57 protein-coding genes (1 of these 57 cut by a window edge) are annotated in these 54817 nt (G+C 74.9%); 27 read left to right on the top strand and 30 right to left on the bottom strand.

Annotated elements, in window-relative coordinates:
* Nucleotides 1-1169, top strand: the 3' portion of a protein-coding gene (locus OZ948_07895) for a DnaA/Hda family protein (protein MEB2344645.1). 280 nt of this gene lie to the left of the window's left edge; only the last 1169 of its 1449 coding nucleotides appear in the window; the start codon falls outside the window, past its left edge; its stop codon occupies nt 1167-1169.
* 28 nt (nt 1170-1197) lie between these two features.
* Nucleotides 1198-2025: a hypothetical protein gene (locus OZ948_07890; protein ID MEB2344644.1), complete on the top strand. Its 828-nt coding sequence runs from the start codon at nt 1198-1200 to the stop codon at nt 2023-2025.
* On the opposite strand, the gene OZ948_07885 is transcribed toward OZ948_07890, so the two are convergent.
* The gene (locus OZ948_07885) at nt 2022-2951 is read right to left on the bottom strand and encodes a PEP-CTERM sorting domain-containing protein (protein ID MEB2344643.1); all 930 of its coding nucleotides are present in this window, start codon (nt 2949-2951) and stop codon (nt 2022-2024) included. The genes OZ948_07890 and OZ948_07885 overlap by 4 nt on opposite strands.
* Before the next feature lie 223 nt (nt 2952-3174).
* On the opposite strand from OZ948_07885, the gene OZ948_07880 reads away from it, so the two are divergent.
* Complete coding sequence (locus tag OZ948_07880) at nt 3175-3930, top strand: hypothetical protein (protein ID MEB2344642.1); 756 nt, start codon at nt 3175-3177, stop codon at nt 3928-3930.
* Nucleotides 3931-4109: 179 nt separating this feature from the next.
* On the top strand, nt 4110-5516 hold the full coding sequence (locus OZ948_07875) for a GNAT family N-acetyltransferase (protein ID MEB2344641.1): 1407 nt from the start codon (nt 4110-4112) through the stop codon (nt 5514-5516).
* A 27-nt stretch (nt 5517-5543) separates the two neighbouring features.
* Here OZ948_07875 and OZ948_07870 read toward each other — a convergent pair whose 3' ends face one another.
* A complete protein-coding gene (locus OZ948_07870; GenBank protein MEB2344640.1) occupies nt 5544-5867 on the bottom strand; it encodes a cupredoxin domain-containing protein in 324 nt (107 codons plus the stop codon).
* A 73-nt stretch (nt 5868-5940) separates the two neighbouring features.
* On the opposite strand from OZ948_07870, the gene OZ948_07865 reads away from it, so the two are divergent.
* A complete protein-coding gene (locus OZ948_07865; GenBank protein MEB2344639.1) occupies nt 5941-6945 on the top strand; it encodes an META domain-containing protein in 1005 nt (334 codons plus the stop codon).
* Nucleotides 6946-6988: 43 nt separating this feature from the next.
* On the opposite strand, the gene OZ948_07860 is transcribed toward OZ948_07865, so the two are convergent.
* The gene (locus OZ948_07860; protein MEB2344638.1) at nt 6989-7333 is read right to left on the bottom strand and encodes a hypothetical protein; all 345 of its coding nucleotides are present in this window, start codon (nt 7331-7333) and stop codon (nt 6989-6991) included.
* Between the two features lie 94 nt (nt 7334-7427).
* Here OZ948_07860 and OZ948_07855 point away from each other — a divergent pair, with 94 nt between their 5' ends.
* Both OZ948_07855 and arcA read left to right on the top strand, forming a co-directional pair.
* Complete coding sequence (locus OZ948_07855) at nt 7428-8918, top strand: basic amino acid/polyamine antiporter (protein MEB2344637.1); 1491 nt, start codon at nt 7428-7430, stop codon at nt 8916-8918.
* Between the two features lie 39 nt (nt 8919-8957).
* A complete protein-coding gene (arcA, locus tag OZ948_07850) occupies nt 8958-10205 on the top strand; it encodes an arginine deiminase (GenBank protein MEB2344636.1) in 1248 nt (415 codons plus the stop codon).
* 256 nt (nt 10206-10461) lie between these two features.
* Here arcA and OZ948_07845 read toward each other — a convergent pair whose 3' ends face one another.
* Genes OZ948_07845 through OZ948_07835 form a run of 3 tightly spaced genes read right to left on the bottom strand, consistent with a single transcriptional unit; the run spans nt 10462 to nt 12479 of the window.
* Nucleotides 10462-11739 (bottom strand): threonine/serine exporter family protein, encoded by a 1278-nt coding sequence (locus OZ948_07845; GenBank protein MEB2344635.1) that lies wholly within the window; start codon nt 11737-11739, stop codon nt 10462-10464.
* A gap of 21 nt (nt 11740-11760) precedes the next feature.
* The gene (locus OZ948_07840) at nt 11761-12192 is read right to left on the bottom strand and encodes a type II toxin-antitoxin system VapC family toxin (protein ID MEB2344634.1); all 432 of its coding nucleotides are present in this window, start codon (nt 12190-12192) and stop codon (nt 11761-11763) included.
* Nucleotides 12189-12479: a type II toxin-antitoxin system prevent-host-death family antitoxin gene (locus OZ948_07835; GenBank protein MEB2344633.1), complete on the bottom strand. Its 291-nt coding sequence runs from the start codon at nt 12477-12479 to the stop codon at nt 12189-12191. Before OZ948_07835 ends, OZ948_07840 begins: the two co-directional genes overlap by 4 nt.
* A gap of 141 nt (nt 12480-12620) precedes the next feature.
* Between OZ948_07835 and OZ948_07830 the strand changes: the two genes are divergently transcribed.
* Nucleotides 12621-13751 (top strand): efflux RND transporter periplasmic adaptor subunit, encoded by a 1131-nt coding sequence (locus OZ948_07830; protein ID MEB2344632.1) that lies wholly within the window; start codon nt 12621-12623, stop codon nt 13749-13751.
* Between the two features lie 47 nt (nt 13752-13798).
* Nucleotides 13799-16792, top strand: a complete 2994-nt coding sequence (locus OZ948_07825) for an efflux RND transporter permease subunit (GenBank protein MEB2344631.1) — start codon at nt 13799-13801, stop codon at nt 16790-16792.
* Here the strand turns inward: OZ948_07825 and OZ948_07820 are convergent.
* Genes OZ948_07820 through OZ948_07800 form a run of 5 tightly spaced genes read right to left on the bottom strand, consistent with a single transcriptional unit; the run spans nt 16744 to nt 20889 of the window.
* A complete protein-coding gene (locus OZ948_07820) occupies nt 16744-17082 on the bottom strand; it encodes a hypothetical protein (protein ID MEB2344630.1) in 339 nt (112 codons plus the stop codon). The two genes, OZ948_07825 and OZ948_07820, sit on opposite strands and share 49 nt — an antisense overlap.
* Nucleotides 17075-17605 carry a hypothetical protein gene (locus OZ948_07815; GenBank protein MEB2344629.1) on the bottom strand — a complete coding sequence of 177 codons (531 nt, stop codon included), beginning with the start codon at nt 17603-17605 and terminating at the stop codon, nt 17075-17077. Before OZ948_07815 ends, OZ948_07820 begins: the two co-directional genes overlap by 8 nt.
* A gap of 10 nt (nt 17606-17615) precedes the next feature.
* Nucleotides 17616-18395, bottom strand: coding sequence for an alkaline phytoceramidase (locus OZ948_07810; protein MEB2344628.1), 780 nt, complete (start codon nt 18393-18395; stop codon nt 17616-17618).
* Nucleotides 18392-18928 (bottom strand): hypothetical protein, encoded by a 537-nt coding sequence (locus tag OZ948_07805; protein MEB2344627.1) that lies wholly within the window; start codon nt 18926-18928, stop codon nt 18392-18394. The genes OZ948_07810 and OZ948_07805 overlap by 4 nt, the downstream gene beginning before the upstream one ends.
* Entirely contained in the window at nt 18925-20889 is a 1965-nt protein-coding gene (locus OZ948_07800; GenBank protein MEB2344626.1) for a VacJ family lipoprotein, read from the bottom strand. Before OZ948_07800 ends, OZ948_07805 begins: the two co-directional genes overlap by 4 nt.
* A 96-nt stretch (nt 20890-20985) precedes the next feature.
* Here OZ948_07800 and OZ948_07795 point away from each other — a divergent pair, with 96 nt between their 5' ends.
* The 12 genes from OZ948_07795 (at nt 20986) to OZ948_07740 (ending at nt 28725) form a co-directional block, all read left to right on the top strand.
* Complete coding sequence (locus OZ948_07795; GenBank protein MEB2344625.1) at nt 20986-21387, top strand: hypothetical protein; 402 nt, start codon at nt 20986-20988, stop codon at nt 21385-21387.
* Between the two features lie 13 nt (nt 21388-21400).
* Nucleotides 21401-21898 carry a Na+/H+ antiporter subunit E gene (locus OZ948_07790; protein ID MEB2344624.1) on the top strand — a complete coding sequence of 166 codons (498 nt, stop codon included), beginning with the start codon at nt 21401-21403 and terminating at the stop codon, nt 21896-21898.
* Nucleotides 21891-22148, top strand: coding sequence for a monovalent cation/H+ antiporter complex subunit F (locus OZ948_07785; protein MEB2344623.1), 258 nt, complete (start codon nt 21891-21893; stop codon nt 22146-22148). Before OZ948_07790 ends, OZ948_07785 begins: the two co-directional genes overlap by 8 nt.
* Nucleotides 22145-22435, top strand: coding sequence for a monovalent cation/H(+) antiporter subunit G (locus OZ948_07780; GenBank protein ID MEB2344622.1), 291 nt, complete (start codon nt 22145-22147; stop codon nt 22433-22435). Before OZ948_07785 ends, OZ948_07780 begins: the two co-directional genes overlap by 4 nt.
* Nucleotides 22432-23373 carry a sodium:proton antiporter gene (locus tag OZ948_07775; protein ID MEB2344621.1) on the top strand — a complete coding sequence of 314 codons (942 nt, stop codon included), beginning with the start codon at nt 22432-22434 and terminating at the stop codon, nt 23371-23373. The genes OZ948_07780 and OZ948_07775 overlap by 4 nt, the downstream gene beginning before the upstream one ends.
* The gene (locus OZ948_07770) at nt 23370-23717 is read left to right on the top strand and encodes a cation:proton antiporter subunit C (GenBank protein MEB2344620.1); all 348 of its coding nucleotides are present in this window, start codon (nt 23370-23372) and stop codon (nt 23715-23717) included. The genes OZ948_07775 and OZ948_07770 overlap by 4 nt, the downstream gene beginning before the upstream one ends.
* Nucleotides 23714-25162, top strand: coding sequence for a proton-conducting transporter membrane subunit (locus tag OZ948_07765; GenBank protein MEB2344619.1), 1449 nt, complete (start codon nt 23714-23716; stop codon nt 25160-25162). Before OZ948_07770 ends, OZ948_07765 begins: the two co-directional genes overlap by 4 nt.
* A 21-nt stretch (nt 25163-25183) precedes the next feature.
* Nucleotides 25184-25309, top strand: coding sequence for a hypothetical protein (locus tag OZ948_07760; GenBank protein MEB2344618.1), 126 nt, complete (start codon nt 25184-25186; stop codon nt 25307-25309).
* Nucleotides 25310-25387: 78 nt separating this feature from the next.
* A complete protein-coding gene (nhaC, locus tag OZ948_07755; protein ID MEB2344617.1) occupies nt 25388-26869 on the top strand; it encodes a Na+/H+ antiporter NhaC in 1482 nt (493 codons plus the stop codon).
* Nucleotides 26866-28146, top strand: coding sequence for a porin (locus tag OZ948_07750; GenBank protein ID MEB2344616.1), 1281 nt, complete (start codon nt 26866-26868; stop codon nt 28144-28146). The genes nhaC and OZ948_07750 overlap by 4 nt, the downstream gene beginning before the upstream one ends.
* Nucleotides 28146-28418: a hypothetical protein gene (locus OZ948_07745; GenBank protein MEB2344615.1), complete on the top strand. Its 273-nt coding sequence runs from the start codon at nt 28146-28148 to the stop codon at nt 28416-28418. The genes OZ948_07750 and OZ948_07745 overlap by 1 nt, the downstream gene beginning before the upstream one ends.
* A 58-nt stretch (nt 28419-28476) precedes the next feature.
* A complete protein-coding gene (locus OZ948_07740; GenBank protein MEB2344614.1) occupies nt 28477-28725 on the top strand; it encodes a hypothetical protein in 249 nt (82 codons plus the stop codon).
* 108 nt (nt 28726-28833) lie between these two features.
* Here OZ948_07740 and OZ948_07735 read toward each other — a convergent pair whose 3' ends face one another.
* From OZ948_07735 to OZ948_07680, 12 genes are all read right to left on the bottom strand, one after another.
* Nucleotides 28834-29301: a hypothetical protein gene (locus tag OZ948_07735; GenBank protein ID MEB2344613.1), complete on the bottom strand. Its 468-nt coding sequence runs from the start codon at nt 29299-29301 to the stop codon at nt 28834-28836.
* Nucleotides 29302-29370: 69 nt separating this feature from the next.
* The gene (locus OZ948_07730) at nt 29371-30318 is read right to left on the bottom strand and encodes an LssY C-terminal domain-containing protein (GenBank protein ID MEB2344612.1); all 948 of its coding nucleotides are present in this window, start codon (nt 30316-30318) and stop codon (nt 29371-29373) included.
* A gap of 55 nt (nt 30319-30373) precedes the next feature.
* Nucleotides 30374-31624 carry a 5-amino-6-(D-ribitylamino)uracil--L-tyrosine 4-hydroxyphenyl transferase CofH gene (cofH, locus tag OZ948_07725; protein MEB2344611.1) on the bottom strand — a complete coding sequence of 417 codons (1251 nt, stop codon included), beginning with the start codon at nt 31622-31624 and terminating at the stop codon, nt 30374-30376.
* 19 nt (nt 31625-31643) lie between these two features.
* Complete coding sequence (gene cofG / locus OZ948_07720; GenBank protein ID MEB2344610.1) at nt 31644-32879, bottom strand: 7,8-didemethyl-8-hydroxy-5-deazariboflavin synthase CofG; 1236 nt, start codon at nt 32877-32879, stop codon at nt 31644-31646.
* A gap of 69 nt (nt 32880-32948) precedes the next feature.
* Nucleotides 32949-34715 (bottom strand): hypothetical protein, encoded by a 1767-nt coding sequence (locus tag OZ948_07715; protein MEB2344609.1) that lies wholly within the window; start codon nt 34713-34715, stop codon nt 32949-32951.
* A gap of 89 nt (nt 34716-34804) precedes the next feature.
* Complete coding sequence (gene folB / locus OZ948_07710) at nt 34805-35215, bottom strand: dihydroneopterin aldolase (GenBank protein MEB2344608.1); 411 nt, start codon at nt 35213-35215, stop codon at nt 34805-34807.
* A 3-nt stretch (nt 35216-35218) separates the two neighbouring features.
* Nucleotides 35219-36241 carry a GTP 3',8-cyclase MoaA gene (gene moaA, locus OZ948_07705; GenBank protein ID MEB2344607.1) on the bottom strand — a complete coding sequence of 341 codons (1023 nt, stop codon included), beginning with the start codon at nt 36239-36241 and terminating at the stop codon, nt 35219-35221.
* A 28-nt stretch (nt 36242-36269) separates the two neighbouring features.
* A complete protein-coding gene (gene modC / locus OZ948_07700; GenBank protein MEB2344606.1) occupies nt 36270-37334 on the bottom strand; it encodes a molybdenum ABC transporter ATP-binding protein in 1065 nt (354 codons plus the stop codon).
* Nucleotides 37331-38008, bottom strand: a complete 678-nt coding sequence (gene modB / locus OZ948_07695; protein MEB2344605.1) for a molybdate ABC transporter permease subunit — start codon at nt 38006-38008, stop codon at nt 37331-37333. Before modB ends, modC begins: the two co-directional genes overlap by 4 nt.
* Complete coding sequence (modA, locus tag OZ948_07690) at nt 38005-38841, bottom strand: molybdate ABC transporter substrate-binding protein (protein MEB2344604.1); 837 nt, start codon at nt 38839-38841, stop codon at nt 38005-38007. Before modA ends, modB begins: the two co-directional genes overlap by 4 nt.
* Nucleotides 38841-39062, bottom strand: coding sequence for a TOBE domain-containing protein (locus tag OZ948_07685; GenBank protein MEB2344603.1), 222 nt, complete (start codon nt 39060-39062; stop codon nt 38841-38843). The genes modA and OZ948_07685 overlap by 1 nt, the downstream gene beginning before the upstream one ends.
* Complete coding sequence (locus OZ948_07680) at nt 39059-39322, bottom strand: hypothetical protein (GenBank protein ID MEB2344602.1); 264 nt, start codon at nt 39320-39322, stop codon at nt 39059-39061. Before OZ948_07680 ends, OZ948_07685 begins: the two co-directional genes overlap by 4 nt.
* Before the next feature lie 153 nt (nt 39323-39475).
* Between OZ948_07680 and OZ948_07675 the strand changes: the two genes are divergently transcribed.
* A complete protein-coding gene (locus tag OZ948_07675; GenBank protein ID MEB2344601.1) occupies nt 39476-40666 on the top strand; it encodes an aminotransferase class III-fold pyridoxal phosphate-dependent enzyme in 1191 nt (396 codons plus the stop codon).
* 25 nt (nt 40667-40691) lie between these two features.
* Here the strand turns inward: OZ948_07675 and OZ948_07670 are convergent, their stop codons facing one another.
* Nucleotides 40692-42527 carry a hypothetical protein gene (locus OZ948_07670; GenBank protein ID MEB2344600.1) on the bottom strand — a complete coding sequence of 612 codons (1836 nt, stop codon included), beginning with the start codon at nt 42525-42527 and terminating at the stop codon, nt 40692-40694.
* A 63-nt stretch (nt 42528-42590) separates the two neighbouring features.
* Here OZ948_07670 and OZ948_07665 point away from each other — a divergent pair, with 63 nt between their 5' ends.
* Nucleotides 42591-42953, top strand: a complete 363-nt coding sequence (locus tag OZ948_07665; protein ID MEB2344599.1) for a hypothetical protein — start codon at nt 42591-42593, stop codon at nt 42951-42953.
* Between the two features lie 213 nt (nt 42954-43166).
* Here the strand turns inward: OZ948_07665 and OZ948_07660 are convergent, their stop codons facing one another.
* The gene (locus OZ948_07660; GenBank protein MEB2344598.1) at nt 43167-43736 is read right to left on the bottom strand and encodes an HdeD family acid-resistance protein; all 570 of its coding nucleotides are present in this window, start codon (nt 43734-43736) and stop codon (nt 43167-43169) included.
* Between the two features lie 120 nt (nt 43737-43856).
* Here OZ948_07660 and OZ948_07655 point away from each other — a divergent pair, with 120 nt between their 5' ends.
* Both OZ948_07655 and OZ948_07650 read left to right on the top strand, forming a co-directional pair.
* The gene (locus OZ948_07655) at nt 43857-44654 is read left to right on the top strand and encodes an enoyl-CoA hydratase-related protein (GenBank protein ID MEB2344597.1); all 798 of its coding nucleotides are present in this window, start codon (nt 43857-43859) and stop codon (nt 44652-44654) included.
* Nucleotides 44651-45412 (top strand): SDR family oxidoreductase, encoded by a 762-nt coding sequence (locus tag OZ948_07650; protein ID MEB2344596.1) that lies wholly within the window; start codon nt 44651-44653, stop codon nt 45410-45412. Before OZ948_07655 ends, OZ948_07650 begins: the two co-directional genes overlap by 4 nt.
* Here OZ948_07650 and OZ948_07645 read toward each other — a convergent pair.
* Nucleotides 45399-46745, bottom strand: coding sequence for a DsbA family protein (locus OZ948_07645; protein ID MEB2344595.1), 1347 nt, complete (start codon nt 46743-46745; stop codon nt 45399-45401). The genes OZ948_07650 and OZ948_07645 overlap by 14 nt on opposite strands.
* Nucleotides 46746-46843: 98 nt before the next feature.
* Between OZ948_07645 and OZ948_07640 the strand changes: the two genes are divergently transcribed.
* Both OZ948_07640 and OZ948_07635 read left to right on the top strand, forming a co-directional pair.
* Nucleotides 46844-47881, top strand: coding sequence for a glutathione S-transferase C-terminal domain-containing protein (locus OZ948_07640; protein MEB2344594.1), 1038 nt, complete (start codon nt 46844-46846; stop codon nt 47879-47881).
* Between the two features lie 45 nt (nt 47882-47926).
* Nucleotides 47927-48436, top strand: a complete 510-nt coding sequence (locus OZ948_07635) for a DUF4399 domain-containing protein (protein MEB2344593.1) — start codon at nt 47927-47929, stop codon at nt 48434-48436.
* On the opposite strand, the gene OZ948_07630 is transcribed toward OZ948_07635, so the two are convergent.
* From OZ948_07630 to OZ948_07615, 4 genes are all read right to left on the bottom strand, one after another.
* Nucleotides 48423-49298 (bottom strand): NAD-dependent epimerase/dehydratase family protein, encoded by an 876-nt coding sequence (locus OZ948_07630; protein ID MEB2344592.1) that lies wholly within the window; start codon nt 49296-49298, stop codon nt 48423-48425. The genes OZ948_07635 and OZ948_07630 overlap by 14 nt on opposite strands.
* 21 nt (nt 49299-49319) lie before the next feature.
* Nucleotides 49320-50048 carry a 3-oxoacyl-ACP reductase FabG gene (locus OZ948_07625; GenBank protein MEB2344591.1) on the bottom strand — a complete coding sequence of 243 codons (729 nt, stop codon included), beginning with the start codon at nt 50046-50048 and terminating at the stop codon, nt 49320-49322.
* Nucleotides 50049-50189: 141 nt separating this feature from the next.
* Nucleotides 50190-52994, bottom strand: a complete 2805-nt coding sequence (locus OZ948_07620; protein MEB2344590.1) for an exonuclease domain-containing protein — start codon at nt 52992-52994, stop codon at nt 50190-50192.
* A gap of 94 nt (nt 52995-53088) precedes the next feature.
* The gene (locus tag OZ948_07615; protein ID MEB2344589.1) at nt 53089-54735 is read right to left on the bottom strand and encodes a thiamine pyrophosphate-binding protein; all 1647 of its coding nucleotides are present in this window, start codon (nt 54733-54735) and stop codon (nt 53089-53091) included.
* Nucleotides 54736-54817 lie beyond the last annotated feature (82 nt).

The raw sequence follows: 54817 nt of genomic DNA, 5'->3' as shown, positions 1-54817 counted from the left end.
TCGGCGAGCAGACCCGCGCGGAGGCTCCCGTCACGGCTCTTCCCGCGCCCGCGCCGCCCGTCGTGATCGGCCCGCGCGTCGTCCCGCTTCGCGCGCGCCCCGAGACGCCCCCGCTCGGGCTTCCGCCCCACGACTTCGCGAGCTTCGCCGTCGGCCCGGGCAACGCGCTCGCGCGCGAGGCGTGCGCGGCCCTCGCCCGGGGCCGGCAGCTCACGCTGAGCCCGCTCTATCTCGTCGGCGGGCGGGGGACCGGGAAGACCCATCTCGCCTGCGCGACCGCCCACGCGGCGCAGGGGCGCGGCGAGCGCGTGCTCTACGTCTCGGCCGAGCAGTTCACGAACGAGCTGATGGCGGCGATCCGCGCCCAGCGCACCGAGGAGCTGAAGCGCCGCTACCGCGAGGGCTGCGACCTGCTCGTCTTCGAGGACGTCAGCTTCCTGCGCGGCAAGCGCCAGACCCAGCTCGAGCTGCTCCACACCCTCGAGCACCTGCTCCGGCGCGGCGCCCGCGCGCTCTTCAGCGCCGAGCAGCTCCCGCTCGACATCCCGGAGCTCGAGCCGCGCCTCGCCTCGCTGCTGGCGAGCGGCCTGTGCGCCGAGATCGAGGCGCCCGATCCCGCGCTGCGCCGCGAGATCCTGCGCGCCCGCGCCGCGGCCGCGGGCGCCCGGCTCCCCGACGCCTGCGTGGAGCGCCTCGCCGACGCCGTGCGCGGCAGCGTGCGCGATCTCGAGGCCGCGCTCGTCCAGGTGCTCGCGAGCGCCTCGCTCCTGCGCCGCCCGATCGACCTGGCGCTCGTCGAGGCGGCGCTGCGCAAGGTGACCCCGCGCCCGCCGGGCGGCGCGCTCGAGCCCGAGCGCGTGGCCGAGCTCGTCGCCGCGCACTTCGGGCTCACCGCCACGGCGCTGGCCTCCCGCTCGCGGCGCCAGGACGTGCTGCTCCCGCGCCAGGTCGCGATGTTCCTGTGCACGCGCCACACCGACGCCTCGCTCGAGCGCATCGGCCGCGCCTTCGGCCGCAGCCACCCGGCCGTCGCGAACGCCGCGCACGCGGTCCGCCGCGCGCTCGCGGCTCGCCCCGCCCTCCAGGAGCGGCTCGCGGCGATCACCGCCGAGCTCGAGGCCCAGACCGGGGCGGGCGGGCGCAAGGGGCCGCGGCGGGCGCCGCGCTGACCCCGCCCGCGCGATATCCTGCGCGCCGATGGTGGACGGACCCGCGCGCCCCGGCCGCCGTCCGGCGGGCGCGATCGCGATCGCGGCGGTGCTGCTCGTCGCGGGCTGCGGCCCGGGCCGGTCGCCCGCGCACGCCCGCGACGGCGCGCTCCACTACTTCGCGACCCGGGTGAAGGGCGGCGACCCGAGCTGGATGCCGATCTTCGACTACCTGCACCGCCGCTTCGGCCTCACCGTCCCCGATGCGCGCGGGGTCCCGCTCCACCTGCCCCCGCCGGGTCCCCCCGCGAGCGAGATCGCCGCGATCTACCGGCGCGCCTGGGACCCGCATGCGCAGGTGCGCAAGGAGCAGATCGCGGCCCTCGAGAGCACGATCGACCGCATCTCGGCGAGCGCCCTCCACTGCGACCGGCTCGGGCTGCCCGCGGACTGGGAGGAGATCCTGCGCGCGGCGTCCCGGGTCGGCGGCTACGCGCTCACGCACGCGGCGCTGGCGACGCGCTGGACGCTCGAGAACGGCTGCCGCACGCAGTCGGAGCTGGCGGACCTGGAGCGCGAGCAGATCGCGCTCCTCGAGGAGCTCGCCGGCCAGCGCGAGGCGACGATCGCCGAGCTCGAGGCGGGGCAGGACGTCTGGATCGAGGCGCTCGCGATGCTCTCGCTGCTCGGGGCCGGGGATCGCGTGCGGAGCGAATGGCTCGACGCACTCCTGGCCGCGCAGCGCCCCGACGGAGGCTGGGCGCGGGGCAGCCGGGAGGATCGTTCCGATCCGCACCCGACTGCCCTCGCGCTCTGGGTCCTCCAGGAGCACCTGGAGCCGGAGCGGCCCCAGGTCTCCTGGCTCGGACGCCGCTAGCGGGTCGCCCGCCGGCCGCTGACGGCGAGGCCGGTGAGGCCCAGCGCGACCAGCGCCAGCGTCACCGGCTCCGGGACGTTCAGCACGTTGAGGGTCCAGGTCGCGTTGTACCCGTCCGGGGCGATCGCGCGCCCCCAGGTGCCGTAGTCGTCGACGCCCTGGTCGATCACGTTCTGGAGGCCGAAGAGGGTCGCGGCCTCCTCGCCACCGGACGCGCTCGAGCAGATGAACCCGGTGCAGCCGTCGCGCGAGAGCGCCTCGAGGCTGAACGACACCGTGACGCCGAAGACCGCGTCGCCGGTGCCCGAGAGCACGCTCAGGTCGTTGCGGCTGCCGCTGAACTGGCCGGTCGAGGAACTGTTGTTCGACGGATTGGCGACCCGGCTCCCCGGGCTCACCGTGACGTTGAACGGGTTCCCGTTCACGCTCACGTTGATGTTGGAGAAGCGCGCGGCGCCGCTGTTCTGGGTCCCGACGGCGGTGGCCGTCCCGTCGCCCCGGAGCGCGTAGAGGCCGAGCGCCGCCTGGGTGAGGTCCACGGTCCAGAGCTGCGCCGGCGAGTCGACGTCTACCGTGAGCTGGATCGTGTAGCTCACGTTGCGCTTGATCCAGCGGTCTCCGCCCTGCCCGACGTCGATGCCGCCGTCGTCAGCCGCGACGGCCGCGTCGATCGCGAGGCCGGTCGAGGTCGAGCCGATCCCGACCAGGTTCGGGGAACTCCCACCGGCGGCCGACGAGCTGGCCGCCCCCCAGTCGTCGTAGGTGCCCGAACCGTTCGACGAGCAGGTGCCGTCGGCCACCACGCCGTCGTTGAAGCCCTGCTGGCAGGAGGAGCCGTCCCCCTGGATCGAAACCGAGATCGTCGAGGCCGAGGCCTGGCCTGCCAAGAGCAACGCCAGGCTCGCGAAGAGCAATAGGACCCGCATGCGCCATCTCCCTTCCCGAAGAGTCCCCGGCCCGAGCCGGAGCGGCGCGCGTCTCTTTTGCAAGCCATGTGCCGGAGCACATCGCGCGAAATCATTGAGGATTTCGCCGATCCGGATGCCTGTCCCGCAAGGGTTGGGAAGCGGATTTCCCACCGGTGGGAACGGGGGTTCCGAGGTGGAGCGGCCGGCTCATGTGGTTGGGGCGATCCCGCGAAGAGGGGCCATGGCCGCCGCCGCCCGCCTGGTCGCGACCGGGCTCCTGAGCCTGGGCCTGCTCCTGCTCGGGCTCCGGCTGCTCGGCCTCGCGCGGCGCAGCGGCAAGACGCCCGAGCGCTGGCTCGGGCTCGCCTTCGCCTGCGCCGGCGCGGGCGTGGGCCTGCTGCTGCTCGCGGCGCTCGGTGGCCTCGCGCCCGAGCGCGCGCGGCGGCTCGCGCTGGCCGCGCAGGTGGGGCTCAGCGGCGCGGTCACCTTCCTGATCGTTTTCGCCTGGCGCGCGTTCCGCCCCGGATCGCTCGCGGCCGGCGGGCTCGCCCTCGGGCTCGCCGGCGCGAACCTCGCCGCGGGTGCCGCGATCCTCGCGACCGGGGCGCCGGTGCCGGCCGGCGCGCTCGGGCTCCTCGCGGTGCTGGCGCGGAGCGCGGCGCTCTCGTGGCTCTTCGTCGAGTCGGCCCGGTTCGCGCGGCGCATGCGCCGGCGGGTCGCCCTCGGGCTCGCCGAGCCGCTCGTCGCCAACCGCTTCCTGCTCTGGTCGATCTGGACCGGGGCCCTGGCGGCGATCCCGCTCTTCGTGCTCGCGCTGCGCGCCGCGGGCGCCCTCGAGGCGCCGGCGCCGGGGGCACCGCTCCCGGCCGCCGCGCGCGCGGCCCTCGCGGTCCTGGGCCTCGGCGGCGCGGTCGCGCTCGCCGCCGGCTGGCTCGCCTTCTTCCCCCCGTCCGCGTACCGGCGCTGGGTCGCCTCGGGCCGCCGCGCCCCCGCCTGAGAGCCTGTGAAGAAGTCGGCCCGGTCGCCGATTCCTTCACAGGCTCCGAGCCCCGCCGGGCTCCCGGCGGTACGCTGCCGCCCGGGAGCGCAGCGCCGGCGAGATCACCGCCACCTGCGTGTCGATGGGGATCGCAGCCCCGCGCGCGTAGGGCGCGCCGGGCGCGGGCAAGGAGGGCGATGACGGCGTTCCCCTTCGGCGAGGAGCTGGTGCGCACGCTCGCCGGGCAGCGCAGCGCGCCGCTCACGGGGCTCTTCCAGGCCGCCACCTTCCTCGGCGACCTCGGGGGCTACGTGCTGCTGATCACGGCGATCTACGTCGCCTGGGACAAGCGGCTCGCGCTCCGGCTGGCGCTCGTGACGCTCCTCGCGACGGCGCTCGACCACGCGCTCAAGACTCTGATCGCGAACCCGCGGCCCTTCCTCGGAGACGGCAGCTACCTGGAGAACTGGGCGGTGTCGCCCGCGCGGGCGGCCGAGCTGGCGGCCGAGTTCTCCACCCCGTCGGGCCACGCGATGGCGGCCGCGGCCTTCTACGCGTACCTCTTCGGGAGCGTGCGCAGCCGGGCCGCGCGCGCCGCCTGCGTCGCGCTGATCCTCCTGATCGGCCTCTCGCGCCCCTACCTCGGGGTCCACTACCTCGAGGACGTCCTGCTCGGCTGGCCGCTCGGGATCGTGGTCGCCGTCCTGGCGCTGCGCCGGGCCGCTGCGCTCGGCGCGCGCTGGGCCGCGATCCCCTACGCCGGGCAGGTCGCGACGGCCCTCGGAGCGAGCCTCGCGCTCTGGCTCGCGACGCGCGGCCTCGGTCCGGCGCCGGCGGCGCAGCCCTCGGCCTTCCTCGCCTATGCGGGCTTCCTGACGGGGATCGCCGTCGCGGCCCCCCTCGAGGCGAGCCGCGTCGGCTTCGACCCGCGCAGCGGCGGCGCCGGCGCGAAGCTGCTGCGCTACGCGCTCTCGATCGCGCTGATCCTGGGCGTGCTGATCGGGCTCGACGCGCTCTCCGGCTCGCGGGTCCCCCGCCCGACGGCGCTCGGGCAGCTCCTGGCCTATCTCCGACACGCTGCCGCGTCGGTCGCGGGCTTCTTCGTGTGCCCGCTGCTCTTCGTGCGGCTCGGGCTCGGCGCGGGCGCACGGACGCGGCCCGCCTATCGCCCGGCCGGGCCCGGCGACCTCGAGAGCCTGCTCGCGCTCCAGCGCGCCTTCTACGCCGGGGAGGGCTACGCCTTCGACCCCGACGTCGCGCGCCGCGCGCTCGGGCGCCTGCTCGCGGACCCTTCGCTCGGCGAGGCCTGGCTCGCCGAGCAGGACGGCCGGGCCGTGGCCTACGCGGTCCTGACCCTCGGGTGGAGCCTCGAGCTCGGGGGCCGCGACGCCTTCGTGGACGAGCTCTACGTGACGCACGGCGCGCGCGGGCGCGGGCTCGGGCGGGCGGGGCTCGCCGCCGTCGAGGCGGGCGCCCGGGCGCTCGGCGTGCGCGCGCTCCACCTCGAGGTCGAGGACGGCAAGCCCGCCGCACACGCGCTCTACCGCCGGAGCGGCTTCGCCCCGCGCGGGCGTGCGCTGCTGAGCAAGACGCTGCTCCTCTGAGGCTCCTGCAGGAAGCCCGCCTGCCCTTCACTCGACGACGATCTCGCCCACCGCGTCCGGGTGCTGCTCGATCCCGATCGGGTAGGTCCCGGCCTTGTCGAAGGTGTGGCTCCAGGCCTCGCCCTTCGCGAGGGGCGGGCTCGAGAACGAGCCGTCCCTGGCGGCGACGGTGTGGCCGCCCGGCATCTCGTCGACGTTGTGGAAGACCACCGTGTCGCCGACGGCGATCTTCACCCGGGCCGGGTCGATCCTGCTGTGGCCGACCGTGACCTTCACCTCGGCGGCGGCGGCCGGGAGCGCGAGGGCCAGGGCGAGGAGCGCAGCGGCTCCCGGAAGGGTGATCCGTCGCATGACTCGTTCCTCCTGGGCCGGCGCGGAAAGCGGCGGCGAGGCGTAGGATAGGTCCGAAACCGGGAGGTGGCGGGTGCCGGCGCTCACGATCGAGGTCGCGCTCGCCACGAGCGGAGGATGGTGCCGCCGGGGCCCGGCACTCCGCGCGCTCGTGCTCGCGGCGCTCGTCGCCGGAGCGCCCGCGCTCGCGAGCGCGACGCTCTCGCGTGACGTGCTGGGCGGGCTCGCCTACGAGGGGCTGCTCGAGGACGGCGGCCCGGTGCGGCTGCGCGGGGGCCGCTGGACGGGTCCGCCCGCCGAGCCGGGGCTGGCCACGCGGCCGACGGCCGCGCTCATTCCGTACCTGATCGTCCACGGCGACCTCGACGGCGACGGCCGCCCCGACGCCCTCGTGTTCCTCCAGACCACCGGGGGCGGGAGCGGCGCCTTCCTGCACCTGGCGGCCGTGCTCGACCGGCCCGAGGGCCCGCGGGCGCTCCCGGCCCAGCCGATCGGCGACCGCGCCGAGGTGGAGGCGCTCGCGGTCGATCACGGGCGGGTCGTGCTCGACGCGGTGGTCGCGGGCCCGAACGACGCGCTCTGCTGTCCGAGCCAGCGCGTGCGCCGGACCTTCGAGGTCGAGGACGGCGAGCTGCGCCCGATCGGCTTCGAGCGCCGCGGGCGCCTGCGCGTGCGGGAGCTCGCCGGGACGAGCTGGCGCCTCACCCGGCTCGACGCGGCCACGCCCGTCCCGGCCGACGCCGGGATCGAGCTGCGCTTCGAGGGCGCGAAGGTCGCCGGCTCCGGCGGCTGCAACACCTTCCAGGCCGAGGTGATCTCGGGCGAGCGCGACGCCGTCGAGCTCGGCCCGCTCGCCACGACCCGCCGCGCCTGCCCGGCGCCGGTCCTCGCGCGCGAGCAGCGCTTCTTCGCCGCCCTCGAGCGCGCGACCCGGATCGGCTTCTGGTTCGGCCGGCTCGAGATCCAGTACGACACGCCCGAGCGCCGCACCGGCCGCCTTCGCTTCGCGCCCGGGGACGCTCCTGCGTTCCGCTCGATTGGGGACAGACCTCGCAGCGAGCCGCAAGTCCGTCCCTGATCGAGCGGAACGCAGGACCGTCCCCGCCTGGCTGGCGATCCGGTCAGGGGGCCTTCACGACCTTGATCATCGTGAGCAGGCGGGTGTCACCGGTCTGGTGGCCGTTGACGACCACGTTCCAGCCCTCCTTCAGGTCGGCGAGCTCGAGCGTCTGGCTGCCCCGCATGATCGTGGCCGAGCCGTCGACCGTGTACTCGATCCCGTCGTCGTGCGTGCTCTTGACGGTGATCGTGCGCGCGGCCGGGTCGAGCGCCGTGATGTCGCCGGTGACTGCGATGTTCACCTTCTCGTGCACGCGCGCCTGCGCGAAGGCGGCGCCCGCTACGGCGAGGCTGCACAGGAGTGTGGCGGCGGCGGCAAAGGTGCTAATACGGGTGCGGGCGTTCATGGTTCGAGGACTCCTCGTTGGGGCCGGACCGAGTCGGATCCGGCCTGACCGGGCCGGATCGGGCGCCATCATACACGTGCCGCAGGGAGACGACATGGCGACGGACTCCACCCAGAAGCTGCCGCTCCCGACCCTCACGGCCATGGTGGTCGGCGGCATGGTCGGCGCCGGGGTGTTCTCGATCCCCCGCAACTTCGCGCAGGCCACCGGCGTCTACGGCGCCCTGATCGCCTGGGCGATCGCCGGCGGCGGCATGCTGATGCTGGCCTTCGTCTTCCAGACGCTCGCGAACCGCAAGCCGGACCTGGACGCGGGGGTCTACGCCTACGCGCGGGCCGGCTTCGGCCCCTACCTGGGCTTCCTCTCCGCGCTCGGCTACTGGGCGAGCGCCTGCGTCGGCAACGTCTCCTACTGGATCCTGATCAAGTCGACGCTCGGCGGGGCCTGGCCCGCCCTCGGCGAGGGCAACACGCTGCTGGCGGTGGCGCTCTCCTCGGTCGGCATCTGGGCCTTCCACCTGCTGGTGATGCGCGGCGTGAAGGAGGCCGCGGGCATCAACAAGATCGTGACGATCGCGAAGGTGATCCCGCTGCTCCTCTTCGTGGTCCTGGCGATCTTCTACCTCGACAGCGAGGTCTTCGTCGCGAACCTGTGGGGCGGCAGCACGGCGGCGCAGGAGTACCTCCACGCGCACGGGGACGTCTACGCGCTCGGGACGGCCGCCGTCCGGGACTACGGGAGCCTCTTCGAGCAGGTGAAGGCGACCATGCTCGTGACCGTGTTCGTGTTCCTCGGCATCGAGGGCGCCAGCAACTACTCGCGCTTCGCGCAGAAGCGCGAGGACGTCGGCGCCGCAACGGTGACCGGCTTCCTGGCCGTGCTCGCGCTCTTCGCCTCGGTCTCGATCCTGGCCTACGGGATCCTGCCCCGCGAGGAGCTCGCGGCGCTGGCCCAGCCCTCGGTGGGCGGCGTGCTGGCGGCGGCGGTGGGCCCCTGGGGCGCCGTGTTCATCGGCGCCGGCGTGATCGTCTCCGTGCTCGGCGCCTACCTCGCCTGGACCCTGATGGCGGCCGAGGTGCTCTCGATCGCGGCGAAGAAGGGCGACATGCCCCGCTACTTCGCGCGCGAGAACGAGAACGGCGTCCCGGGGCCGGCGCTGGTGCTGAGCTCGGCGCTGGTGCAGGTCGTGCTCCTCGCGACCCTCTTCTCCGACGACGCCTTCACCTTCGCGCTCTCGCTCTGCAGCCACCTCTCGCTGATCCCGTACTTCCTGTCGGCGGCCTTCCTGTGGAAGCTCGTCCAGACCCGCGAGAGCTACGAGCGCGACACCGGCGGCCTCGGCAAGGACCGCATCGTCGGGATCCTGGCGACCGGCTACACGCTCTTCCTGCTCTTCGCGGCGGGCATGAAGTTCATGCTGCTCGGGCTCCTGATCTACGCGCCGGGCACGGTCCTGTACGTCATCACGCGGCGCGAGCAGAACGCGCGGCTCTTCACGACGGCGGAGTGGCTGCTGTTCGCCGTCACGGTCGTCGGCGCGGTGGTCGGGCTCCACGGGCTCGTCACGGGCTACATCACGATCTGATCTGCTACCCACTCCGGTCCTACCGAAAGGAGAACCCCCATGGCGGGATCCCCCGCGTTCGGCGTCCATTCCGAGGTCGGCCAGCTGCGCAAGGTGCTGGTGTGCGCGCCGGGCCGCGCCCACCAGCGCCTCACGCCCAGCAACTGCGACGCGCTGCTCTTCGACGACGTGCTGTGGGTCGAGAACGCCAAGCGCGACCACTTCGACTTCGTCACGAAGATGCGCGACCGCGGCGTCGACGTGGTCGAGATGCACAACCTGCTCGCCGAGACGGTCGCCGTCGCGGAGGGCAAGAAGTGGATCCTCGACAACCAGGTGGTGCCGAACCAGGTGGGGCTCGGCTTCATCGACGAGCTCCGGAGCTACCTCGAGGGGCTCGGCGACCGCGAGCTCGCCGAGACCCTGATCGGCGGGCTCTCGAACCAGGAGGTCCCGAAGGAGCTCGGCGGCAAGGCGCTCGAGACCGCGCGCGAGGCGGCCGGCGCCACCGAGTACCTGCTGCCGCCGCTGCCCAACACCCTCTACACGCGCGACACGACCTGCTGGATCTACGGCGGGGTGACCCTCAACGCGCTCTACTGGCCGGCGCGGCACGAGGAGACGATCCTCACCACGGCGATCTACAAGTTCCACCCCGATTTCGCGGGCAAGGTGAACGTCTGGTGGGGCGACCCGACCAAGGACCACGGCCTCGCCACGCTCGAGGGCGGCGACGTGATGCCGATCGGCAAGGGGATCGTGCTGATCGGGATGAGCGAGCGGACCTCGCGCCAGGCGATCAGCCAGCTCGCGGCGGCGCTGTTCGCGAAGAAGGCGGCCGAGCGGGTGATCGTGGCCGCGATGCCGAAGATCCGCGCGGCGATGCACCTCGACACCGTCTTCACCTTCGCCGACCGCGACTGCGTGCTGGTGGCGCCCGAGTTCATGAAGCAGACGCGCACCTACTCCTACCGCCCGAGCAGCCATCCGAGCGGCGTCGAGCTGCGCGCCGACCAGGGCGCCTTCGTCGACGTGGTGAAGGAGGCCCTGGGGCTGAAGAAGATGCGCGTGGTGGAGACGGGCGGCACGGACTACCAGCGCGAGCGGACCCAGTGGGACAGCGGCGCGAACCTCGTGTGCGCCTCGCCGGGCGTCGTCTACGCCTACGACCGCAACACCTACACGAACACCCTGCTCCGCAAGGAGGGCATCGAGGTGATCACGATCGTCGGCGCCGAGCTCGGCCGCGGGCGCGGCGGCGGCCACTGCATGACCTGCCCGATCACCCGCGACCCGGTCGACTACTGAACGCACACGCCGGGCGTGAAGGCTGAGGTCGCGGTCGGGTGGGGATGCCCGTGGTTCACGAACAGGATCGTGTGCCACCCGGGTCCCACCGCGGTCGGTGGGAGGGTCCCTCCGGAACGCATTCGAAGCCGCGCCCTCGGTCGGCGAGCGTCCTCGCCCCCGCCGCGCCCGCGCGCGGCGAGCTAAGTGGAGGAGGGACCCTCCCACCGACCGCGCCTCGGCGTCCCGAGAACGCGCCACCGCGCCCACGGCCCCGTCAGCGCTTGCGCCGCAAGGCGCGGCCGATCTGGAGCTGCCACCAGCCGAAGCTCTCGGTGAGCGCCTTGTAGAGCGCGGCGCCGACCAGCGTGCCGAGGGCGACCGAGATCAGCACGACCAGCACGGTGACGATCCCGTCGACCCCGGCGGCGCGGTCGCTCAGCATGCGGGTCACGCTGACCAGCCCGAGGGAGCCCGGCACCACGATCCAGAAGCTCGGCAGGAAGGTCACCATCGCCGGCGGGCCGTGGAAGCGGAGCTGCACCAGGTAGCCGAGCGGCATCGCGACGAGCATCCCGAAGAAGCCGCTGACCTCGCTCGGGGCGAAGCCCGCCGCCGCGCGCTGGGTCGCGAACACGACCAGCAGCACGGCCAGCATCCAGGCGAGCGAGCGGCGCGGCGCCGAGAAGTGCAGGTAGATGCCGAGCCCGAACACCACGACGCCCGCCCACGCGACCCAGGGCGGCCCGATGAGCCGGGCAGGCGGCCCGAGCAGGTCGTCCACCGGGTAGCCGATCATGAAGGCGCCGGCGGCGAGCCCGAAGGCGAGCAGCAGGAGCTGCACGAAGCCGGTCACGAGCCGGGTCGAGCCGCTCACCATGTCGCCGTAGGCGAGCTCCACCATCGCGAGGGTCAGCATGCCGCCGGGCAGGAAGGTCACGAGCGGCGGGATCAGGAGCTGGAGGGGGTCGACGGGGAGCCCCCACTCGGCGCCCTGGAAGACGAACGCCGAGACGAGGCTTGCCGCCACCACCGGCAGGGGCATCGCCAGCAGCGGCCGGTCGCGGTTCAGGACCTTGAGCGCGCCGACGATCGCGCCCAGCACGGCCGCCGCGGCGAGGCCCTCGACCGCCGGCGCCAGCACCATCGCGAGGCCGACGGTCAGGATCGTGTGGCCGAGCAACCCCCCGGCGGGCCCGAAGCGCGGCGGCTCCTGGAGGATCTCCGCAAGCCGCTCGAGGCCCTCGCGCGGCGCGATCCCGCCCTGCTGGGCCGCGCTCCCGAGCGCGTAGACGTCCGCCATCTGGTCGAGCCGCAGCGGCTCGAGCGGCCCCTCGGAGAGCGTGACGCGCTCGCCCTCCCCGTCGTGCAGCGTGATGAAGACCGCCGTCGGAAAGGTCACGACGCGCGCCCGGCGCGCGCCGTTGGCGGCGGCGATCCGGCGCAGGATCAGCTCGACCTGCGCCGTCTGCTCGCCGCAGCCGAGGTAGGCCTGCCCGATCCGGTACAGGAACTCGAGCAGGACGCCCGTGTCGGGCGGATCGGCCGGCACCATCGCGGAAAGTGTATCCCCGGGTCAGGCGCGGAGGCTCGCCGCCACGAAGCCGAGCAGCACGGCGTTCGCGCGCACGCGCTCGTCGGCGGTCAGGATCACGAGGTCGGGAAAGGACTGGCGGAGGAAGAGGGCGCTCGCGAGATGGATGGCGTCGAGCGTGCGCACCGGCTCGCTCGGGAAGCCTTCCTCGGCGCGGCGGGCGATCTCTTCCGAGATCTCGAGGATCGCCCAGGTCGAAGCGGCCTGGGCGAAGAGGGCCAGCAGGTCGGCGGCCTGCGCCGCCGTGATGCGCCCCTCGCGTTCGGCGCGGCGGACGACCCGGCGGGTCTCGATCAGGCCGAGCCGTGACGAGGTGACCTTCTCCGCCGCGACGAGGGCCGATCGCACCGCCTCCCCGTGCTCCTCGGCGAAGAGCCAGCGCAGCACGGCGCTGGTCTCGACATAGAGCGTCACCGCTCGCCGCGCTCCGCGTCGAGGAGGTCGCGGCTCGCAACCGCTCGCGCGAGCGGTGAGCTGCGATAGGCGCGCGGATCCTGGGGGAGGCCGGGGGCGAGCACCCCCTCGGCGCGGAGCCGCTCCAGGGCCTGGTCGTGGGCGCCGAGGACCACGCCGGTGCTCGGCTGGCGCAGCTCGGCCACCACCCGGCCCCGGTCGGTCACCAGCACGACCTCGCCGTTGCTCACCTCGCGCAGATAGGCGCTGAGCCGGTTCTTGAGCTCCTTGATGGCAACGGCCTTCATCGCCAGCAAAGTAGCCTCTGGTAGCTACTAGGGTCAAGACCGGCGACCGCGCGCCAACGGAGGGGACTGCGGGTGGACCGCGCGGGACAACCGCGAGCCTTCGTGTAGGCTGCGGCGCCCGAACCACGAGGGAGGCGCGGCGTGCGCGAAGCTCCGGCACTCACCACCCTGAAGCGGCGAGACCGGCTGAGCCGACCCCGCCGCCGGCTCGCCACGGCGACGTGCGCGCTGGCCTGGCTCGCCGCCTGCGGCCCCGCCGAGGAGCCGCCGGCGCCCGACGTGCGCCCGGTGCGCGCGATCACGGTCGAGGAGCTGCCGGGCGGCGAGACGGTGTCGCTCACCGGGCGCATCGAGGCGCAGGAGGAGGTGAGCCTCGCCTTCCGCGTGAGCCAGCGGCTGGTCGAGCGCCTGGTGAACGTCGGCGACCGCGTCCGCGCGGGCCAGCTCGTGGCGCGGGTCGAGTCGACGACGCTCGACAACGCGGTCGCGGCCGCGCGCGCGAACCTGGCGTCGCTCCAGGCCCGGGCGGCCGACGCGCGGCTCGAGGCGGACCGCCAGCGCTCGCTCTTCGAGCGCGGGGTGGCGCCGCGCGCGCGCTTCGAGAGCGCGCAGAAGGCCCGCGACGCCGCGGTGGCGCAGGTGGACGCCGCCCAGGCCCAGCTCGCGACGGCCCGCGAGCAGCTCGGCTACACCGAATTGTTTGCCGACGCGGCCGGCACGGTGACGGCCGTCGGCGCGGAGCCGGGCGAGGTGGTGGGGGCCGGGCAGATGATCGTGCGGGTCGCGCGAAAGGGCGGGCGCGACGCGGTCTTCGACGTGCCGGCGCGGGTCAAGGAGGCGGCCGGCGGGCTCGATCCCGAGGTGACGGTGGCGCTCGCCTCGGATGCGAACGTGCGGGCCACCGGGCGCGTGCGCGAGGTCTCGCCCCAGGCGAACCCGGTCACGCGCACCTTCGAGGTGCGGGTCGGGCTCAGCGGTCCGCCCGAGGCGATGCGGCTCGGCTCCACCGTGACCGGCAGCATCCACCTGGCCGGCGGCGGCGGGATCCGCATCCCCGCCTCGGCGCTGACCTCCGCGAGCGGCGCGCCGGCCGTCTGGGTGCTCGATCCCGGCAGCAGCACGGTCGCGATCCGCAACGTCGTGCTCGAGCAGTCGGGGCGCAGCGAGGTCAGCATCGCCGAGGGCCTCGCACCCGGCGACGTGGTGGTGACCGCGGGCGTCCAGACGCTGCGCCCCGGCCAGAAGGTCCGGCTGCTCCAGGACGCGCCGTGAACCTCTCGCGCTGGTCGCTGCGCAACCGCTCGCTGGTCGCCTTCTTCATGATCGTGGCGATCGCGGCGGGCATCCAGGCCTTCTTCTCGCTCGGCCGCGACGAGGACCCCCCCTTCACGATCCGCACCATGGTGGTCCAGGCCGCCTGGCCGGGCGCCACGATCGAGGACACGCTGCTCCAGCTCACCGAGCGGCTCGAGCGCCGGCTCCAGGAGGTCCCGCAGCTCGACTTCCTGCGCAGCTACACGAATGCCGGCCTCACCGTGATCTTCGTGAACCTGCGCGGTGACACGCCCTCCGGCGCGATCCCCGGCCTCTGGCAGCAGGTCCGCAACAAGATCGGCGACATCCGCCACACCCTCCCGCAGGGCGTCGTCGGGCCCTTCTTCAACGACGAGTTCGGCGACACCTTCGGGATCATCTACGGCTTCACGGCCGACGGCTTCTCGCACCGCGAGCTGCGCGACCACGTGGAGGACGCCCGCTCGCGGCTCCTGCACGTGCCCGACGTCGAGAAGATCGACATCCTCGGCGCGCAGGACGAGCGGATCTTCGTCGAGTTCTCGCTCGAGAAGCTGGCCGGGCTCGGGCTCGACCGCGCGGCGCTGGTCGCGGCGCTCCAGGCGCAGAACCTGGTCCGGCCCTCGGGCGTGGTCCAGACCGCGGGCGAGCGCGTGACGATCCGGGTCTCCGGGGCGTTCCGCTCCGAGCAGGACGTGCTCGACGTCAACTTCGTGGCGGGCGGCCGGATCGTGCGGCTCGGCGACATCGCCGAGGTGACGCGCGGCTACGCGGACCCGCCGCAGCCCCTGTTCCGCGTGAACGGCGAGCCCGCGATCGGGCTCGCGATCGCGATGCGCGAGGGCGGCGACGTGCTCGCGCTCGGCGCGAACGTGGCGCGGGAGATGGCCGCGATCACCGCCGGGCTCCCGCTCGGGATCGAGCCGCACCTGGTGGCCGACCAGCCGCTGATCGTGGACGAGGCGGTCGGCGAGTTCATGGAGTCGCTCTGGCAGTCGATCGCGATCATCCTCCTGGTGAGCTTCCTCAGCCTGGGGCTGCGGGCGGGTGCGATCGTCGGGATCTCGATCCCGCTGATCCTGGCGATCGTGTTCCCGATCATGGGGATCGCCGGCATCGACATGCAGCGCATCTCGCTCGGCGCGCTGATCATCGCGCTGGCCCTGATGGTGGACGACGCCATGACCACCATCGACGCGATCATGCGCCGGCGCGCCGCCGGCGACGACATGGAGGCCGCCGCGGGCTACGCCTTCTCCCACTTCGCCTTCCCGATGCTGATCGGGACCTTGGTCACGATCGCGGGCTTCGTGCCGATCGGCTTCGCCGCGAGCTCGGCGGGCGAGTACACCTTCTCGCTGTTCGCGGTGGTCACGATCGCGCTCCTGGTGTCGTGGGTGGTGGCGCTGCTCTTCACGCCGATCCTGGCCAGGGCCGTGCTCCCGGAGACGGGCGCGCAGCAGGACGGCGAGGCGGGCGGGGCGATGCGGCTCTACCGCGGTCTGCTCGGCGGCGCCCTGCGCCTGCGCTGGCTCACGATCGCGGTGACGGTCGCGCTCTTCGTCGCGGCGATCTTCGGGATGCGCTTCGTGCCGCAGCAGTTCTTCCCCTCCTCGGACCGCCTCGAGCTGCTGGTGGACGTGGGCCTGCCGCAGAACGCCTCGATCCATGCCACCGAGGCCACCGTCAGCCGGCTCGAGGCGATCCTGGCCGAAGACCCGGACGTCGAGCGCTGGAGCTCCTACATCGGGCAGGGGGCGATCCGCTTCTACCTGCCGCTCGACGTGAAGCTGCCGAACCCCTTCTTCGGCCAGCTCGTCGTGATCGCGAAGGACTTCGAGGCGCGCCTGCGGCTCGAGCCGCGGCTCCAGGCGATCCTCGCCGAGGAGTTCCCCGAGCTGGTCGCCAACGTCGCGCCGCTCGAGCTCGGGCCGCCGGCCGGCTGGCCGGTGCAGTACCGGGTGAGCGGCCCGGAGGTCGAGCAGGTGCGCGCGATCGCGCTCCGCGTCGCGCAGGTGGTCGCCGCGGAGCCGGCCTCGCGGCGCGTCAACTTCGACTGGTTCGAGCCGTCGCGGCAGCTCCGGATCGACGTGGACCAGGACGAGGCGCGCCTCCTCGGGCTGAGCTCGGCCGCGGTGGCTACGGCGCTCGAGAGCGCGATCACGGGCGCGACCGTGACGCAGCTCCGCGACGACATCTACCTGATCCCGGTGGTCGCCCGCGCCACCGAGGAGGAGCGGCTCGCGATCGCGACCCTGCGCAGCCTGCAGGTGCCGCTGCCCGGCGGGCGCGCGATCCCGCTGACACAGTTCGCGACCATCGAGGCCGGCCAGGAGTACCAGCAGATCTGGCGCCGCGACCGCGTGCCGACCCTCACCATCCAGGCCGACGTCGCGCCGGGCGTCCTGCCCGACACGGTCGTCGGCGCGCTCGAGGCGCCGATCGCCGCGCTCGGCGCGGAGCTCCCGCCGGGCTACGCGATCGAGCTCGGGGGGATCGCCGAGGAGAGCGCGGAGTCGCAGGCGTCGGTGTTCGCGGTCGTGCCGCTGATGCTGCTCCTGATGCTGACCCTGCTGATGATCCAGCTGCGCAGCTTCCTGCGGCTCTTCGTGCTGCTCAGCGTCGTGCCGCTCGGTCTCATCGGCGTGGTCGGCGCGCTGCTGGTCTCGAACCGCCCGCTCGGCTTCGTCGCGATCCTCGGGATCCTCGCGCTGATGGGCATGATCGCGAAGAACGCCGTGATCCTGATCGACCAGATCGAGACCGAGCGCGCCGCGGGCGGCAACGTCCACGACGCGGTCGTCGCCGCCGCCAGCTCGCGCGTGCGCCCGATCCTGCTGACGGCGCTCTCGACCGTGCTGGCGATGATCCCGATCGCCTTCACCGTGTTCTGGGGCCCGATGGCGGTCGCGATCATGGGCGGGCTCTTCGTCGCCACCCTGCTGACCCTCGTGTTCCTGCCGACGCTCTACTACACGGTGTTCGCGGGACGCGAGGAGGAGCGGGCAGCGGGATCCTGAGCGCGCCGGAGCCGGGCCTCGAGGGCTTCGAGGAAGGAGTCGAGCTCGCGGCGCAAGGCGTTGTAGCGCGCGTAGGCGTCTCCTTCGCCGCGCGCGACGAGCAGCGCGTAGAGCGCCAGCTCCCGATCGTCCGGCAGCGCCGACTCCTCCGGCAGCGCGAGCCCGCAGCGGCGCAGCCGGCCGGTGGCGAGCGCGACGGTCAGCGCCTCGGCCGAGCGCGCACCCCGCGCGAGGTCCTCGAGGCCGCGGCGGACCAGCGCCTCGCCGGGAAGTCCGTCGAGGTCAACCACGGCGCTGCTCGAGGAAGCGCCGCACGCGCTCGCGGAACGCAACCGCGTCGAGGCCCGGGTAGCGGACGAGGTCGCCCGCGATCTGGTCGAGCGCCCGAGCCAGGTCCGTGCCCGAGAACAAGCCGCGTTCCAGCATGGCGGCGACGTCGCCGAGGTCGCGCTCGTGGGCGCGCGCCAGCTTGGCGAGCGCCTGGCTGAGCGGGTCGAAGTGGAAGAAGTCGACGCCGCCGTGGCGCGCGACGAAGACCGAGCGCTCGCGCCAGCCCGGGACCGGGGGGAGGAATTGGTCCGGCGACGCCAGCTCGACGTTGAGGTCGAGCTCCTCCTTGAGCCCGGCGATCGCCTCGAAGGCGCCGGCCGGCTCCGGGTCGAGCTTCAGGTCCACGTCGACCGTCGCCGGACGCCAGCCGTAGAGGAGCGCCGTCGCACCGCCCGTGAGATACACCCGCCCGGGGCCCCGCGCGCGACGCCCGAGCTCGGCCAGGAACCGCTCGAGCGTCATCCGGTCGACGATGCCGCGCATGGCGGCGACTCTACCCCAGCGATCGGCCGGGCGGGGGTACGGCCGGCTCGCGCAGCGCGAGCATCCGGCACACCAGGAAGGCGCCCGCCGCCGCGGCCAGGTGCTTCAGCGTGTGTCCGCTCACGACGTGTCCGAGCGCGTAGAGCGGCGCGTCGAAGGTCTCCACGAGCTTCGCCACGACGTAGCAGGCGAACACCGCGTAGACGTCGCCACCGCGCGTGTAGCGGGAGGGCAGCCAGAGCGCGATCAGCAGCAGGATCACGACCGAGTAGGCCTGGAGGACGCCGTAGGGGACGACGTTGCCCGCGCCGGCGCGCTCGGTCGCCCGCCAGTAGACGACCGAGGCCGCGCCGATCGCCAGCATCGGGAGCAGCAGCGTACGGCCCGCGCGGGCGTCGACGCGGTCGCCGACCTGGGCGGCGAGCAGCGCCATGAAGGCGATCGTCATCGGCAGGCGGTCCCAGAACAGGCGCTCGTTGTCGGGCGCGAGGTGGTAGTACCCGGAGCCGAGCGCGGTCAGCAGGACGCCCGCGAAGAAGACCGCGTAGGGGATCCGCTCCCCGGCATGGTCGAAGCTCGTGCGGGGCCGGAGCGCGATCCAGAGGCCGGCGAGGCCGGCCAGCAGGAAGGCGCCGTTCGAGAGCACGTCCGGCGCGTTCGCGACGCCGAGCAAGCTCCTGTGGTCCGCAAAGTCGTGATAGCCGGGCGGCTGCGGCACGCCGGGCGCGAGCAGGGCCGCCGCCACGCTGAGGGCGGTGATCGCGAGGAGCGCGCGCGTGCGCCCGGTCACGGCGCAGGAGGCGCAGCAACGACCCGCACGGGCATCGCCGCCAGCCGATCGTGGAGCCGCGCCTCGGCGCGGATCGGCCACCAGTCGTAGAGGAAGATCTCGATCGGCCGCCACATCGCGACCCAGCCGCCGATCACGAGGCTGTCGTGCACGATCCCGTAGCGGCGCTCCGAGAAGACGTCGGCGAGCACCAGCATCAGCGCGTTGAAGGCGAGGCCGATCAGGAGGCTGGTGCGGCCGGTGCGCAGGAGCTCGCGCAGGCGGCGGCGGGCGGCCTGCGCGCGGTCGCGGAAGTACTCGGCGACGGCGGCCCCGAGGACGGCCGCGTCGTCCCCCGCCGGCGAGGGCCGCTCGAGGTGGATCTCGAGCGCGAGCGGCGCGTCGCGGCGCAGCTCCTGGGCCCAGCCCAGGATGAACTCCTCGGCCCGCGGGTCGAGGTCGCGCTCGCGGAAGGGCGCGGCGTCGATCGCGAGGAAGAGCTGCCGGGCCTCGCCGAGCCGCAGCTCGAGCGTCTCGCAGGGGCCGGCGCTCACGGCGCGGCCGGCTGGAGGTCGGCGAGCGCGTCCATCACGGTGGCCTGCACCTCCGGCCGGTGCAGGTTGCCGAGGTGCCCGCCGGTCGGGAAGAAGCGCACGCGCTCGGGGCCGACGAGAGCGGCGAGCCAGGCCACGTCCTCGTCGCTGGTCAGGAAGTCGTTGCGGTTGGCGAACACGCGCAGCTTCGGGTTGTCGCGCAGGGGACCGGCGATCGCGTGCAGGTCGTTCTGCGCGACGAGCTCCTCCGCGCTGCGCACGGTCCCGAGCCGGTCGCGGTGATAGGGCAGCACGAAGGCGTAGAGGTACATCGCGAAGGAGTAGTCGCCGATCTCGCGGTAGGCCGGGAGCCGCCGCCAGCGGCGCCGCTCGGTGAGCAGCACGCCCAGGTCCTCGCGCTGCTGGCTGGTCCAGAGCAGGGCCTGGAGCGAGCGGCGGAAGGCGAGCCCGATCAGGAACTCGGCCTCCCGGTTCGTGAACGGCAGCTCGACGACCGGCGCCAGGTCCTGGGTGCCGAGCTCGACGGACTCGACCCGCCCGTAGCCGCCGGCCCCGAAGCGCTCCGCCTGGGCGTGGCGCGCCACCGCCGCGGTCTCGAGCAGGAGCTGGTGGACCCAGGCCTCGCGCTCGCCCTCCGGAAGTGCCAGCGGCGCGTCGTAGAAGGCGTCGAGGCGCTCCATGCCCTCGACGAGGCGCACCGGCGGGTCGAGCAGCAGGTAGCGGTCGAAGCGCACGCGGTCGTTCGCGGGATCGCGCTCCTGCGCGGCGATGTAGAAGCCGTGGAAGGCGCCGAGCGAGTAGCCGAGGTAGACCCGCTCGCGCACGCGCCCCGGGTAGCGCGCGCGCAGGTCGCGGTCGACGAGGTCGAGCGCCACGTGCAGGTCGCGCGCGTCGACCGGCGCGTGGCCCGGCACCGGCACGCTCGCGCCGCGCTCGACGAACTCGAAGCCGAGCGCGCTGCTCACGATCGCGACCGAGAACCCGCGCTCGAAGACCATCTCGGCGAGCGCGAGGCTCGAGGAGCCGAGCCGGTGCGCGCCGAGCCCCGGCGCCAGGAAGACCAGCGGCGCGGGGCCCGGCTGCATGCGCACCGAGAAGGGCAGCGCGCGCCCGGTCGTGGGCATCACGATCTCGCGCGTGTCGAGGCGGGCGGCGAAGCCGGGGTCGCGCGGGCCCAGGAAGGCCGCCTGGAGCGTCTGGGTGGCGTCCGTGTCGTCGCCCGGGCCCGTGACCGGCGGCTCCTCGATCTTCGACTCGCGCACCACCGTCCAGAGCAGGCGCGCGTCGTCGTAGGCGTCGGCGCTGCTGGCGGCGAACTGGCGGTAGCTCGGGATCGAGTCGACGACGTCGTTGAAGCTGAGCACGAGCCCCGTGCCCATCGGGAAGAACCAGAGCGCCGGGTCGAGGAGCGCGTCGGGCACCATCCCGGCCGTGTCGCGGACCGAGCCCGGGCCCGCGAGCGGCAGCACCAGGAAGGTCGACGGTCGCCAGCCCCAGGTCGCGAAGACCTGCCCGAAGTCCTCCGGCGCGGGCTCGATCCCGAGCCAGCGCAGCGCCGGGTCCCAGAAGCCCGCGAGCCCGACCGTGGAGTTCACCGCGAAGCGCGCCGTCACGTCGCCGGCCTGGCGCCACTGCGCCTGGAGCAGGCTCGCGGCGAGATCGCGCGGGAAGACCAGGTTCGCCGCGAAGTCGCGCACGCGATCGCGGACGAAGCGCGGGATCACGAGCCGGTAGACGCGGCCGACCGGGTCCGCGACCCCGACGATCAGGCCGTGATTCACGGCCCACACGCCGCGGTTCACCGGCTCGAGCGGGTCGGGGAACTGGGGCGGCGGCAGGCTCTCGCCCTGGAAGGCGGCGGCGCCCGGCCCGGTGTAGCCGGACCAGTCGCGCCGCAGGGCCGGCTGCGCGCAGCCCGCCATCGCAACCGCCAGCAGCAGCACCGTTCCCCTGCGCACCATCGCCCCCCCCGACGAGGCCGGCAGCGTAGGGGGCGCGTGTTGACCCTGCGAGGGGCCGCGTGTCATGCTCGCGGCCCCTTCGACCGGAGGTCCTTCGTGCAGATTGCCCTCGCCAAGCGCATCGACCAGCTCGTGGAGTGCGGCTGGGAGCCCGTCGCGACCACCGAGACCAGCGCGTCGCTCCACGGACGGCGCCCCTTCAGCTGGTGGCTGTTCCTGTTCGTCGTGATCTTCTTCCCCTTCTTCGGCGGGATCCTCTACCTGATCTTCTGGCTCGCCACCTCGCGCGCGACCGTCTTCCTCCACCAGGACGGGGAGACCGTGCACGAGGCCGGGGACCTGTGGCTGGTGCGCTGGCAGGAGACCCGGCGCGAGGCCTTCGTCGCGCAGCAGCGCGCGATCAAGGAGCAGGGCTTCCTCGCCGTGATGTGGCCGCAGCTCCTGACCTTCCTGGTGCTGCTCGCGCTCTGGGTCTGGTTCCTGCGCTGGTACTTCTAGGCGTCCTCTCGCCATGAACGCGCCGTCGTGGCGGATCCGGATCGGGAGGACGGCCGCGCTGTTCGCCGCCTGGGTCGTGCTGATCGGGACCGATCCGGTCGGGCTCGTGATCGGCGCCGGCGCGGCCCTCGCGGCGACGGCCGCGAGCCTGCGCCTGCTCCCGCCCGGCGCGCTGCACCTGGAGCCCGCGGCCCTGGCCGCGCTGCTCCTGCGCCTGCCCGGCCAGGGGATCGCGGCCGGCGCCGACGTCGCGCGGCGCGCGCTCGACCCGCGCCTGCCGCTGCGCCCGGGGATCGTGTCGCTGCCGCTGCGCATCGCACCCGGCCCCGCGCGCGGCGCCTTCCGCGCGCTCGCGAGCCTCTTGCCGGGAACCGTGGCGGCCTCGCCCGCCGTCGGCGACGACGACCGGCTCGACGTCCATTGCCTCGACCTGGGCCAGCCCGTGGCGGCGCTGCTCGCAGCGGACGAGGAGCGGCTCGCGCGCGCGCTCGGGGTGCCCCTCGATGGCTGAGTTCCTCTCGGGCGCGGCCGCCTTCGTGCTCCTGATGGTGGCCGTGGGCCTCGTGCGCGTCGTGCGCGGCCCGACCGACGCGGACCGCATGATGGCGGCGCAGCTCCTCGGCAGCGGGGGGATCGCGGCGCTGCTCCTGGTGTCGGTCGCGAGCTCGACGCCGGCGGTCGTGGACATGGCGCTGCTCCTCGCGCTGGTCTCCGCCTTCGCGTCCGCGGCGCTCGCGAAGCACGCGCCGGAGGGCCGGTGAGCACGCTCGCCGCTGCCTTCACGGTCGTCGCGGTCTCGGCGGGAGCGTTCTTCTTCCTGGCCGGCAGCATCGGCCTCGTGCGCTTCCCCGACGCCGCGAGCCGCGTGCACGCGCTCACCAAGGCCGACAACCTCGGGCTCGGCCTGATCGTGCTCGGCCTCCTGCCCCACGCGGGCGGCGTGCTCGCGGGGGCGAAGCTGATCGCCGCCTGGCTGCTCGCCCAGCTCACCGCCACCGCCGTGGCCCAGCTCCTCGCCGCGACGGCGACCCGCAGCAGGCCGCGGTGAGCGCCGGGCTCGCCGTCGACCTCGGGCTCGCGCTCCTCGCCCTCGCGATGGCGGGCTGGGTGATCGCGGCGCGCACGGCGCGGGCCGCCGCGATCGGCTTCGTCGCCTACGGCTTCCTGCTGGGTCTCGGGTCGGTCCGCCTCGGGACGCTCGACGTGGCGCTCACCGAGGCGTCGATGGGGGGGCTCACGGGCCTCCTCCTGCTGGCGGCCGTCGGCCGGCTCGGAGCCGGCGGCGCCGGCGAGCGCGAGCGGCCCGGCGCCGGCCTGCGCGCCGCCGTCGCTGGCGCCTGCGCCCTCGTGTCGGCCGGGATCGCCTGGGTGGTACTGGCGCTCCCCGAGCCCGGCCCGTCGCTCGCGCCGCAGGCGGCGGCGGAGCTCCCGGGCCTCGGCCTCGGCAACCCTGTCACCGCGGCGCTGCTCGCCTACCGATCGCTCGACACCATGCTCGAGAAGGTGGTGGTGCTGGCGTCGCTGATCGGCGTCTGGTCGCTCGCGGCCGACCGCGGCTGGGGCGGCCGGCCCGGCGGCGTCCCGCCCGCGCGCCCCGATGACGCTCTCGTGTTCCTCGCCCGCGAGCTGCCCCCGATCGGCGTCGTGGTCGCCGTGTACCTGCTCTGGAACGGCTCGGACGAGCCGGGCGGGGCCTTCGCGGCGGCCGTCGTGCTCGCCGCGATGTGGCTGCTCGCGCGCATGGCGGGTCTCGTCGACGCTCCGCTGGTGTCGGCCCGCCGGCTGCGCGCCGTGCTCGTGGCGGGCCCGCTCGCCTTCTTCGCCGTGGGCCTCGCCGGCCCGCTCTGGGCCGGCGGCTTCCTCGCCTACCCCGACGGCCTCGCCAAGCCGATCATCGTCGCGGTCGAGGTCGCGATGACGCTCTCGGTGGCGGCGGCGCTCGCGCTGCTGGTCGAAGGGCCGCCGGCACGGGACGGCGCCCCGTGAGCGGCGCCACGGTCTTCGGGCTGTGCGGGGCCGCGCTGGTGGGCCTCGGGCTCTACGGCGTCGCCACCGGGCACGGGCCGCTGCGCAAGCTCCTCGCCTTCAACGTGCTGGGCGGCGGCGTGTTCCTGGTGCTCGCCGTGATCGCGCGGCGGGGCGCGGGCGCGGGCCTCGCCGCCGACCCGGTGCCGCAGGCGCTGATCATCACCGGCATCGTGGTCGCCTTCGCCTCGACCGCGCTCGCGGTGGCGCTGGTGCGGCGGCTCGCCGAGGTCGACGCGGCCGCCGCTCCCGGCTCCGGGGACGGGACCGGGACGGTGGAGCCGCCGGGCCCGCACCGGCCATGAGCCCCGCCCCCGCCGCGCCGCCCGGAGCCTTCCTCCTGCCGCTCGCGCTGGTGCTGCCCGCGATCGGGGTCGCGCTCGCCGCCCTGCTCGGCGGCCGGTACGCGCAGCGCGTCGCGCTCGGGACCGTCGCAGCCAGCCTCGGCCTCGCCGTGGCGATCGCCCGGGCCGTGTGGCGGGCGGGCGACGCGCTCGAGTATCTCGTGGGCGGCTGGGCACCTCCCCTCGGCATCACGCTGCGCGCCGACGGGCTCTCGGCGGCGATGCTCGTCACGAGCGCGCTCCTGATCGGCGCCGCCGCGCTCTACGGGCGCGCCGACTTCACGGGCCCGGCGCGCGGCGAGGCGCGCGCCCCGCTCGCCTTCTGGACGCTGCTGCTCACGGTCTGGACCGGCCTCACCGCCGCCTTCCTCGCCGGCGACCTCTTCAACCAGTTCGTGGCCCTCGAGCTGCTCACCTTCGGCGCCGTCCCGCTCGTGTCGCTCGGCGGCAGCGCCACGACGCTGCGGGCCGCGCTCCGTTACCTGCTCTTCGCCCTGATCGGCTCGGTGCTCTTCCTGCTCGGGGTGGGCCTCCTCTACGGCGCCTACGGGACGCTCGACCTGGCGCTGCTCGCCGGGCGCGTGCGGGTCGACCCCGCGGCACGGGTCGCAGCGGCGCTCATGACCGTGGGCCTGCTCGCGAAGGCGGCGCTCTTCCCGCTCCACCTGTGGCTCCCACCGGCGCACGCCGGCGCCCCACCGGCCGCGAGCGCCGTGCTCTCGGCGCTGGTCGTGAAGGCGCCCTTCTTCCTGGCCGTGCGGCTGTGGTTCGACGCGCTGCCGGGGCTCGCGACGCCCGCCGCGGAGCAGCTCCTCGGCGCGCTCGGCGCCGGCGCGATCGTGTTCGGCGGCGTGCTCGCCGTGCGCCAGGAGCGGCTCAAGCTGCTGGTCGCCTACTCGACCGTGGCGCAGATCGGGTACCTCTTCCTGGTGTTCCCGCTGGCGGCGGCCGGCCCGGCGGCTGTAACCGGCGGCCTCGTGCAGGCGATCGCCCACGCGCTGGCGAAGACCGCCATGTTCCTCGCGGTCGGCCTGCTCGCGCGCGGGCTTGGTCACGACCGCATCGACGGCCTGGCCGGCGCCGCCCGCGCGCTGCCCCTGAGCCTGCTCGCCTTCGGGCTCGGCGGGGTGTCGCTCGTCGGACTCCAGCCGAGCCTGCTGCGCCGCACCGCGCTCGAGACCGGGCAGTGGTGGTGGGTGGCGGCCATGCTGGCCGGCGGGGCCCTGACCGCGACCTACGTCGTCCGCGTCCTGACACACACCCGCAGCGCCAGCGGCGCGCCGGCCGAGCTGCACGCGCCGGTGGAGCGCTCCCGCGAGCTCCTGGCGCTCGCCCTGGCGCTCGCCGCCTTCGCCGTCCGGATGCTCCCGCTCGCGAGCCTGCTCCGGATCGGGCGGGGAGCCTGAGATGGCACCGGGGAGCAGCGCGTGATCCGGCGCATCGTCGCCGCCGCCGACGCGGTCGAGGCCCGGCTCGGGACCTGGCCGGTGGCGTGCGCGCTGCTGCTCGGCCTCCTGGTCCTGCTCGGCACGGCGCTGCTCGCCGGACCCTGACCCGGCGCCTTGCCGCCGGACCGGTGGGGTGCCATCGTGTCGCCGCCGCGGCCCCCCCCGGCGATCGTCGAGGAGCCGGTGAGCGACACCCCTGAGCACACGCGGCCGATCCGCCCGCCCTCCTACGTAGACGCGATCGCCCCGCTGGCGCTGCTGGTGGCGCTGATCGCCGGCGGCCTGTCGCTCTACGGGCTCGACGCGCTCGGCGGGCCGATCCCGGCTGCGCTCGTCGTGTGCGCGATGGCGACCGGCGTCATCGTCCTGCGCAACGGCCACACCTGGGGCGAGGTCGAGGACGCGATCAAGCGGGCGGTCGGCTCGGTGACGAGCGCGATCTTCATCCTGCTCGCGGTCGGCGCCCTGATCGGCACCTGGAACCTCTCCGGCACGATCCCGACGCTCGTCTCCTACGGGATCCGCTGGATCGACCCGGACTTCTACTACGTCTCGACGGCGGTGATCTGCGCGCTCACCTCGCTGAGCATCGGGAGCTCGTGGACGACGGCGGGCACGGTCGGGGTGGGCCTGGTCGGGATCGCGTCGCTGCTCGGCGTCTCCCCGGCGATCACCGCGGGCGCCGTGATCTCGGGCTCGTACCTCGGCGACAAGGTCTCTCCCCTCTCGGAGACCACCGTCCTGGCCTCCCAGCTCGCGGGCGCCGACCTCTACACCCACATCCGGGCCCAGGTCTGGACGTCGGTGCCGGCGTTCCTGATCGGCGCGCTCGTGTTGGCGATCCTCGGGCTGAGCGGCGAGGGCGTGCTGCCCGACGAAGCGGCGGCCTCGGCGGACCTCACCAAGCTCGACCAGCTCTACTGGATCTCGCTCTGGAACCTGCTGCCGCTCCTGGCGCTGCTCGGGATGTCGCTCAAGAAGTCGCCCTCGGCGCTCGCCATCCTGGCCGCATCGCTCTTCGCGGGCGTGCAGGGGATCCTGACCCAGCCCGAGGTCTTCCAGCGCTTCGTCGCCGACCCGGAGCTCGCGACGCCGCTCGTCTACCTGAAGGGCATCTGGTCGGCGATGGCGACCGGCTTCGAGGCCAACTCGGGGCTCGCGGACGTCGACCGGCTGCTCTCGCGCGGCGGGATGGACAGCATGCTCGGGACGATCTGGCTGATCCTCGGCGCCGTCACCTTCGGCACCCTGCTCCAGGAGTTCGGCCTGATCGGGAAGCTCGTGGACCCCCTGATCGCGCGCGCGAAGAGCGACGGGCGGCTGTTCGCGACGACCGCCGGCATGGCGCTCGGCTTGAACGTCGTGGCGGCCGACCAGTACATCGCGCTGGTGCTGCCGGTGAAGACCTTCAAGAAGGTGTTCGCCGAGCGCGGCTTCGCGCCCCAGGTGCTGTCGCGGGCGGCGGCCGACGCCGGCACGGTCACCTCCCCGCTGGTGCCCTGGAACTCGTGCGGCGCCTTCATGGCGGCGGTGCTGGGCGTGCCGACCCTGCTCTACCTGCCCTTCTGCTTCTTCAACATCCTGAGCCCGATCCTGACCGTGCTCTACGGAGCGACCGGCTTCCAGGTCGCACGGGCTCGTCCACCGGGGGGAACCGACCGATGACGACGATCCCGCTTCGACTCGTGCCGGCCCTGCTGCCTGCGCTGCTCGCCGCACTCGCCTTCGCGGCGCCCGCCGCGGCCGAGGACCCGCGCGTGGACGCGCTGATCGAGCGCCTGGAGAAGCAGGACGCCGAGATCCGGTCCCTCCGCCAGGAGGTGCAGGAGCTGCGCGAGAGCGCCGCCCCCGTGCACCACGCGGAGCACCCGGAGTACCGCCGCGAGGACGGCCAGTACCCGGTCACCGACTACGACGCGCCGCGCATCCGGATCGACATCGCCGGGCAGGTCAACCAGGCCTTCAGCTTCGCCGCCGACGGCAAGGACGCGAAGGGCTACTTCGTCGACAACGACGCCTCGAACAGCCGGCTGCGCTTCGCGGGTGTCAGCACCTTCGCGGAGGGCCCGCAGGTGGGCTCGACGCTCGAGGTGGCCTTCAGCCCGAACAACTCCTTCGACGTGAGCCAGGAGAACGAGCGCGCCGGCAACTTCATCTCGATGCGGCGCGCCGAGCTGTGGGCGCGCGACGACCGCTTCGGCCGCGTGATGTTCGGGCACGGCTCGGCGGCGACCGACAACGTCGCGGAGTTCGACCTCTCGCTGGTGAGCGGCCCGATCATGACCTCGGGCGTCGAGTTCATCGCCGGCGGCCTCCTGTTCTCGGACGGCCACGACTTCACCGGGACCCGGATCGAGGACGCCTTCTTCAACTTCGACGGCGAGCGGATGGGCCGCGTCCGCTACGACTCGCCGATGTTCGGCCCGGCGCAGCTCTCGATCTCGGCCGGCTCCGACCAGCGCTACGACGCCGCCCTCACCTTCGGCGGCGACTACGACCACTGGAGCGGTGTCGACCTGCCGGGCTTCACGGCGCTCGGCGGGGTCGGCATCTCGCGCCCGAACAGCGGCAGCGAGGACTACCGCATCGCCGGCTCGGGCTCGCTGCTCCACGACGCGAGCGGCGTGAGCCTCACCGTCTCGAGCGGCTACGACGGCGGCGCCGACGGCGACACGCCCTACAGCGTGTACGGCAAGCTCGGCTGGGACACGCGCCTCTTCCCGTTCGGCCCGATCGGCTTCGGCGTCGACTACGACTGGAACGAGAACCTCGCCGCCGAGGGGGACCAGAGCCAGTCGGTCGGCATCGCCGCGGTGCAGGTGCTCGAGAACTGGGGCATCGAGCTCTACTCGCAGCTCCGCTGGTACACCGTCGACACCGACCAGGACCCGAGCCTCGACGACATCTGGCTGGGCACGCTCGGCACGAGGGTGCGCTTCTGATGCGCGCGTGCGCCGCCGCGGCCGCCGTCGCGGCGCTCGCGCTGCTCGCCGGCTGCGCGGGCCCGGCGCCCGCGCCGAAGGACGAGGGCGCGGGGAAGGTCAGCTACAACCGCCGCGAGCTCGAGTCGCGCCCGGGCCTGCTCACCGGCAAGGACGGCGTCTGGACGATCTACCGCAGCGACGGCCCGCCGCCGCCGCCCCCGCCCGCCCGCCCGACGACGCTCTCGTGCGAGCGCGGGCACGTCTGCGACCCGCCCGCGCCGGAGCGCTGAGCCTTCCAGCCCCCGCGGGCCCCGGTATCCTCCGCGCGTCCTCCGCCCGAGGTCCCGCGTGTCGGCTCCCGAGCACGCCCAAGACGACGAACCCGGAGCCGGCGAGCCCGACCCCGTGGTGCGCGCGTACCTGGGCGGCATCGACCGCACGTTGATCGCGAAGAACCTGCGGCTCACGCCCGAGCAGCGCCTGCTCCAGCTCATGGCACTCCAGCGGATGGCCGCCGAGCTTCGCCGGGCGGGCCGCGAGGGGTCACGATGGAGCTGTTCGGCGTGCGCTGACCGGTCCTCGGCCCCGACAAGCTGATCGAGGTCGAGCGCGCCGCGGGCCGGCCCAAGGACCTCGAGGTGCTGGCCGAGCTCGTTGCGATCCGCGAGAGCCGGCCCTGATCCCGGCGGGACCGGCCCGCCCTGCTCAGCGCGTCGTCGGCACGAGCGGCTGGGCCGTGGTGTCGTAGTAGGGGATCAGCTGGTTCATCACGGCGCGCGCCGCGTCCGCCTTCTCGCGCACCTCGGCGCCGCTGAACACGCGCCGCGCGTTGTCCTGGGCGACGCGGATCGTCTCCATCATGCTCTGGAAGCTCGGCAGGGTCTCGTCGTGGCCGGCGCCGCCCTGGAGCATGCGCGAGAGCGAGCGCGCCTCGCTGCGCAGCGAGCGGAGCTGCTGCTGGAGGCGGAAGAAGCTGTTCGCCTGGCCCTGCCCGACGGTCGGGCGCGGCTGGCGGCGGAAGGTCTGCCAGAGGTCGTTGGTGGTCGTCTCGAGCTGCTTGCCGAGCTCGGCGACCTTGGCCTGGTCCCAGGCCTGCGCGGGCGCGGCCTGGGCGGCGGGTGCGGCCAGCGCGAGGACCGAGACGGCGACGAGGGCGCAGCGGACGGCAGGCATTCCTGGATCCTCCTCGGGATGGGGCCGGCACCGACCCGGCGCCGTTGTACCCGCTCGCACGCTCGGGTGTCAACGGGAACCGCCACCCGGGTCGAGATCCCCTCCCCCACGCGCCGGCTCGGGATCGCCGGCTCGCGCCGGCTCGGGACCGCCGGCTGGCGCCGGCTCGGGACCGCCGTCTGGCGCGGGCTCGAGACCGCCGGCCAGGGCCGGCTCGAGACCGCCGGCTAGCGCCGGCTCGAGCCACGACCAGAGCGTGTCCTTCACGACCACGAGCGCTGGGCTCGGGAGCCGCTCGGCGCGGCCCAGCGCCGGCGCTGCATCGACCCCTTCGCCCAGCTCGCCCACGTAGATCTCGCCGTCCGTGAAGAAGGGGTCGCCGCCGCCGTTGCGGCCCGCGAGCGTGGGACCCATGCCGCCGACGGCGAAGATCCGCACCAGCCTTCCGGCGGCGTCGAGGTCGCCGACGACGCGATCGCGCTCGGCATCGAGGTCGGGGGCGATCCGGTGCGTCACCTGGCCGGTCCTGCGGCTCAGCTCGACGCCGCGGTCGAAGGACGCCGCGCCCACCCAGACGGGGCGAGCGCCGTCGCCGTGGATCGGCGAGCGCCAGAAGCGGACGTGATGGCGCTCGCGGGCGCTGCGCCCCACCTCGCGCTCGAAGGCCAGGTCCTCGCGACGGCCCCAGAGCAGGAGCGGGCTCACCGGCGCGTCACGGTCGGGGCGGTCGAGCAGCACGCTCTCGGTGATGCGGGCGCCGCTGCGCAGGGTCACCGGCACCGCGGCGCTCCAGCCGGCGGCGGCGAACGCGCTCCGCACCTGCGCCTCGTCACCGATCAATGCCACGTTCAGGGGATCGCCCGGCAGGCCGTCGGGCGTGAGCGTGCGCACGGGCAGGGTCGCCATCGCGGGCAGGTGCTCGTGGTGCCGCCAGGCGCGCGGCAGGAGCACGTAGGCGAGGAGCCCATAGGCGGCGAGCAGCAGCAGGGCGCCTCGGGCGATCCGGCGGCGGGTCATGACCCGCCCGGGATCGCCGGCTCTCGCCAGCCCGGGATCGCCGGCTCTCGCCGGCTCAGCCCGCGCCACCCGCGCCGAGCCGTGCCGCCGGCTTCGGGCGCTGCTTCGCCCAGCGCGCGGGCCCCGCGAGCGGCGTCACCCGCTTCGGCTCGAGGCTCGGCGGGTCCAGCGCCGGGTCCTCGAAGACGCGCAGGATCCCGTAGGTGGTGCTGCGCTCGGCCGGCGTGCGGCCCATCTCGCGGATCAGGCGGCGCATCTCCTCGGCGGGCAGGTTCTCGCCGTGGTCGGCGCCCGACTCCCGGCTGATCGACTCCTCCATGAGCGTGCCGCCGAAGTCGTTGGCGCCCGAGACGAGCGCGAGCTGCGCGAGCTTGGTCCCCATCTTGACCCACGACATCTGCACGTTCGGGATCCAGGGCCGCAGGAACAGGCGCGACACCGCGACGAGGCGCACGTCCTCGGGTGCCGAGGAGCCCGGGCGCGCGCCGAGGTGGTTGTAGAGCCGGTTGCGCTGGTGGATGAAGCCGAGCGGCACGAACTCGGTGAAGCCGCCCGTGCGCTTCTGGAGCTCGCGGACCAGGCCCAGGTGCGCCGCCACGTGGCGGAGCTCCTCGACGTGGCCGTACATCACGGTCGCCGTCGAGCGCAGCCCCACCCGGTGGGCCGCCTCCACGATCTCGACCCAGCGCGCGGTCCCGAGCTTCTTCGGCTCGATCACCGCGCGCACGCCGTCGTCGAGGATCTCGGCGGCGGTGCCGGGGATCGTGCCGAGGCCGGCGTCCCGCAGCCAGCGCAGGTAGTCCTCGAGCGCCATCCCGCTCTTGCGGTGCCCGTGGTCGATCTCCTCGGGCGAGAAGGCGTGGATGTGCACGTCCGGGAAGGCGGCCTTCAGCGTGGTCAGGATCTCGTGGTAGTGGCGGTGGTCCTTGTGGGGATGGATGCCGCCCTGGATGCAGAACTCGGTCGCGCCGCGCGCCACGGCGTCGCGGCCCTTCTCGACGAGCTTCTCCATCGGGTGGTCGTAGGCGTCGGCGTCGTCCAGGTGCCGCGAGAAGCCGCAGTAGCTGCAGCCCACGTAGCAGACGTTCGTGAAGTTCATGTTCCGGCACACGACGTAGGTGACGAGGTCGCCCTTGTCGGCGCGGCGCGCGACGTCGGCGGCCATCATCGTCGCGACTAGGTCGGCGCCCTGCGCGCCGAGCAGCAGCTCGGCGTCGGCGACCGTGAGCTCGCGCTCGCCGAGCGCGCGGTCGAGCACGGCGGCTACCGGCTTGCTAATGGCGCCGAGCAGACGATCGAGGCTCATCTCCGATGCTCCAGAAGGCTCATGCCGCCTCCTCCGCGAGGTTTCGACGTGGAAGTGCGTAGCCCTCCGCGTCGGCCAGGGCGAGGCACCGGGCGCGCAGCGCGGGGTCGAGCCAACCGGGTCCGCCGAGCAGGTGCTCCGGGTACACCGGCAGCCGCTCGCGCAGCCGGAAGCCCGCCGCCGTGGTGCGCGCGCGCAGGGCCGCGAGCTTCGGCCAGGGCGCCTCGGGGTTGATGAAGTCGATCGTGACGGGTGAGACTCCGCCCCAGTCGTCGACCCCGGCGCGCAGGAGCCGCTCGAGCAGCGCGTCGCTCGCCAGGTTGGGGGGCGCCTGCACGTGCACCCGCGGGCCCAGGATCAGGCGCGCGAGCGCCACCCAGCCGACCACGTCGTCGTCGGCGGGCGACGGCCGCCCCCGCATCTTGGTGTCGTCCTTCGCGTGGAAGGGCTGGAGGATCGCCTCCTGCACGTGCCCGTACTCGTCGGCGAGCGCGCGGATCGCGAGGAGCGCGTCCACCCGCTCGTCGGTCGTCTCGCCGATCCCGAGCAGGATCCCGCTCGTGAACGGGATCCGCAGCTCGCCGGCCTCGCGGTGCATGCGCAGGCGCAGGGCCGGGTGCTTGTCGGGTGCCGCGTGGTGCGCGCCGCCGCGCCCCATGAGCCGCTCGCTCGTGGTCTCGAGCATGAGGCCCAGCGACGCGTTCCACGGCCGCAGCGCCGCCATCTGCTCGCGGGTGAGCAGGCCCGCGTTCGTGTGGGGCAGGAGCCCGTGCGCCACCGCCTCGCGGCAGGCATCGACGAGGTAGTCCGCCGTCGCGCCGTAGCCGCGCGCGGCGAGCCACGCCGCGTGCGACGCGAACGCCCGCTCCGGCTTGTCGCCGAGGCAGAAGAGCGCCTCGACGCAGCCCGCGGCGCGGGCGCCGTCGCAGGCCGCCGCCACCTCGGCGAGCGTGTAGGTCTTCGCGCCGGGGTCGGAGGGCCGCTTGGCGAAGGTGCAGTAGGTGCAGCGGTCGCGGCACAGGTTCGTGAGCGGCAGGAAGACGTTCGGCGAGACCGTGACGGCGTCGCCGAGCCAGCGCCGCTTCGCCTCGAGGGCGGCCTCGGCGACGGCGTCGCGCAGGACCGCGTCGGCGAGCAGGCGGCGCCCGATCCGCTCGGCCGGCCCGCGCTCGAGCCGGCCGGCCTCGACGGCGTCGCGGACCAGGCGCTCGGCCTCGCGCAGCGGGAGGGAGGAGTCGTCCGCGGGCAGGGGCACCGGCGAGAACCTCGCGGAAGGGGGCGCTGCCCGGACGGTAGCACCGGGGGGTGCGGGCGCCGTCGCCGGCTAGCCGGCGTCCTCGACCCCGGCCCAGCTCCGGAGCTGCACCGGGTCCTGCTCCCACAGCCAGTCGCCCGGCTCGACGCCGGCCGGCAGGCGTTCCTTCACGGCGCGCAGGAGCCCCGTCAGCACCGCCACCATGCGCTCGCCCGGGACCCGCGCGTAGAGCGTGCGCGCGATGCGGTCGCCGCGCTTGCTGCCGCCCACCAGGACGACGTGGTCGTTCTTGCCGTAGCCGAAGATCCCGATCTCCGCCGACGGCGGCCGCGCGCAGTTGTTGGGGCAGCCCGTCATGCGGATCTCGACCGGCACGTCGCCGACCCCGGCCGCCTCGAGCTGCTCGAGCCAGCGCGGGAGGATGGTCTCGGCCTCGGTCATCGCGAGCCCGCAGGTGGGCTTCGCCGGACACGCGATCGCGCGGCTGCGCAGCGCCGACACCGTCTCGGGGCGCGGCACGCCGTGGGCGTCGAGGATGCGCAGCAGCTCCTCGTGGTCGCGGATGCCGCACAGGAGGAGGTTCTGGTGCGGGGTGATCCGCACGCGCAGCCCGAGCGCTTCGACCGCGACGCGGATCCCCTTGCGCAGCTCGGAGCGGATCCGGCCGCTGTCCACGGGGATCCCGTAGCAGCCGCTGCCGTCCCGGGCCTCGCGCCAGCCGTGGAAGAGCTGGCCCGGCGCGAGCGGGCGCGGCTCGGCGTCGGCGAGCGCGAGGGCGAAGCGCTCGCGCAGGAGCCGCTTCACCTCGGGCAGGCCGACGCGGCGGATCGTGTACTTCCAGCGCGCCTGGCGGCGGTCGCGGCGCTCGCCCTTGTCGCGCTGCAGGATCGCGATCGCGCGCGCGGCGGCCACCACCTGCTCGCGCGGAACCTGCCCGAGGTAGAGCCCGTAGAGCGGCGCGGTGGTCGGGTTGTTGTGGGTCTGGCCCATGCCGCCGCCCGACCACAGGTCCCAGAGCGAGCCGTCGTCGGCGGCGGGCACGAAGCCGACGTCGTTCGCGCGCACGTCGATCGAGTTGTCGAGCGGGTGGGCGATCCCGACCTTGAACTTGCGCGGCAGGTAGTGGGCGCCGTAGAGGGGCTCGTCGCTGTTCAGCGGCGCGATCGTGCGGCCCTCGTCGTCGGTGGACCAGACCTGGAAGTAGGCGCTGCTGCGGGGTGCCAGCTCCTGGGCGATCTCGTAGGCGAGCTCGCGCCCGCGCACCTCGGGGCCGAAGAGGCCGTCGGCGGGCGAGGTCATCACGTTGCGGTTCACGTCGCCGCAGGCCGAGAGCGTCGCGTCCTTGCGGTAGTGGCGGGAGAGGTGGCGGATCAGGGGCGCGAGCTTGGGCCCGTAGACCTGGTGGAACTGGATCGACTGGCGCGAGGTGAGCCGGATCGTGCCGTTGCCGAAGCGGTCCGCGGCCTCGTCGATCGCCGCCCACTGCGCGGCCAGGAGCTCGCCGCCCGCCGGGCACTTGATGCGCGCCATGAAGATGTGGTCGCCGGTCTTGCGGCCGCGCTCGCCGCGCTCCTGCTGCTTGTAGATCCCGAAGAACTTCGAGAGCTCCTTGGCCTCGCCGCCGATCGTCTCGCGCTCGCCGCGCGTGAGCTGGTCCACCTCCTCGGCGAAGGCGTGCTTCGACGTCCCGTCGCTCGCGAAGAACAGGCCCTGACTCTCGAGCTTGATGCGCTCGTTCTTCGACATCTCCTCGAGCGGCGAGCTCTCGAGGGTGACGGCGGGCTTGTCGGTCGGGGTCCAGCTACGACTGCCGTCGCTCGCGCTGCCGTCGTTCATGGGCGGGGCTTTCCTCAGGATGGGAGGCCGGGAACGCGAAAGGCACGGTAGCGGAGGCGGGAATCGATCACCATTTACACGGTGCTTGACTAAGAAATACCGCCTTCCCGGAGATCCTCCCGCGTCCGGCGCAGCCGGATCCCGGCGTAGTCGAGCACGCCGGCGATCGGCTTCGGCTTGCGCACGGTGACGGTCACGGCCGCGCAGTCGAACTTCTCGAGCACCGCGCGCGCGATCCGCTCCCCGAGCGCCTCGACGAGCTTGTGCTCCTGGCTCCCGGCCACGTCCTCCACGACCTCGAAGATGCGCTTGTAGTGGAGCGTGTGGCGGATGCGGTCGCTGCGGCCGGCGGGACGCAGCGGGAACTCGACCTCGAGGTCGAGCGTCACGGGCCGGCGCATGCGCCGCTCGGCGGCCGTCACGCCGAGCGCGGCGGGGACCTGGATGCCCTCGAGCAGGATCACGTCCGGCCGCTCGGTGCCGCGCGTGCGCTCGGGCACGGCTCAGCCTCCGATCTGCGACATCGTCCGCGCGGGCTTCACGAAGAGCCCGTCGGTGATGTGGTGCTTGAGCTCCTTGGTCGCGACCGCGGCGGCGAGCCGGCGCGCCAGCTCCTCGTCCGACGCGCCCGCCCGCAGCGGGCCGAGCAGGTCGTGCTCGCGCAGCGAGAACAGGCAGGTGCGGAGCTTGCCGTCGGCGGTGAGCCGGATCCGGTTGCAGGTGGCGCAGAAGGGCGCGCTCACCGAGTCGATGAAGCCCATGCGGCCCGGGGCGCCGTCGGCGAAGACCCAGTCCCGGCTCGGCGCGTGGGGATCCTGGTCCGGCGCGGGCGCGAGCGGGAAGACCGCCGCGACCCGCTCGCGCAGCTCGCGCCCGGGCACCAGCCGGTCCTCGCTCCAGCGCCGCCCGTGCTCGAGGGGCATGAACTCGATGAAGCGCACCTCGAAGGCGCGCTCGCGGGCGAGGCGCGCGAAGGCGACCGCCTCGCCCTCGTTGACGCCGCGGAGCACGACGCAGTTGACGCGGATCGGGCGGAGCCCCGCCGCCTCGGCGGCGTCGATCCCGGCCAGCACGGCCGGCAGGAGGTCGCGCTGGGCGAGCTTCGCGAAGGTCGCGCGGTCGAGCGAGTCGAGGCTCACGTTGACGCGCGCGAGGCCGGCGGCGCGCAGCTCGCCGGCGAGGCGCGGCAGCTCGGTGCCGTTGGTGGTGAGCGCGAGGTCCTCGAGGCCCGGGATTGCCGCCAGCTCCGCGACGAGGCTCGGCAGGTTCTTGCGCAGGAGCGGCTCGCCGCCCGTGATGCGCACCTTGCGCACGCCGCCGGCCACCGCCACGCGCGCGATCCGCGCCAGCTCCTCGAGCGTCGCGAGCCGCCCCCGCGGCAGCCACTCGATGTCCTCGTCGGGGATGCAGTAGACGCAGCGGAAGTTGCAGCGGTCGGTGACCGAGATGCGCAGGCTCTCGATGCGGCGGGCCCAGCCGTCGACGAGGGCGGGGGCTTCCCGGGGCAGGGGAGGGACGGGGGCCATGCGGGCGGAGGGTAGCCGCCCGCCCGCCTCACGCGACGACCGCCACGGCCTTGACCTGCGCGTACACCGCAGCGCCCTCGCGGATCCCGAGCTGCTCGAGCGAGAGCCGGCTCACGCGCGCCAGGAGGCGCGTCTCGCCGGCGGCCACCACGACGACCGGCCGCGGCGTGCGCGCGCCGCGCACCTCGACGACCCGCGCGGGCAGGACGTTCAGGATGCTGCTGCGCCGGGGCGGCTCGAGCGCGAGGCTCACGTCCCGGGCCAGCACCTCGAGCCGCCGCCGCTCGCCCGGCACGAGGCAGCCCGGGACCGCGAAGACGCCGCCCGCGAAGGCCAGGGTCGAGAGCTCGTGCCCGGCGTCGACGGCGGTGACCTCCCCCTCGACCACGGCGCCGAGCGCGTCCTCGCCGCCGAGCTCCGGGCGCAGCGCCATCTCGCGCACGGGCCCCGCGCCCGCCACCCGGCCGGCGTCGAGGAGGACGACCTGGTCCGCGAGCTGCAAGGCCTCGCTGCGCGCGTGGGTCACGTAGAGGACGGGAATCGGCGCGTGCGCCAGCACCCGGCGCAGGAGGGCCAGGATCTCGGCCCGCGCCGCGACGTCGAGCGAGGCGAGCGGCTCGTCGAGCAGCAGGAGGCGCGGCGCGGCGAGCAGCGCCCGGGCGATCGCCACGCGCTGGCGCTCGCCCCCGGAGAGGCTCTCCGGCCTCCGCTCGAGGAGCGGCTCGACACCGATCCGTGCCGCCAGCCCGGCCAGTGCGGGCGCCTCGCCCCGCGCGCGCCGGCGCGCGAAGTCCAGGTTCGCACGCACGCTGAGGTGCGGGAAGAGGTTGCTGTCCTGGAAGACGAGCGCCGCGCGGCGCCGGTGCGGCGGCAGCGCCCTGCCGCGCGCCGAGTCGAGCCAGACCTCCCCGCCGACCACGATGCGCCCGCGCGCCGCCGGCTCGAGGCCCGCCAGGCAGCGCAGCAGGGTCGACTTGCCCGAGCCCGAGGGCCCGAAGAGCGCCGTGACGCCCGGCCCCGCCAGCGCGAGCTCGGCGTCGAGCCCGAAGCCGCCGCGCTCGAGCGTGACGCGGGCCTCGACGGCGCCCGTCACGCCCGCGACCAGGCGCCGGCCCTCCGCGCCGTCGCGTAGACCACGAGCAGCACCCCGAACGACACCGCGAGCAGCAGCGCCGAGAGCCGGTGCGCGGCCGCGTAGTCGAGCGTCTCGACGTGGTCGTAGATCGCGATCGACACGACCCGCGTGGCGCCGGGGATGTTGCCGCCGATCATCAGCACGACCCCGAACTCGCCGAGCGTGTGCGCGAAGCCGAGCACCGCCGCGACCAGGAAGCCGCGCCGCGCGAGCGGGAGCGCGACGGTGAGGAAGCGGTCGAGCGGGCCGGCGCCGAGCGTCGCGGCGGCGTCGAGCGCGCGGTCGCCGATCTCCTCGAAGACGGCCTGGAGCGGCTGCACCACGAAGGGGAGCGAGTAGACGACGGAGCCCACCACGAGCCCCGGGAAGGTGAAGACCAGCGGGGGCAGGCCGAGCCAGGCGCCGAGCGCGCCGAACGGGCCGCGGGGGCCGAGCGCCAGGAGGAGGTAGAAGCCGAGCACCGTGGGCGGGAGCACGAGCGGGAGCGCGACGAGCGCCTCGACGACTCCCTTCCCGCGCCAGCGCGTGCGCGCGAGCCACCACGCGAAGGGCGTGCCGAGCACGAGCAGGACCGCGGTCGAGACGGCGGCCAGCTCGAGCGTGAGCCGAAGGGCCGCGAGGTCGGCCGTCATGGGGCAGGCGGGGCAGGCGAAGCGAGCGGCGCGGGCGGGGCGGGCGGGCCAGGCGGGGCGAGCGGCGCGGGCAGAGCGGCCGGCGCGGGCGAAGCGGGCGGGAGCGCGTAGCCGGCGGCCGCGATCGTCCGGCGTGCGGCGTCGCTGCGCAGGAACCCGAGGAAGGCGCGCGCGGCGCCGTCGTCCCGGCCGGGCCCGAGGAGCACGGCCTGCTGCTCGAGCGGCGCGTGGTGGTCGGCCGGCACGAGCCAGCGCGAGCCGCCCGCCCCCGCGACCTGCGAGAGCGCGACGAAGCCGAGCTCCGCGTTGCCGGTGGCGACGAACTGGTAGGTCTGGCCGATGTCCTCGCCCCGCACGAGACGCGGCTGGAGGGCGTCCCAGAGGCCGAGCCCTCGCAGCGTGTCGAGCGCCGCGGCGCCGTAGGGCGCCAGCTCGGGGTTCGCGATCGCGAGATGCCGGAAGTCCCCCCGCAGCGCACTCGCGCCCTCGACGCGCCCGGCGTCGGGGCTCCAGAGCACGAGCTGGCCGAGCGCGTAGGGGAAGCGCGTGCCCGCGATCGCCTGGCCTCCCGCCTCGAGCCGGGCCGGGCGCTCGGCGTCGGCCGCGAGGAGGACCTCGTAGGGCGCGCCGTTCACGATCTGCGCGTAGAGCTTCCCGGTCGAGCCCTCGCTCACCACGACCGTGTCGTCTTGCTCCCGCGCGAAGGCCGCGCCGAGCGCCCGGGCGGTCGCGGCGAAGTTCGTCGCGACCGCGACGTGGACCTCGCCGGCGCGCGCCGCCGGAGCGGTGGCGAGCGCCGCGAGCAGGAGCGCGCGCGCGGCGCGCTCCCCCATCAGGCGTCCTCCCGGAACACCATGACCTCGGTCGACTTCACGAGCGCCGCCACCCGGTCGCCCTTGCGGAGCCCCATCTCCTCGGCGCTGTCGCGGGTGATGACGGCGTCCACGAGGTGGCGGCCCACCCGGATCGTCACCTGCGCCACCACGTCGCCGAGCTTCACCCGCACGACCGTCCCGGGCAGCCGGTTGCGGGCGCTGATCCGGACCTCGCTCATCGCTTCCTCCGGCCGGCGGCGCGCCCGTGCTCGGGCGCGGCCGGCGTGCCTGCCGCGAGCTGCTCGGCGGCCCGCCGCAGGAGCGCGCTCGGCTCGACGGCGAGCACCAGCGGGCGGGCCGCCTCGAGCACGAGCTCCGCCGCGCCGAGCGCGGCGGCGCGGATCAGCGCGGCGCGCTCGAGGTGCAGGCGCGCGGCCGCGGCGTCGAGCCGGCCGAGCTCCTCGCGGGACAGGCGCAGGGTGATCTGGGGCCGCACCACGCCGGGAGCCTAGCCAGCCGTTACGTGAATAGTCAATGGATATCTATGCTGTCGATGGATCCAAACGGCCGGACCCGGGCCGCCCACCCGGCCGGCGGCCCGGGCGGCCGGCCCCGCTTGACGGCGCCCGCACCACCCCGGACCCTGCGCCCGATGCCGGGCTCCTTCGACGACGTCGTCGCGCGCGAGGCGCGCGTCTTCCTGCCGGTCGTGAAGCGCCTGCCGGTGGCCCTCGTCGAGGGCCACGGCTCGCGGGTGCGCGACGTCGCCGGCCGCGAGTACGTGGACCTGACCGGCGGCTGGGGCGTGGTCGCGATCGGGCACTCGCACCCGGCGCTGGTCCGCACGATCGCGGCGCAGGCCGGGCGCCTGATGCAGACCACGAACCTCTTCTACACGCTCCCCCAGCTCGACCTCGCCGAGCGGCTCCTCGGCCACGCCCCGGCCGGGATCACGCGCGCCTTCTTCGTGAGCTCGGGCGCCGAGGCGATGGACGGCGCGCTCAAGCTCGCGCACCGCGCGACGGGACGCAGCAAGTTCGTCTCGACGCTCGGGAGCTTCCACGGCCGCACGATCGGCGCGCTCGCGATCATCGGCCAGGAGAAGCACCGCACCCGCTACCAGCCGATCCTCGCCGAAGGCTGCTTCACGCCCTTCGGCGACCTCGACGCCGCACGCCGCGCGATCGACGAGGGCACCGCCGCCTTCGTGGTCGAGCCGGTGCAGGGCGAGGGCGGCGTCCACCCGGCGCCGCCCGGCTACCTGGCCGGCCTGCGCGAGCTCACCCGCGCGGCCGGCGCGCTCCTGATCCTCGACGAGATCCAGACGGGCATCGGCCGCACGGGACGCTGGCTGGCGCTCGAGCACGACGCCGTGATCCCCGACGTGATCACGCTCGGCAAGGGGCTGGGCGGCGGCTTTCCGCTGGCGGCCTTCGTGTGCAGCGAGGAGGTCGCCAAGACCGTCGCGCTCGGCGACCACGGCGGCACCTACGCCGGCAACCCCCTCGCCTGCGCGGCGGGCGACACGGTCCTGCGTGTGATCGAGGAGGAGCGCCTCGTCGAGCGCGCGGCCGAGCTCGGCGCGCGCACGCTCGCGCGCCTGCACGCCTTCGCGCAGGCCCATCCGGAGCGGGCCGCGAACGCGCGCGGCCGCGGCCTCCTCCTCGGCCTCGACCTGCGCGACGCCGACGCCGCCGCGACCCTCCCGCTCCGTGCCCTCGAGCGCGGCGTCCTCGTCAACGTCACGGCGGGCACCGTCCTGCGCCTCTTCCCGGCGCTCGACATCCCCGAGGACGAGCTCTTCGGCTCGCTCGACGCCGTGCTCGAGCTGGTGAAGGGCTGAGCGGCAGGGCCCGGCGCCGGCGGCGTCAGGCCCACGCGGTGCGAGCGCCCGGGCCTGGCTCGCCGGGCGGAACCGCCACGTCTCCCGAGCGATAGCGGGCGAGCGGCGGGGCGCCGGGCCGCACGCCGAGCTCGAAGACGAGATGGCCGGGCGCCCGGCCCCGGACCCGCATGCGGCGCGCGTGCAGGCAGCGCTGGTGGTGGAAGGCGCAGAGGGTGATGCGGTTCTCCGGCGCGTGGGAGCCGCCGGCCGAGCGGAACCGGACGTGGTGATCGTGCAGGTTGCGCCGCGACGAGCAGCCCGGCACGGCGCAGCGCCAGCCGTCGCGCTCGATCACGGGGTCGAGCCGGGGGGCGGCGGGCTCGCGCAGGCTCCAGGCGGCCAGCGCGCGGCCGAGCAGCACGCCGAAGACCTCGCCGTCGAACACCGGGCGGCCCCGCTCGCGCTCGAGCCGGGCCCGCAGCGTCTCGCGCACGGCCCCGAAGAGGAGGGCCACGTCGCGCGGCAGCCGCCAGCGGAGCCGCTCGCTGGCCTCGAGGTCGAGGTCGGGCGCACACAGCTGCTGCTCGCCCGCCGGGATCGCATCCCGGGTCCGCTCGGGATGGAACTTGCAGAGCTGCCAGGCGAAGTGATGCCCCGCGCGCAGCAGAAGTGCGCGCTCGACGTCCATCTCGAGCCGGCGCACGGTCACGCGCTCGGCCCACGCCACCCAGTGCGGGCGCCATTCGCCGTCCAGGTCGAGGAGGAGCAGGGGGAGCAGGCACTGCGCCTTCGCCCACGAGAGCCGGCCGCTGCGGAAGGCCGCGCGCAGCTCCGGGCAGACGTCGCCGGCACGCTCGATGCGCAGCAGCGCGCGCGCCTTGCTGGCCGACATCCCGAGCTGCTCGGCGGCGTAGCTCGCGAGAGGCTGCCAGGCGCGCTCCCATTCGTAGTCGGCCGAGGTCACGACGCGCAGGAGCGGCGCGATCGCTGCGTCGAGGGTCTGCTCGAGCTGCACGGCCCGGCGCAGGCGCCGGTCCAGCTCGAAGGGATCGGCCTCGCCGAGGCCGGTGGCGAGCGCGGCCACCGCGGCGCGCAGGGCGGCCGCAGGAGCGCGCGGGCTTCCGGCCAGCGCTTCCGCCTCGCCCGCGGCGGAGGCGGCGACGGCGGCCTCCGCGTCGGCCCGCACGAGGTCGTGCGGCTCGCCGGCCGCCGGCTCCTCCGGGGCGGCCGGCGAGGGCGGTGCGGCCAGCTCCGACCACACCTCCGCGGCCACCCACTCGAGCGCCTCCGCAGCGCGCAGGCGCTGGCCCGCGACGCGCTCGGCCATCTCCCGCGCCTCGAGCCAGCGCGCGCGCACGGCCGGCGAGCAGTGGACGGTGACGCGCGCGAGCGGCACCGCGCCGCCCGGGTCGTCCCCGCCGCCGGCCGCGCCGCGCGGATCGTGCGCCGCCACCTGCTCCTCGAGCCGCCGGATCGGCAGCGCCCGCGCCCGCGCGATCCAGGCCGCCTCGTCCCCCGGTGCCGCGACCCGCGCGAGCAGCCGGACCTTGCTCCACGGCAGCTCGTTCGCGACCAGCGCCCGCTCGAGCCGCGGCAGCCCGGCCAGCGCGCGATGCGTGCGCGCCAGGTCCTGGAGCTGGCGCGCCGAGCGGCCGGCGCGCTCGCGCGCGTAGTCGCCGAGGCGCGCGTAGCAGAGCGGCTCCCAGGCGCGCGTGTCGAGCAGCCGCGCCGCGATCGCGGCCAGCACCCGCCGCAGCGGGCCAGCCGCCGCCGCGAGCCGGGCGAGCGCGGGCTCCGCCCGCGCCGCCGCGGGAGAAGGCGGAGCCGGCACGGCGAGGCCGAGCGAGGGATCCTCGTCCATGAGGGGACGGTCATCCATGGGCTCTTACCGGGACCGGACGGAGTGTCCGGATCGTAGGCGAACGAAATACGAAAGTCAACCATGATCTTCACGAGATCGGATGCGTGCCCGCCGCCCCGGCCGACCTCGTCGCGCCGCTTCGACTGCTACGACACCAAGACCGGCGAGATCCAGAGCGGCGGCGCACTCGATGTGGCTGCTCGTCCCGACGACGACGACCGCAGCCTGTTCCCGCGCCAGGTGTTCTTCCCGATGGCGGGCGAAGGCGAAGGCTGGGCGCGGCTCGCGAAGAGCCTGCGCGCGGAGCTCGACGAGGCGCGCATGGAGGCCGATCGCGGCACGGTGTCGCTGCCCTTCGCGGCGAAGCCGGACCCGAAGGTGGCGGTCCAGGTGGTGGACGACCGCGGGATCGAGTCGTTGCGCTTCGTGGAGGTCGAGCGTTGACGGCCGTTCGCCGTCGTCGCCCGCGGGCCGGATCGGTACCCTCGCCAGCAGCCTGCCCGGAGGAGCCACGATGGAACCCGACGAGACCGACGACGAGCCTCGACGTCGAGATCCCGATCGCCTCCCTGCTGCCGGTCGAGATCCGGTACGCGACGCGCGCGTCCGATCGGGAAGGCTCCGTGCGTGAGACCCCGCCCGTCGAAGGCCCGCTGCCTAGGGCGTCGCCGCTGCGTGTTCCTCCTGCGCCTGCCGACCGAGCCCGCGCAGCAGGAAGGACTCGGCGACGAGCAGCACACCCACCACGATCGCCCAGGCGGCGATCCACCACAGCATCGCGAGGGCGCCCGCACCCGGCGCCCACAGGATCAGACCGGCGAAGGCGATCGAGGCCGCGCCCGCAAGCGCCAGCAGCCACTCGCCCTCGATCACCTTGCGCAGGCGGATCGCGGTGGCGATCTCGAGGATGCCGCCGGCCAGCGCCCAGGCCGCGATGTAGAGCACGAGCGCGAGCGCGGTGAGCGCCGGGTTGCGGAAGGTGAGGACGCCGATCCCGATGCCGAGGACGCCGCGCAGGACGCCGAGCCACCAGTCCTCGTCCACGCGGCGGCCCTGCCACGCCGCGAGCAGCGAGAAGATGCCGTCGGCGAGCGCGAAGGCGCCGAAGAGCAGGATCAGGGTGGCGATCGTGAGGCCGGGCGACACGAACGCGAGGACGCCGAACGCGATCGCCACGAGCCCGCGGATCAGGACGACCCACCAGTAGCGAGCCAGGATCTCCGCCATGCTGCGAGCCTCCGCTCCTCACCCCCCTGCCGCGAGTCTAGACCCGCGCGCGGCCGCGACGAGCGGCGCTTTGACAGCCTCCGGGGCTGGTGCCACGCTGCCCCGCCACGGAGGGGCGAAATGGACGCAGCCGAGCTCACCGACGTCCGCTACGAGGTGGAGCGCGGCCTCGCCGTGATCGAGATCCACCGCCCCGAGCGGCTCAACGCCTTCCGCGCCCACACGGTCGACGAGCTGATCCGCTGCTTCAAGGCGGCCTGGGCGGACCCGGGGGTCGGCGTCGTGGCGCTGACCGGCGCCGGCGAGCGCGCCTTCTGTGTCGGCGGCGACCAGAAGCAGCGCGAGGAGACCGGCGACTACGGCCCCTCCGAGTCGGGCCTCTTCGAGATCGAGACGCTGCACCGGGTCATCCGCGACTGCCCGAAGCCGGTGATCGCCGCGGTGAACGGCCTCGCGATCGGCGGCGGGCACGTGCTGCACGTGATGTGCGACCTCACGATCGCGGCGGAGCACGCCCGCTTCGGGCAGGCGGGCCCGCGCGTCGGCTCCTTCGACGCCGGCTTCGGCAGCGCCTTCCTGGCGCGCATCCTCGGCGACAAGCGCGCGCGCGAGGTCTGGTTCCTGTGCCGGCAGTACGACGCCGCGACGATGCGCGAGTGGGGGCTCGTGAACGCCGTCGTGCCCGGGGCCGAGCTGCGCGCCGAGCTGCGCCGCTGGGCCGACGAGATCCTCGAGAAGAGCCCCACCGCGCTGCGCTTCCTGAAGCACTCCTTCAACGCCGACAGCGAGTCGATCGCGGGGATCGGCACGATCTCGTTCGCGGGGCTCGACCTCTTCGTCGGGAGCGAGGAGGCGCGCGAGGGCGTGGACGCCTTCGCCGCGAAGCGCAAGCCGGACTTCGCGAAGTTCCGGCGATGAGCCGGCCCGCGGAGGGCGCCGCGGCGCGCGTCGCGCTCGTCACCGGCGGTGCCGGCGCGATCGGGGCGGCGGTGTGCGCGGTGCTGGCCGCGCAGGGCCGCACGGTCGCGGCCGCCGATCTCGACCCGGCGCGCGCCGGCGCCGTCGCGGAGCCGCTCGGCGGGATCGGGGTCGCGCTGGACGTAACCGACACTGACTCGGTGTCACATGCGGTCGAGGAGGTGTGCGCGCGCCTCGGCCCGCCCACCGTGCTGGTCTCGTGCGCCGGCTGGGACCGCCTGCGGCCCTTCGTCGAGACCGACGAGCCCTTCCAGGCCCGCGTGCTCGAGATCAACCTCGCCGGCCCGATCCGGGTCACGCGCGCGGTGCTGCCCGGCATGATCGCGGCGGGCTTCGGGCGGATCGTCCTCGTGTCGTCCGACGCGGGGCGGGTCGGCAGCTCGGGCGAGACGATCTACGCGGCCGCCAAGGGGGGGCTCCTCGCGTTCGCGAAGTCGGTGGCGCGCGAGGCGGTGCGCCACGGGGTTACCGCGAACTGTGTCTGCCCCGGGCCGACCGACACGCCGCTCTTCCGCGGGATGGCGAGTGAGGGCCCTGGCGGCGAGCGCCTCACCCAGGCCCTCGAGCGCGCCATCCCGATGCGGCGCCTGGGCCGCCCGGAGGACGTGGCGCCCGCGGTGGCCTTCCTGTGCTCCGACGCCGCCGGCTACGTGACCGGCCAGACGCTCTCGGTGAGCGGCGGCCTCACGATGATCTAGCGGCACCCGCGCAGCGCGCGCGGATCTCCGCCTCGACCCGCCAGAGCCGGTCCTGCCCCCACGTCGCGAAGTCGGGCTCGCCCGCGCGGCCGCGCAGGCGGAAGCTCGGCACGCCCCACAGGCCGAGCGCGAAGAGCTCGCGCCGGTTCGCCTCGAGCTCGTCACGCCAGCCGGTGTCGCGGTCGAGGTGCGCGAGCGCCTCCTGCCAGGAGAGCCCCGCGCGCTCGACCACGAAGCGCAGGCCCGGGTCGCTGCCGGTGTCGACGCCCTCCGCGAAGGCCGCGCGCGTGAACGAGGCGAGCAGCTCGCCGGCGCGGCCGCGCTCGCGCGCCCACGGATAGAGACTGAAGGCGCGCTCGACGGGCCGCCCCACCGGATCGCAGACGCGGCCGAAGGGCAGGCCGGCGCGCGCGGCCTCGCGGCGCGTGTCGAGCAGGATGTAGAAGCGCTTCACGGCCGGCACGGGGAGCCCGCGCATCACCATCGGGAGGACGGGGCGCAGGACGATCTCGACCGGCAGCCGGCGCGGCAGCGCGAGCACGCGCTCGATCGCGATCGCGGTGTAGGGGCTGCGCAGCGAGCCGAAGAAGTCGAGCACGAGGGGCTCGCCGCCGGGCGCCTCGGGCACGGGCAGGCCCGCGAACGAGGGCGGCGCGACGAGCGGCGGGCGCGGGCCGTCGCGCGCGAGCCCGAGACCGGTGAGGCGCTCCTCGAGGTGCGCGAGGCGGTCGACGCCCCAGTACCACTCGCCGCCGTAGTGGAACATCCCGCCCAGGTAGTGACCGAGGCGCCGGCGCTCCTCGCTGCCGGCCGCGACGGCGGCGCGCGCCGCCTCCTCGCCGGCCGGCGGGTGCGCGCGCGCGAGCGCGGCGAGCGCGGCGTCGTCGCCCCGCCAGAGCGCGTCGCCGACGCGCGGCGCGAGCTCCGCGAAGGCGGCCGGGGGCGCCCCGGCGAGCACGCGCGTGGCGAGCGCGACCGCCGCCGCGGCGGGCGCCGGCGCGGCGCGCGGGAAGGCGAGCCCGAAGCCGGGCGCGACGTCGGCGGCGTCCTTGCGCGCGTAGGTGGCCAGCCGCTCGCGCTCGGGGGCGGCGTCGTCGGGCGGGGGGCCGACCAGGCGCGGCGCGAGCTCGACCTCGTAGCGCGCCACGAAGCGGGCGAGCACCTGGGCGCCGAGCTGCGAGTAGGGGTCGTCGACCTGGTGGAACCAGCGCACGCGGTGCGGGGCGCGGCCCAGGCGGCGGCGCAGCTCGGCGCCGCCGCGGCGCAGGTCGCGGAGCGCGTCGCTCGTGAGGGCGGCCGCGAGCCAGGGGGCGAGGCGGCGGCGGGCGCTCATCGGATCCCGTCCCTCCCGGGCGCCTGGAGTCCTGACAGTCGATATGCCAATATCGACGCGGCTGCCAGCCCGGCCGTCGAGGATGCAGGAGGATCGTGGTGGACGCCGCCCTGCCCGCGCCGCTGCGGATCGTCGGCGCCGAGGGCTCCCCCTACAGCCGCAAGCTGCGGGCGGTGCTCCGCTACCGGCGGATCCCCCATGCCTGGATCGTGCGCGGCTCGGCGGAGAGCCGCGGGCTGCCCGAGCCGCGCGTGGCGCTCCTGCCGCAGCTCCTCCTGCCGGGCCCCGGCGGCGCGCTCGTGGCGGAGACCGACTCGACGCCGCTGATCCGCCGGCTCGAGGCGCTCGCCGCGGGCCGCTCCGTCGTGCCCCCCGACCCCGCCCTCGCCTTCCTCGACGCCCTGCTCGAGGACTACGCCGACGAGTGGCTCACCAAGGCGATGTTCCACTACCGCTGGCACTTCGCGCCCGACGTGGCGAAGGCGGCCGCGATCCTCCCGCGCTGGTCGCGCACCGAGCTCGCCGACGAGCGCGTGCGCCCGCTCTCCGAGGCCTTCGCCGCGCGCCAGATCGGCCGGCTCGCCGTCGTCGGCTCGAACGCGACCACCGCGCCGGTGATCGAGGCGAGCTACCAGCGGCTCCTCGAGCGGCTCGACGCGCGGCTCGCGCAGGCGCGCTTCCTGTGGGGCGGGCGACCCGCGGCGTCGGACTTCGCGCTCTACGGCCAGCTCACCCAGCTCGCCGGCTTCGACCCGACCCCGGCCGCGCTGGCGCTCGCGCTCGCGCCGCGCGTGGTGGCCTGGGTGGACGTGGTCGACGACCTCTCCGGGCTCGAGCCCGCCGCCGCCGACTGGATCCCGCGCACGCCCCTGCCCGACACGCTGCACGCGCTGCTCGCCGAGGTGGGCCGCGTCTACGCGCCCTTCCTGCTCGCGAACGCGGACGCGCTCGCCCGCGGCGCGGAGCGGGTCGAGTGCACGATCGACGGGCGGCCGTGGGTCCAGGCGCCGTTCCCCTACCAGGGCAAGTGCCTGCGCTGGCTGCGCGAGGGCTACGCGGCGCTCGCGGCCGGCGATCGCGCCGCGGTGGACGCCGCGCTGCGCGGCACGGGCTGCGAGGCGCTCGTCGCCGGGTGAGGGAAGCGGCTAGCCTGGAGGGGCACCTGTCCCGAGAGGAGCCCCATGCCCGCCCCGCTTCGCACCCTCGCCGTCCTGCTGACCCTCTTCCTCGCGCCGAGCGCCCTTGCCCACGAGCTCGGGGTGCCCCACGAGCATCCGCTCCTGGCGCAGGCCGGGACGCCGGCCGGGGCGGGAACCGAGGCCGGACAGCCGGCTCCGCGCACGCCGCGCCCGGCCGGCGCGCTGCTCTACGTGATCTCGCCGGCCGCGGGCGCGACGGTCGAGAGCCCCGTGACGGTGCGCTTCGGGCTGAAGGGCATGGGCGTGGCGCCCGCCGGCGTCGCCCGGCCCGACACCGGCCATCACCACCTGATCATCGACGCGCCGACCCCGCCGCTCGACCGGCCGCTGCCCGCCGACGCGAAGCACCTCCACTTCGGGGGCGGCCAGACCGAGACCACGATCGACCTCCCGCCGGGCACCCACGAGCTCCAGCTGATCCTCGGCGACAAGGACCACGTGCCCCACGATCCGCCGCTCGTGTCGGAGCGGATCACGATCACGGTCCGCTAGCGGCGATCGCGGCTCCGTAGCCTTCCCGGAAGGTCGGGTAGGCGAAGGCGTAGCCCGCGGCGCGCAGGCGGGCGTTGCGGCAGCGCTTGTTGCCGCTGCGCGCGCGCGGGCCGTCGGGATCGCCCGCCACGGGCGGCGCCGGGACGCCGAGCCGCTCCGCCAGCCAGCGCAGCGTCGTGGCGTCGTCGCTCGGCTCGTCGTCGACGCCGACGTAGACGGGATCGAGCGGCGCGCCGGCGAGCGCGCGCCCGACCAGGTGGCGCAGCGCGCCGGCAGCGTCGTCGCGGTGGATGCGGTTGGTCCAGCGCGGCGGGCCCGGCCGGATCGTGGCGGTGCCCGCCCGCACGCTCTCGACGAGGCGCGTGCGGCCGGGGCCGTAGATGCCGCCGAGCCGCAGCGCACAGCCACCCGCGGCGGCGAGCAGGCGCTCGGCCTCGAGCATGCGGACGCCGCTGAAGTGGGTCGGCTCGGTGGGGCTCTCCTCGTCGACCCACGCGCCGTCCTGCTGCGCGTAGACCGCCGTGCTCGAGGTGAAGAAGACGCGCGGCGGGCGCATGCCCTGCGCGTCGGCCCAGTCGATCACGTTCGCGAGGCCCTCGACGTAGGCGCGCCGGTAGGCGTCGTCGTCGGAGTGATCGGCGGCGGCGGCGTAGACGACGGCGTCGATGCCGCCGTGCTCGACCCCGGCGAGTGCGGCGCGCAGGGCGGCGCGCTCGCACAGGTCGGCCACGAGGGGCTGGACGCCCCGGGGCAGCGGACCGGCGCTGCGGCGCAGCCCGAAGGTGACATGGCCGTCGGCCGCGAGCTGCGCGGCGAGCTCGCTCCCGAGGTAGCCGCAGCCGGCGACGAGGATGCGCGCCACGTGCGCACTCTACCCGCCGCGCTAGCCCCCGTACAGCCCGCCGTTGACGTGGATGACGGTGCCGTGGACGTAGCTGCCGCGGGTGGCGAGGAAGGCCACCACCTCGGCGACCTCCTCGGGCCGGCCCATGCGCCCGAGCGGCACACGGCCCAGGATCGCGGCCCGCGCCGGCTCGGGAAGCTCCGCCGTCATGTCGGTCTCGATGAAGCCCGGCGCCACCGAGTTGACCAGGATGTCGCGGCCCGCGAGCTCTGCGGCGAGCGACTTCGTGAGGGCGTCGAGCCCCGCCTTGGCCATCGCGTAGGCGGACTGGCCGCGGTTGCCGGTGTGGCCCACCACGCTCGAGATCTGGATGATGCGCCCGCTCTTCTGCTTGAGCATGAACTTCCGCAGCACGAGCTTGCTCAGGTACCAGGTGCCGCGCTCGAGCGCGGCGACGGCGTCGTAGTCCTCGAGCTTCATCACCGGCGTGGGCCCGTTGCGCACGACCCCGGCGTTGTTGACGAGCACGTCGACGCGGCCGGTGCGCTCGCCGAGGGCGGCGACGAGCGCGTCGATCTCGGCGGGCACGGTGAGGTCGGCACGGACCGGGAAGGCCTCGGGCAGCTCGCCCGCGAGCTTCCCGGCCGCCTCGGCGCTGGCGCCATGGTGCACGGCCACGCGGAAGCCCTCGGCCGCGAGCGCGCGCGCGCACGCGGCGCCGATCCCGCGCGCGGCGCCGGTCACGAGGGCGACGGGACGCTCCACCATCGAGCGCAGCCTAGCCCAGGGCGCGGGCCGCCCCGCGAGCGGGCGTCGCGGGGTGCGGGGTGCGCCGGCCCGCGGCCTGGCTCGGGGCGCGGGCGCCGGCGTGCGTGCACGGGTCGTGGGGCGCCGGGCGGACCGCTTCCCTCACGTGTCGCCCCGGCCGATGCCCACCTCGGCGAGCAGCGCCGCGAGCTCCTCGCGCTCCGCGACGACCACCTGCACGCCCGGCGGCAGCGCGTCGCCGAGGCGGCGGAAGTAGCCCTTGCCGGTGCGGCCCTCGACCAGCACGACCACGCCGCGGTCCTCCTCGCTGCGGATCAGGCGCCCCGTCATCTGCTTCAGGTTGAGGAGCATCCTGCCGAGCGTGAAGCGCGCGAAGGCGTCGACGCCGGCGCGCTTCAGGCGCGCCTCGCGGCGCCGGCGCAGCTCGGTCGGCACCTCGAAGGGCAGCTTCTCGATCACGACGGCCTGGAGCTGGTCGCCGGGCAGGTCGAGGCCCTGCCAGAAGCGGCGCGCGCCGAGCAGCACGGCGCCGCCCTGCGCGAAGCGCGCCACGAGCGCGCCCGGGTCGTCGCCGGCACGGCGCGGCGCGAGCACCTCGATGCCCGCGTCGCGCAGGTGCTCGGCCAGCTCGGCGGCGACGTCCTGCATGCGCCGCAGGCTCGTGAAGAGCCCGAGCGTGCGGCCGCCGAGCCGGCGGGCGAGCTCTGCCAGCACCGCCGCCGTCTCGGCCACCAGGTCGCCGGGGTCGGGCAGCGCCACCACCCGCATGTGCTCGGCGTAGGGAAAGGGGCTCGGGACCGACACCGTGTCGAGTCGGGAGAGGACGCCGGTGTCGGACCCGCCCGGCCCCGGCCGCCGCGGGTCGATGCCGAGCGCGCCGAGCGCGGCGAAGGCGTCGCCGTCGACGAAGACGCTGGCCGAGACGCCGGCGAAGGACGCGAGGCGCGCGAGCAGGTGCTCGCGGAAGGGCTCGGCGGGCGCGACGAGCCGGACCGCGAGCCGCCAGCGGTCCCAGGGCGGCTCGATCCGCTCGAAGGCCGCGACGGAGTCCTCGGCGCCGGCGAAGGCGAGGCGCAGGGCGCCGGCGGCCGCGCGCAGCTCGTCCGCGGTGCGCGCGAGCGGGCCGCCGGCCGCCTCGGGGTCCACCAGCGCGTCGATCTCGCGCGCGACGGCGTCGATGCGCTCGGCCGCGATCCCGGCGGCGCGGGCAGCGTCGTCGAGGGCGGCCGGGGGGTGCTCGGGCACCTGCACGTCGCCCCACTCGCCGGCGAGCGGCTCGAGCGCGCGGCCGAGCGAGGCGAGCTCCTGCTGGATCGAGCGCCGCCAGGCGAGCGCGTCCTTGCGCAGCGCGCGGCGCTTCGACGCCGGGAGCAGCCCCTCGCCGCCCTCGCCGCGGGTCGCCCCCGGGGCCGAGGCGCCGCGTGCGGCCGGAGCCCCGGCGGCGCTGCGCGCTGCCGGATCCCCGGGCGCGCGCGCCGCCTGATCGGGCCGGCCGAAGACGTCGTCGAGCCGGTCGAGCACGTCCTCGGGCCGCACCGAGAGCGCGTAGACCTCGTCGGCCACGTCGGCGAGCTCGTGCACCTCGTCGACGATCGCGTGCGCGAAGGGCGGGTAGTCCGGCGGCCAGCGCAGCAGCAGGTCGTGGTTGGCGACGACCAGGTGCGCCTGCGCGAGCGCCGCGCGGCGGCGGCCGAGGGGGCAGGCCGGGTGCTGCGCGCACTGCTCACGCGAGCACTGCTCGGCGCGCGCCGCCACCGAGCGGCGCAGGAGCTCGCCGAGCAGCGGCTGCCGGCGCAGCCAGGCGGCGCCGATCGAGCCCACCTCGCCGTGCGGCCGGATCTCCGCGCAGGCCGCCAGCACCGCGTAGGCGAAGCGGTCCTCGGCGAAGATGCGCGGCTCGCGGCCCTCGGCGAGCACCGGCACGAGGCGCCGCTCGCACACGTAGTTGGCGCGGCCCTTGATCGAGAGCGCGCGCAGGGCCGGCCAGCCGAGGAAGCGCGCGGCGGTCGGGATGTCCTTCGCGAGGAGCTGGTCCTGGAGGAGCTTCGTGCGCGTCGAGATCAGGACCGGGTGGAAGCGCTCGCCCGTGCGGGCGGCGTCGCGCGCGCGCTCCATCGCGAAGGGGATCGCCGCCGCGAGGTAGGCCAGCGACTTGCCGACCCCCGTCCCGCCCTCGCAGAGCAGCGTCCCGCCCTCGCGCAGGAGCTTCGCGAAGCGGCGCGCGAGCTCGACCTGCGGCTCGCGCACGCGGTAGCCCGGCCAGTGGCGGCGGCCCCGCTCGGGGTCGCGCAGCGCGGCGGCGATCGCGTCCTCGTCGAAGGGCACCGGGGCTTCGGGCGTCTCGCCCACCACCACGAACGGGGCGCGCTCGGCACGCGCCCGCGCCTCGCCCTTGGCGAAGAGCGCGAGCCACGGGGAGTCGGGCGCGAAGGACTCGAGGGCGTCGCGGGCTGCCCCGTAGCGGGGGTCGGTGCCCGCCGCCGCGCGCGAGACGACGCGTGCGGTGTCGAGGGCGTCGGCGAGCGCGCGGTGACGCTCCTCGGTGTCGAGGAGCGAGCGGGTGAAGGTCTCGAGGCGCAGGTCGGGAGCGTCGGGATGGGTGACGGCGAGCAGGTCCTGGGTGTCGAGATACCAGGCGTCGGCGAGCGCGGCGCCGAGGAAGCGGCCCAGGAACAGGCGCTCGAAGCCGGCGTTGTGGGCCACGATCGCGCGCCCGGCGAGCGCCTCCTGGAAGGCCGCGCACACGGCGGCGAGCGGCGGCGCGGCGGCGACCTCCTCGGGCCGGATCCCGGTGAGGCGTGCGATCGCGGGCGGCACCGCGCCGTCCGGCCGCACGAGGGTCGCGAGCGTGCGGAGCGTCGCGGCGCCCGGGTCGGCCAGCACCGCGCCGAGCTCGAGGATCTCGGCGCCCTCGTGGGGCGCGAGGCCCGTCGTCTCGAGGTCCACGAAGGCGACCGGGCCGATCCGCGCGAGCCAGGGCGCCAGCGCGGCGAGGTCGATCCCCAGCTCCGCGGGCTCGCGGGTCTGCGCGCTCAGCCGCTCAGACGTAGATCCCGCCCTTGTACTGCCGGTCCTGCCGGAGCTTCACGTTGACGAGCGCGGGCTTGCCGGAGGCGGCGGCACGCTCGAGCGCCGGGCGGATCTCCTCGGGCCGCTCGCAGTACTCGCCGTGGCCGCCGAGCGCCTCCACGACCTTGTCGTAGCGCGTGTACTCGAGCAGCGTCCCCTGGAGCCGGTCCCAGCCGTAGAGGGCGCCCTGCGGCCGCATCATCTGGCCCCAGGCGCCGTCGTTGCCGAGCACGCCGATGATCGGCAGGCCGAAGCGCACGGCGGTGTCGTACTCGAAGCCGTTCAGGCCGAAGGAGCCGTCGCCGTAGACGATCACCACGCGCTTGTCCGGGTGCGAGAGCTGCGCCGCCAGCGCGAAGGGCATGCCGACCCCGAGCGTGCCGAGCGGGCCCGGGTCCATCCAGGCGCCCTCGCGCGGCACCGGCAGGATCTTCGCGGCGGTGGCGACGATGTCGCCGCCGTCGCCGATCACGATCGAGTCGCCGAGCGTCGCGAGCCAGTCGCGCACCTCGCGGCACATGCGCTGCGGGTCCACCGGTGACTCGTCGCTGGCGAGCGCCGCCTCGACCTTCTTCTCCTCGGCCACCTCGATCGCGCGCAGCTCCTCGCGCCAGGCCGTGAAGTCGAGGTTGGTGCCCGCGTTCTTCATCTCCTCGAGGAGCAGCTCGAAGGTGCAGGCCAGGTTGCCGACCAGGCCCACGTCGGCCGGGCGGTTCTGGCCGATCAGGGTCGCGTCCATGTCGAGCTGGATGATCTTCGCGGTGGCCGGGATCGTCTTGCCGAAGGCGAGCCGGAAGTCGAGCAGCGAGCCGGCCAGGACGATGAGGTCGATCTCCTTCATCGCGTGGCGGCGCGAGCGGTTCAGGTACTGCGGCGAGTCGGGCGGGATCGTGCCGCGGCCCATGCCGTTGGTGTAGGCCGGCATCCGCGTCTCGGCGAGGAAGGCGTTCATCGCCGCGCTCGCCTGCGACCACTTGACGGAGGTGCCGGCCATCAGCATCGGCTTGCGCGCGCTCTCGAGCAGCGCGAGCGCGGCCCGCACGTCGGCGCGGTCGGGCGAGAGGCGCGGCGCGGCGGTCTTGATCGGCGGCAGCGTGGCGTCCGACCACTCGCACTGGCCCATGAACACGTCCATCGGGATCTCGAGGAAGGCGGGGCCCGGGATGCCCGACACCGCGTGGCGGATGCCGAGCTCGGCGTACTCGCCGATGCGATGGGTCTGGTAGCAGGCGTCGACCCACTTCGTGATCGGCCGCATCAGGTTGACGTGGTCCATCTCCTGGAGCGAGCCGCGGCGCAGGTTCGTGAACGGGCCCTGGCCGCCGATCACGAGGATCGGCGAGTTGGCGCGCCAGGCGTTGGCGACGCCGGTGACGCCGTCGGTGACGCCCGGGCCGGCCGTGATCGCCGCGACGCCGATCTTGCCCGGGTTGCAGCGCGCCCAGGCGTCGGCCGCGTGCACGGCGGCCTGCTCGTGCCGCACGTCCACGATCCGGATGCCCTCGTCGAGGCACCCGTCGTAGAGCGGCATGATGTGGCCGCCCGAGAGCGTGAACACCGCCTCGACGCCCGCGTTCTTGAGCGCGCGGGCCAGGATCTTGCCACCGTGAACGGGCATGGGGGGGCCTCCTCGCGGGACGCTAGCAAGAGGGGACAGACCCGGGGGGGGGGGGGGGAGGCCCAACACCCGGGGGGGGCCC

This window comes from Deltaproteobacteria bacterium, from assembly GCA_035063765.1.
In the GTDB taxonomy this organism is placed as follows: domain Bacteria; phylum Myxococcota_A; class UBA9160; order UBA9160; family PR03; genus CAADGG01.
Note: the sequence above shows the minus strand (reverse complement) of the source record. Positions and strands in the feature narration are given on the sequence as shown.

Bases quoted from the DNA above. Each gene is read 5' to 3' on its own strand.
- OZ948_07890 (MEB2344644.1), top strand. From the start codon at position 1,198: ATGGTGGACGGACCCGCGCGCCCCGGCCGCCGTCCGGCGGGCGCGATC.
- OZ948_07885 (MEB2344643.1), bottom strand. From the start codon at position 2,951: ATGCGGGTCCTATTGCTCTTCGCGAGCCTGGCGTTGCTCTTGGCAGGC.
- OZ948_07880 (MEB2344642.1), top strand. From the start codon at position 3,175: ATGGCCGCCGCCGCCCGCCTGGTCGCGACCGGGCTCCTGAGCCTGGGC.
- OZ948_07875 (MEB2344641.1), top strand. From the start codon at position 4,110: ATGACGGCGTTCCCCTTCGGCGAGGAGCTGGTGCGCACGCTCGCCGGG.
- OZ948_07870 (MEB2344640.1), bottom strand. From the start codon at position 5,867: ATGCGACGGATCACCCTTCCGGGAGCCGCTGCGCTCCTCGCCCTGGCC.
- OZ948_07860 (MEB2344638.1), bottom strand. From the start codon at position 7,333: ATGAACGCCCGCACCCGTATTAGCACCTTTGCCGCCGCCGCCACACTC.
- OZ948_07855 (MEB2344637.1), top strand. From the start codon at position 7,428: ATGGCGACGGACTCCACCCAGAAGCTGCCGCTCCCGACCCTCACGGCC.
- arcA (MEB2344636.1), top strand. From the start codon at position 8,958: ATGGCGGGATCCCCCGCGTTCGGCGTCCATTCCGAGGTCGGCCAGCTG.
- OZ948_07845 (MEB2344635.1), bottom strand. From the start codon at position 11,739: ATGGTGCCGGCCGATCCGCCCGACACGGGCGTCCTGCTCGAGTTCCTG.
- OZ948_07835 (MEB2344633.1), bottom strand. From the start codon at position 12,479: ATGAAGGCCGTTGCCATCAAGGAGCTCAAGAACCGGCTCAGCGCCTAT.
- OZ948_07825 (MEB2344631.1), top strand. From the start codon at position 13,799: ATGATCGTGGCGATCGCGGCGGGCATCCAGGCCTTCTTCTCGCTCGGC.
- OZ948_07815 (MEB2344629.1), bottom strand. From the start codon at position 17,605: ATGCGCGGCATCGTCGACCGGATGACGCTCGAGCGGTTCCTGGCCGAG.
- OZ948_07800 (MEB2344626.1), bottom strand. From the start codon at position 20,889: ATGGTGCGCAGGGGAACGGTGCTGCTGCTGGCGGTTGCGATGGCGGGC.
- OZ948_07790 (MEB2344624.1), top strand. From the start codon at position 21,401: ATGAACGCGCCGTCGTGGCGGATCCGGATCGGGAGGACGGCCGCGCTG.
- OZ948_07785 (MEB2344623.1), top strand. From the start codon at position 21,891: ATGGCTGAGTTCCTCTCGGGCGCGGCCGCCTTCGTGCTCCTGATGGTG.
- OZ948_07765 (MEB2344619.1), top strand. From the start codon at position 23,714: ATGAGCCCCGCCCCCGCCGCGCCGCCCGGAGCCTTCCTCCTGCCGCTC.
- OZ948_07750 (MEB2344616.1), top strand. From the start codon at position 26,866: ATGACGACGATCCCGCTTCGACTCGTGCCGGCCCTGCTGCCTGCGCTG.
- OZ948_07745 (MEB2344615.1), top strand. From the start codon at position 28,146: ATGCGCGCGTGCGCCGCCGCGGCCGCCGTCGCGGCGCTCGCGCTGCTC.
- OZ948_07735 (MEB2344613.1), bottom strand. From the start codon at position 29,301: ATGCCTGCCGTCCGCTGCGCCCTCGTCGCCGTCTCGGTCCTCGCGCTG.
- OZ948_07730 (MEB2344612.1), bottom strand. From the start codon at position 30,318: ATGACCCGCCGCCGGATCGCCCGAGGCGCCCTGCTGCTGCTCGCCGCC.
- cofH (MEB2344611.1), bottom strand. From the start codon at position 31,624: ATGAGCCTCGATCGTCTGCTCGGCGCCATTAGCAAGCCGGTAGCCGCC.
- OZ948_07715 (MEB2344609.1), bottom strand. From the start codon at position 34,715: ATGAACGACGGCAGCGCGAGCGACGGCAGTCGTAGCTGGACCCCGACC.
- moaA (MEB2344607.1), bottom strand. From the start codon at position 36,241: ATGGCCCCCGTCCCTCCCCTGCCCCGGGAAGCCCCCGCCCTCGTCGAC.
- modB (MEB2344605.1), bottom strand. From the start codon at position 38,008: ATGACGGCCGACCTCGCGGCCCTTCGGCTCACGCTCGAGCTGGCCGCC.
- modA (MEB2344604.1), bottom strand. From the start codon at position 38,841: ATGGGGGAGCGCGCCGCGCGCGCGCTCCTGCTCGCGGCGCTCGCCACC.
- OZ948_07685 (MEB2344603.1), bottom strand. From the start codon at position 39,062: ATGAGCGAGGTCCGGATCAGCGCCCGCAACCGGCTGCCCGGGACGGTC.
- OZ948_07675 (MEB2344601.1), top strand. From the start codon at position 39,476: ATGCCGGGCTCCTTCGACGACGTCGTCGCGCGCGAGGCGCGCGTCTTC.
- OZ948_07670 (MEB2344600.1), bottom strand. From the start codon at position 42,527: ATGGATGACCGTCCCCTCATGGACGAGGATCCCTCGCTCGGCCTCGCC.
- OZ948_07665 (MEB2344599.1), top strand. From the start codon at position 42,591: ATGATCTTCACGAGATCGGATGCGTGCCCGCCGCCCCGGCCGACCTCG.
- OZ948_07660 (MEB2344598.1), bottom strand. From the start codon at position 43,736: ATGGCGGAGATCCTGGCTCGCTACTGGTGGGTCGTCCTGATCCGCGGG.
- OZ948_07655 (MEB2344597.1), top strand. From the start codon at position 43,857: ATGGACGCAGCCGAGCTCACCGACGTCCGCTACGAGGTGGAGCGCGGC.
- OZ948_07650 (MEB2344596.1), top strand. From the start codon at position 44,651: ATGAGCCGGCCCGCGGAGGGCGCCGCGGCGCGCGTCGCGCTCGTCACC.
- OZ948_07645 (MEB2344595.1), bottom strand. From the start codon at position 46,745: ATGAGCGCCCGCCGCCGCCTCGCCCCCTGGCTCGCGGCCGCCCTCACG.
- OZ948_07635 (MEB2344593.1), top strand. From the start codon at position 47,927: ATGCCCGCCCCGCTTCGCACCCTCGCCGTCCTGCTGACCCTCTTCCTC.
- OZ948_07625 (MEB2344591.1), bottom strand. From the start codon at position 50,048: ATGGTGGAGCGTCCCGTCGCCCTCGTGACCGGCGCCGCGCGCGGGATC.
- OZ948_07615 (MEB2344589.1), bottom strand. From the start codon at position 54,735: ATGCCCGTTCACGGTGGCAAGATCCTGGCCCGCGCGCTCAAGAACGCG.